Consider the following 57,671-nt stretch of genomic DNA (forward strand, 5'->3'; position numbering starts at 1 on the left):
CTAATTCATGAACCAAGGTATATAGGTCATTCAAGGAATCTTGCCAGTTCAATAAGACATAGGGATTGGTATCATAAGCACCTGAAGAATAGGCACCTGATCGTTTACCAATATTTTCATAAACGTCAATCCATCCCTGGTCAAAAGCTTGTTCTAAATCCTCCAAATATTGTTGGCCTAGCGGTGCTAAGGCCTTAAAGACTATTTCCTTGGCCTCTTCATAAGTAAAGGTAATAGGATCATTCTTAGTTAAAGGTGTATATAAATCATAGAATTCAAGGGAATCCACGCCTAGTAATTCTTTACGTAAGGCCACATAATCATGCAAGAGAGATAGGTTATCATTTACTGTACTTACCAAAGTATCATAGACCGACTCAGGTATGTGATTTTGATCTAAGGCTGCTTGCCGGGCCGAATCATAATGGCGGGTACTAGCAATAAAATTGTGGTGTTTGATATTACCACTCATCAATTGCGCAAAAGTATTCTTTAATTCTTGGTAAGAGGCATAGTACTGTTTAAAGGTCCGCTCTCTAAGGTCACGATCACTAGATTCCAATAAGACACCATAAGTGCCATGGCTTAAGGAGATTTCATTATCATCTTCACCATCTACCTTGCCAAAAGTCATATCAGAATTATTTAACACTGCAAAGGTATTGCTCGCATTAGCAAAAACTTGGCTACCTCCTGCTAAAAGCGCCTCTTGGTCGGGGCTCAAAACATGATCTTTGCTATCAACAAGGGATTGGAAAAAATGACCATAGTCATCATGTTGAGTTAACTCTCCTAGAAGACTATCATCTAGGGCCAAAAGTTCTGGTTCAAACCAAGCCATTTTTTGACCAACTTGGGCGGCAATGGCTTGCATTTGACTCTGCAAACTCAAATAATGGTTGTTGGAGGTGTCTTGGTCGGATTTTAGATGACTATAAACATAGAGTTTCTCTAGTTTGCGACTAATGGCTAAAATGCCTTCAAGGGCCGCAATCACTTGAGCCTTACCTTGGTCTAAACTGCCACGATATTCTTCCACTTGGTCAAGTGATTCCATAAAATCTGCTAAGTCTGCCTCAAAGGCTTCGTCATCTGGATAAATTGTCGTTAAATCCCATTGATACTTAGGGTCATTGGCTTCTCGAGCCTGTGCTTCAATAATATTTCCCATGAGAAATTCCTCCTTTTTTTCTAATCCTATTCTAACATAGGCAGGTCTAAGAGGGTAATGACAGGTGTTTACGAAAATCAGCTATTAAATGACCTAACCACTGCTGAACTATAAATGTTGATAACTGACTAGTAACCACCAATACATCCTTAGCCTTTAAATAATCCAAATAAGTCTTGAGACCAAATCGATCTAAATGTGGGTCCACCAACTTGAGATAAACTAATACTTCCCAGTCATAGCAGCTAGAAAAAATGCACTTTTGTTGGTAAGACAAGCAATCATGGGCCATGGTTACTAAATTCTTACCATGAAGATAAAGTGCCTCTAATAAAGGCAAATGATTGTCTTGCCTTAGGTAGGCTTGTAAAAAGCGTCCGTTTGCTGACTGAGTGTACTTGCTTTTCTTGATTTGCGGGCTGGCTATCTGCTTATTTGCTCTTAAGGCTAATCCGTCGAGAGCTCGCCACAAGCATAAATACTCTTGGATACTTAACTGACATTGTCCCCTACTTTGACCATAATAATCTAAAAATACCAATAAAACTTTCTGACTTCCTTCATTCCAATAAGGCAAAAAGAGTCCGACTTTAGGGTGCCATTGCAAAAAAGTAATCAGTAAATTACTAAAGTGTTTCCCATTTTTATAGCGATAATGTCGGGACTTTCTACCTAAGAGCCAAATGACTCGAATGTCTTGATTAGCATAATCATTTTCCCTAGCCTGCACTGCCATCTCGGAGATTGGCGCATACTGGATTTCAATGGTATAGGCGGTATCTTGAAATTCTAAGTAAACATCGGCACGCCGCTTACCGTCTGCACAGATTTTTTCCATTTGTACTGGCATACACTCTGCCATTAGCTGCTTGGCTATAGCTAACTTACTCTGCATGTGTAAGCTAGATTCTCCTTGGTGCTTAGTCGCTTGATCTGCTCGTTTTTGATGAGCAAAATGTGCCCTAGTCCTAGGCCCCTGACGAAAAACAACTTCTTGCTGACAACGTGGACACAACAAACGCAAAGCAAGGCGTTGTTCAGGGGGTAATTTACTGTAAACATCGGCAGAGATTGTTGTGTTTTTATTTATAGAATTTATACCTTCTCGATCTAGGTATAGTGCATATTTCATTTCGACCGCCTCCTATTAATAAATACGAGAAAAAAGGCGAAAAAAACGGAACTATAAAAAAGCATGAACATTTCGTCCATGCTTCAAATAACGATTGAATCAACTTACTTAATTTTATTAAAACACTTCGCACTAAATTAGCGAATTCCCATGGCTTTTTCCATAGCTGCTAGAGTTTTATTGGCTTCTTCATTGGCTTTAATTTGACCTGCAGCTAAGATATCATCAAGTTCACTAGAAGTTAGTAAACGTTGATGTTCGGTTTGAATTGGTTCTAAAACCGATACAATAGTTTCGCCTAGATCTTGTTTGAATTGGCCATAACCAGAATCAGCATATTCTGTTTCTAAATCAGCAATACTCTTATTGGAGAAGGCAGAATAAATAGCTAAGAGATTTGATACACCCGGTTTGTTTTCTGGGTCATAAGAAATTACCCCAGAAGAATCTGTTACAGCTGATTTTACCTTCTTAATAATAGTTTTAGGGTCGTCTAACATAGCTATATAGCCTTTTTTATTGGTGTCAGACTTAGACATTTTGCTGCTAGGATCTTGCAAACTCATAATCCGACCACCAGATTTAGGTGTAAAATGTTCAGGTAAAGTTAAGATATCTTCTCCCTCTTGGGCAAAACGATGGTTGAAACGTTCCACAAAATTACGGGTCAGTTCCAAATGCTGTTTCTGGTCATCTCCCACCGGTACCAAATCTGTTTGATAAAGAATAATATCAGCAACCATTAACGGAGGATAAGTCAACAATCCAGCCATCACGGATTCCTGCTTTTTGGCCTTATCCTTGAACTGGGTCATCCGTTCCAATTCCCCTAATGGTGTTAAACATTGAACCAACCAAGCAGCTTGGGCATGAGCAGGTACCTGACTTTGTACAAAAATTGTTGCCTTATTAGGATCAATTCCCATGGCTAAATATAAGGCTGCTAATTGCCGAGTTCGCTCGCGCAAAAGCTCAGGGTCTTGGCTGACTGTTATAGCATGTTGGTTAACCACACAATAGTAAGCTTCGAAATCATTTTGTAAGTCAATAAACTGCTTCATCGCACCAACATAGTTACCAATGGTGGGCATACCACTCGGTTGTACACCAGAAAAGATTCGTTTCATGTGATTCGTCCTCCTCAATATGCTTCATTATAGCACAAGTTAAAGACCTATAGGCTGTTTAATAGCTAGGAATCTTATACTAACTTTATTTAAATCTTGTTTTCAGACGAATCAGTCTTATACTCAAAAAGTCGATTATGAACAATCCGTGAACAATATGTGATATGAGTAAATCAATATAGTTTTAATCTGGAAAATGTGTTATAATAGATTTATGAAGGTAACTAATAGTCACTCACAAAGGGAGAGATTAGATGGTAAAATTATACACGTCTCCAAGTTGTACTTCATGTCGTAAAGCACGTGCATGGTTAGAAGAAAATAACATCGAATACACAGAACGCAATATTTTCTCAGAAGCACTATCAATCGACGAAATCAAAGAAATTTTACGAATGACTGAAAATGGAACGGAAGAAATTATTTCAACTCGTTCTAAGGCTTTCCAAGATTTAAACGTTGATATTGAAGAAGTAGGATTAAATGAACTATTCTCATTAATCCAAGCCAACCCAGGTTTACTTCGTCGTCCAATTCTTTTAGACGATAAACGCCTCCAAGTTGGTTATAACGAAGACGAAATTCGTCGTTTCTTACCACGCGATATTCGTGCGGTAGAATTACAAGAAGCCCTCTTGGCGATGGGTTAATTTACTTGGCAATATTAGAGGTTGGGATTTGTCCCAGCCTTTTTTTGTATACTCATTTCCATCGCCTTACTCTGAGAAAAATATTATCCACTATCTTTTTGCATTATTAGTCACTTAATGCTATCATTAGCATTTAATAAGTAAGTGTGCGATTTTACTATTCTTGCCTGTTTCGTTATACTTATACTAAGGCAAAAGATTGAGGTGACCCCTATGGAAATGGAATATATCAACGAAAATTTAATTCGCGTTTTTATCGAAAATAGTGATATGGCTGAGCGCGGCATTTCATTTATTGACCTCATGAGTAACCAAGAAGAAGTCGAAAAATTCTTCATGAACATTCTTCATGAAGTCGATGTTAGCAAACAATTTGAAAATACAGAAGCCATTACCTTCCAAGTTTTACCTAAAAAAGGCGGTATTGATCTCTATATCTCTAAAGCTCAAGAAGACGGTATGCCCTTCCAAAAAGATATTTTAGAACAGATTGCTAACAACCATGATGATGACTTCTCCCTAAGTGATTTAGATCAGCTACTTGATGATGATGACGAAGACGAAGAAGATGAAATCAGTGAAGAAGCGGAAGCCGATGAGTTCGAAGATAGTCCACAAAAAGTCTTCAAAGGAATTGTCGCACTTTACTTCAATATGTTTGAAGACTTCTTAGCCTTCTCCCAAGACTTCACCCATGAGCATTTACCAATTGATCTTTATCTTTTTGACAATCATTACTATATTATTATTGATTTTACGGCAGTTCATTATTTAGCTGATGATGTCAAATCCTTATTAGCTAGCTTCTCTGAATTTGCCGACAAGTCTGACTACGCCCCAGCCTATATCAAGGAACACGGGAAACGTTTAATTGCTAATAATGCCCCTAGTCAAATCAAGAATAGCTTCAACCAATTCATGGATTAAAAATGTGAATAAAAACCAATTTAAGCCGTTAAAAAGCCTGTAAGTCTAAGCTTACAGGCTTTTTGCATTGTACTAGTTGACTGACGCTTTTATAGCATGATTTCTAATAGGTCATCACTCGTTATTTGACCAAAATACTTATTGATATCCACTTGCTTAAGTGCTTGTTTAAGTCCAGCTTCATCATAAGAAGCACCCGTTAATATTTCTTCCACATCAGAGATTTCCCCAAGGCCAAAGAAATCACCATAAATTTTAACGGCTTGAATGTGTCCTCTAGAAATATTAAAATGGCATTCAATTTGACCAGCTGGCGTCCGTCCATCTTTAACGATTTCATAATCGGGATTTTCACCGAAGTTCCAGTCATCATTACCAGTGTATTGCTCTTTAAAGGCAATAATTTGCTCCCAATCCTCATCAGTTAAGACATATTCCTTCACATCAGCAACATCATCAACCGCGAAAATATTTAACAATAAACGCGTACGGAAGTCTTTGATAGTCATGTCAGCATATTGGGCATCTAAATAAGGTTTGATATTAGTAACCCGACTACGCACCGATTTGATTCCCTTAGATTTCAATTTAGCTTGTTTAGGTTTAAGTACGTTCATCGTTTCATCAATATCAACGTCAAACATTAGTGTCCCATGAGCAGTCATCCGCCCATTAGAAGAATACATGGCATTTCCGGAAAACTTCTTACCATTAATCAGTAAGTCATTACGACCCTGCAATTCTGCACCTTCGACACCCATTTTATGGAGCGCATTAATGACAGGTTTTGTGAATTTCTTGAAGTCACGGAAGGAATCTCCCTCATCCTTAGTAATAAAACAAAAACTAATATTTCCATAATCATGATAGACTGCCCCTCCACCAGAAAAACGGCGGACAACTTTGACATCATGTTCCTTAACACAGTCTTCATTAATTTCCGCTCGGGTATTTTGATTTTTACCAATAATGATGGAAGGCTGATTAATATAGAAGAGTAAGATAGGCTCATCTAGTAACTTCTCATTCAACAAATAATATTCAATGGCTAAGTTTAAACTAGGGTCATAAATTTCTTCACCATGGCGTTCATTCTTTACATAATACATTTATCAATCGCTTCCTCTCTTGCAACGCTATTAGGTAGTGATCTAAACTCTACCCATTATACCACAAAATTAAAGGGCTTTAACGATCAAGCAATTTATCATAGGTCAGTCGTCGACCTCCATCACCAACCACCGTTTCACCAGTTAGTGAGAAACCTGCCTTTAAGATAAGGTGTTGCATGATTCGATTATCGGGATGGGTGTCAACTCTTAAGGTATTAACGCCTTGGTCACGGCTAATTTCTTCAATTGCCTTGAAAATCTGCTGGGCTATGCCCTGACCCTTGCTTTCCTTGGCTACCATAAAACGATGGATGGCAAGATAGGGAGCTGTGGACCGCCAATTCCCAGACGAGAGTGTCTGGTAGTACGGATCATGAGCTGCTAGCACCCAAAAAGCTTGCACCTGCCCTTTGGAATCTTCCCAGACATAGCCCTCTTGGTCAGCGATTGCTTGGTCTAAATCATTAATACTAACACTGGCATTTTGCCACTGATCAATCCCTTGGTCAGCCAAAAATTGAATGGCATCTTCTAATATTTGTGTGAGACGAGAGCGGTCCTCTGGTCGTCCTAATCGATAAGACATATATTATTCCTCCAAAAAACCTCCCTTGACCCATCGATAGGGCAAAGGGAGGCTATTATTATTCATTAAGCATTTTCTTGTACTTGAGCAAAGTCAGCCTTGATATCATCATTATCTGTCCAAGCTTTTTGGTCGGCGCCAGATGTGACTTCTTTAATTTTTTCTTCTGTTTCTGGCGTTTGATATTCAGCGACTATTTTTTGTACCCAATCTTGATCAGTGTCTTCAGCTTTAACCGCAATAGCACACTTGTATTGAGAACCAACCTGACTCAAGTCATCAGTATCCACGAAAATACCATCTTTATCTGGAACAAGTCCAGCATCAACAGCATAGTTGGTATTAGCAATAACTGCAGCAGCGTCGCCTAAGCTACGTGGCACTTGGGCAGCGTCAACTTCAGTAATTTTGATATTTTTATCATTACTTTCAATATCAGAGACGGTTGGACTGATGCCTGCATCATCTTTGATATCAATGACACCAGCTAATTCTAATAATAAGAGGGCACGGCCACCATTAGTGGCATCGTTAGGAATGACAACCTCATCCCCATCTTGGAGATCATCAAGGCTGTCATATTCATTAGAATAAGCAGCCATTGGTGACACATAGGTGTATCCTACTGGTGTTAAGTCTTCACCAGAACTTTCTAGATAGTCATTCAAGAAAGCCAAATGCTGGAAGGCATTGAGGTCCAAACTGTCATCAGCAAGGGCTGAATTAGGTTGGACATAGTCATCGAAGACAACGACGTCCAAAGAAATACCTTCTTTTTCTTCTAGACGTTTGGCGACATCTTCCCAAACTTCACGTTCGACATCTCCAACAACCCCAATAGAATAAGTTTGGTCTTCGCTAGACCCACTGTCTGCTTGGTCATTGGTATCATTATTGCTAGCGCCACACGCTGCAAGAATTGCTGTAGAAGCTAATAATACACTTGTTGCTTTTAACCATTTCTTCATAAAAAAATTCCCCCAATTCCTAAACTCTTAATGTTCAACTTTTTTAACCAAACGGTCGGCAATGGCTTGAGACACAAAAACCATTATCAAAATAATTAGCGTCGATACTAGAGTAACGTCCCCTTGGAAACGATTATACCCCCGAGTAATGGCTAAGTTCCCTAGTCCACCACCACCGATAGTACCAGCCATAGCGGTAATCCCAATAACGTTAATAATTGATAAAGCAGATACACGAATAATACCAGGTAAGGCTTCGCGTAAATAGACCCGAGAGACAATATCCCATGTGGATGACCCCATGGCTTGCGCTGCCTCAATAACACCAGGATTTACCTCAACCAAGGCATTTTGAATTTGCCGAGCAAAGAAAGGTACCGTTGCAACCACTAATGGAACGATAGCTGCAGTGGTCCCGATAGAAGTCCCTACAATAAAGCGAGTCACCCCGACTAGTAATGCCATCATAATTACAAAAGGAATAGACCGGAAAATATTGACGATCTTATCTAAGACATAATAAACGGGCCCATTTTCCTTGAGACCACCAGGTTGAGTTAAAACTAAAACAATACCGATAATAATTCCTAAGGTAAAACCAATCAAACATGTTAGAACCGTCATATATAAAGTTTCCAAGGTTGCCGTAACAAATTCTTCCGGTATTTCTTGGACATTTTCAAAAAAGCTAGTTAATATCATGCCTTACCTCCCTCTTGGAAATATTCTTCTAAATCATATTCATAAGCTGAAATGCCTTGCCCATTGATAAAATCAATTGCCTTCTGAACATCTCCTGCTTCCCCTTCCATAGAAATTAATAAGGTGCCTACAGGGGTATTTTGCAGAATTTCCACATTACCAAATAAGATATTGGCACGAACAGCAAAGCGTTCGGCTAACATAGAAATCAATGGGTCACCAGTTGAAGCACCTGCAAAGGAAATCCGTAAAACACGATCATTTGGCCCAATATTCAAGAGTTCAGGATGATTTAATACTTTTTGAATCCCCTTTTCAATTGGTGAGGCTGATTCAATAAAGTTCTTGGTCAACTCTGCCTGTGGATTAGAGAAGATATCAAAAATGGTTCCCTCTTCAATTACATGGCCATCCTCCATAACAGCTACCCGATTACAAATTTCTTTGATAACAGACATTTCGTGGGTAATTATAACCACTGTTAAACCTAGTGATTGGTTAACATCTTTCAACAATTCTAAGATTGATTGCGTCGTCTTGGGGTCAAGGGCTGAAGTCGCTTCATCGCAAAGCAAGATATCAGGATCATTGGCTAAAGCCCTTGCAATAGCTACCCGTTGTTTCTGTCCACCAGACAATTGTGAAGGGTAAGCATTGGCCTTATCTGCTAAACCAACTAATTCGAGTAAGCTATTAATCTTGTCCTCTTTTTCTTGGCGACTCAAGTCTGAGTGTTTTAATGGATAAGCCACATTACCCGCCACTGTCCGAGCATTCATCAAATTAAAGTGTTGGAAAATCATCCCAATTTTCTTACGTACTTGGCGTAGGCCCTGGATAGGCATTTCTGTTAAGTCCTTATCATTAACAATAACCGATCCTTGCGTTGGTTCTTGGAGCATATTGATGGTCCGAACCAAGGTTGACTTCCCTGCACCAGAATAACCGATTACGCCATAAATTTCGCCTGCTCCAATAGAGACAGAAACATCTTTAACTGCGTTGACGGGACCATTAGGTGTATCAAAGGTCACCGTAATATCTTTCAAATCTATCACTGCGTCACTTCCTTTTCTTATACTTTAATATTGTAGCAGTTGTCCTCTGATATGAAAAATAGTTAATTAATATGACGAGTTATAGCCTAAAACTATACCAATGCCACTTACATTAGCTTTTCAAATATAGAAGGAAATAAAAAAGCTGGAACGAGTGGTTCCAGCTTCATTATATATATGAACATTTATCTCTTAGTTGAGTTCTGAAAAACAGCCCCATCAGTATTTTCTGCAAATGAGTCAATATTCTGCCAATACTTCCCATTTGCAGACAAATCCTTTGGGGATAACCGTTTTTCATCTTATTCTTATAGTGCTGCTTTGGCCTGATCGCAAATAGCTGCAAAAGCATCAGCATCATTAACTGCTAAATCAGCCAACATTTTACGGTTAATATCAACGTTTGATTGTTTCAAGCCATTGATTAATTTGCTGTAGCTTAAGCCGTTTTGACGAGCAGCAGCGTTGATACGAGTAATCCATAGACGACGGAAGTCACGTTTCTTTTGACGACGGTCGCGGTATGAATAAGTGTAAGATTTCATAACAGCTTGTTTAGCTGTCTTGTATAACTTAGACTTAGATCCATAATAACCTTTTGCTAATTTTAAATATTTTTTACGACGATTGCGGCTAACAATACCACCTTTAACTCGTGCCATATTATTTCCTCCTTATACAAACGACAGATCCATTATCGGCGCTGTCTCGATGATTTTTACAAGATTTAATCTGCGATTAGATTACTAAATGTCCAATTATGGAAGCATTTGGTCAATGCGTCGTTGGTCTGAAGCAGATACCATTGTTAATGGTTTATGTTGACGACGTTGTTTCTTAGTCTTACCGTGGAAACGGTGAGAACGTTCAGAATGAGAACGTTTTAATTTACCAGATGCAGTACGTTTGAAACGCTTAGCAGAAGCGCGATGTGTTTTTTGTTTAGGCATTACAATTTCCTCCTATAATTCTAAGATTATTTGTCTTGCTTAGGTGCAAGTTGTAAGAACATGGAACGGCCTTCCATTTTAGCTTTTTGTTCCACTTGGGCAATATCTTCCATTTCACTAGCGAAACGCTCTAATACCTCACGTCCAATTTCTTTGTGAGTAATTGCCCGACCACGGAAACGAATTGATACACGAACTTTGTCGCCTTTACCGATAAATTTACGGCCTTGACGAAGTTTCGTTTCGAAGTCATTTTGTTCAATTGTTGGACTCAACCGTAACTCTTTTACTGTCACAGTTTTTTGGTTTTTACGTTGTTCACGTGCTTTACGTTGTTGTTCATAACGGTATTTACCATAGTCCATGATCCGTGCCACAGGTGGTTTGGCATTTGGTGAAATCAAAACGAGATCAAGCTCAGCTTCATCAGCCTTAGCTAGGGCTTCTTGTTTTGATAAAATTCCAATTTGATCCCCATCAGGATTAATTACCCGTAATTCACGAGCACGGATACCATCGTTTACACTCATATCTTTTGCGATACGACTTCACCTCCACATAAAATTTAGAGAAAATTATTGTAAATAAAAACAGCGAATGAATACATAATTCACCCGCTGCAAAAATCATAAGTCATAGCTTACGATAACTGTATTTAGCAACCAAAGGACGTACTTGTCAACTCAGGTGAGAAACGGGTGTTTCTACTTCTTCTCTCAACTATATTAGTTTACTCGATTAAGCTATATAAGTCAAGGCTTTTTTAACTTTCAATTAATTAAAGTTAGCAATTTGTTCTTGTAATTGTGCCAAGAAGTCATCTAAGGCAATAGTTTCCGTTTTCTTAGAACCATATTGACGAACAGTTACTGTTTTATCTGCGATCTCGTTGTCACCGAAAACTAATTGATAAGGAATCTTTTGCGTTTGGGCGGCTCGAATTTTGTAACCCATTTTTTCGTTACGGTCATCCACTGATACACGTAAACCAAGTTTTTCCATTCGTTGTTTGACTTCATAAACATAATCGGCATGGGCACTTTCATTTACTGGAATCAATGTTGCTTGTTCTGGAGCTAACCATACTGGGAAGGCACCCTTGTATTCTTCAATCAAGTAAGCCACAAAACGTTCCATAGTTGATACAATGCCTCGGTGGATAACAACCGGACGATGAGTATCTTGACCATCTTCACCCACATAAGTCAGGTCAAAGCGTTCTGGTAAGAGGAAGTCTAATTGAACCGTTGACATGGTTTCTTCTAAACCAAGAGCAGTCTTGAATTGGACGTCTAGTTTTGGTCCATAGAAGGCGGCTTCGCCTTCTGCTTCAAAGTAGTCTAAGCCTAACTCATCCATGGCAGCTTTTAACATTGATTGGGCTTTTTCCCACATTTCGTCATCATCAAAGTATTTTTCTTTGTCTTCAGGGTCACGATAAGAGAGACGGAAACGATAATCTGAAATCTTGAAGTCGTCATAAACTTCTTGGATCAGCTTAATCACACGAGTAAATTCTTCCTGAGTTTGATCAGGACGTACAAAGATATGGGCATCGTTCAAGGTCATTTCCCGTACACGTTGTAAACCTGATAAAGCACCAGATTTTTCATAACGGTGCATCATACCTAATTCAGCAATTCGAATTGGCAATTCTCGGTAAGAATGAATATCATCCTTATAAATCATCATATGATGTGGACAGTTCATAGGACGGAGAACCAATTTTTCGCCATCACCCATATCCATTGGTGGGAACATATCATCATGGTAGTGATCCAAGTGACCAGAAGTACGATACAATTCTTGGTTGGCCATAATAGGTGTATAAACGTGTTGGTAACCCAAAGAAACTTCCTTGTCGACGATATACCGTTCGATTGTCCGACGAATAGTTGCGCCTTTTGGTAACCAGAAAGGTAAGCCTGAGCCTACTTCTGGCGAAATCATAAATAAGTTGAGTTCCTTACCTAGTTTTCGATGGTCACGTTCCTTGGCCTCTTCACGCATCTTCAAGAATTCTTTAAGGTCAGATTTCTTGAAGAAGGCTGTCCCATAAACCCGTTGCATCATTTGATTATTGGCATCACCACGCCAATAAGCGCCAGCTAAGGATAAGAGTTTGAATTCTTTGATTTTACCTGTAGATGGCACATGAACGCCTCGACAAAGATCGGTGAATTCACCTTGACTATAAACAGTGATTGTTTCATCTTCTGGAAGATCAGTAATAAGTTCTACTTTGTAAGGATCAGTTGAAAATAGCTCCAAGGCTTCTTCTCGACTGACTTCCCGACGAACAATAGGTAAGTCTTCCTTAACGATTTTTTTCATTTCTGCTTCAATGGCTGGTAATTCTTCTTCAGTAATTTGTGGGGTTTTATCAGTATCATAGTAAAAACCTGTTTCAATAGCTGGACCTACCCCAAAATGAATATCTGGATACAAACGTTTTAGCGCTTGAGCCATCAAATGAGCCGTAGAATGGCGTAAGATTTCTAGGGCGTTTTCATGTTTAGGATCAACGATTTCAATTTCACCATCACCTGGTAATTCAGATGGTAAATCGATTAACTCCCCATTATATTTAGCAGCTAAGGCATTCTTAGCCAAACCTGGACTAATAAATTCCGCTACATCGTAAGCAGTGGCGCCAGCGGAAAATTCATGGACTGCGCCGTCTGGAAAAGTAACTTTCATTGTATTTCCTCCTTAATAACAAAAAAACCTGTTAGCACAAGGCTAACAGGGACGATAAACAATTCTATCGTGGTTCCACCCACATTCTATACCTAAAAAGGTATACTCGATAAATCACGCTATCGGTGTGATGACCGGCTTGCTTAGTCACAAGCATCTAAAGAGTGGTATCCAACAAGGTTAAGCGGATGTTTCCACCTATTCATCCGTCGCTAAACAAAACCATGCTTTCAGTCTCTTATCATTGATTAATTTTTAAGCAAAATCATTATAGCATGGACAAATAAAAAAATCTAGTCTGTTTTACATACAAAAAAAGGCTAGGATATAAATCCTAGCCGTGCCTAAACACTAAAGAATTATTGAACACGTGAGCCGTCGCTGTATTCACCATTACGGTTAGCTTGACGACGTTCTTCTGCTTTTTTACGTTGTTCTTCAGTTTTATTCTTTTCGTATTCAGCGCGAGAAACCACATCGTTAACATTCATGTTGATTTCAACAACTTTTAAACCAGTCATTTTTTCAACATTTTTAGAAATTTCTTCTACTGCACGTTCGAAGGCAGTTGGAATATTTTTGCCATATTCAGCAACAATTTCTAAGTCTAAAGCAACTTCTTTTTTACCAACTTCAGCATTAACGCCTTTAGTTTCATCGCCATTTGAGCTAAAGAAGTCCTTAATTCCTGAAGTAAAGTTACCTTGTAATTCTAAAATGCCATCAACAGAATCAACAGTATAGAAAGCAATTTTTTCTAATACCTTGTCTTCAAATGATAATTCGTTAGTATGTTTCACTTTTTCTTGTTCAGCCATGTGATTTCCTCCTTAAGAAATAAACAATATTTATAATTTTATTATAGCAAGTTTGCAAGCGTTTTGGCAAGCATTATGTCTTAACGCATAAAGAAATTGAACCAAGATTCGAGATCAATTTCTCCATCGAAATAAGCACCAACAATATAACCAATAGCAGTTAATAAGGCCACCAAAACAGCTTGTCCAAATCCTAGCCACATCCATAGTAGCGCGAAGAGAAAAGCAATAATTAGTCCGATGACTGAATACCGATGTTCATACCATGATTTTGGGGGTTGTTTCATTATCTTTGCCTCCTAAATTACTGTCCTAGTTTACTCGACGACCTTGATCACGTGATGATGCCTCAACATTTTGGCTAGAGTCATAAGGATTAGCCTTCACATTAACCGTTTTAATGGGTTGACCGAAGAACGCTTCAAGAGCACTCTGTACACGGTTTTGAATATCGTTGGAAATGCCAACTACATCCTTATCTTGATCAATATCAAAGCTAACATCAGCCTTAGAGCTAGCAACATCTGACCCTAATTTTACTTTGACATTTTTATTACGAGCAGCAGTGACATTACGGATAGCATTGTATGCACACATTTCTACTGATTCACTCTCTACAACAATTTTCCCCTTGTCGTTAGCGAGTGATAATTTCTTAGATTTACCACGTGCGAACAGTGCATATAGAACAGCACCAATCAAATAAATGGTAATTAATCCTAAAGCCACAGCCACAACAATTCGTAAATTCTCATCGACTAAGATATAGTCAAATACAAAGTTTGTGACATAAGGGATAGGAAAGAATATGGCAATACTGAAGACAAGCCCAACGATTACAAATAAAGCAATAATCGCTTGAACCCACTTTCTAAAACTAGTCATAAGTTAACCTCCTCATTAAATAAATAAATAGACATTTAATACCTTAAGATTAAAGCTATTAGCCTAAAAAAGCAAATAATAACGGTTATATTAACCTATAAAAATTACTTTCAGGCAATCATTAAAACAATTCTCTAAGAGAAGCGTCGGTTACGGCCAGACATCATCACTTCTTGACTTAGATATTTAATGCGTTGCATCAATCGTGACGCTTTTACCTTCTCATAGTCCCCCTTACTCGTATGGGCCAGACGGTCTTCCAACTCAGCCATAGAGAAATTGGAAGAGAAAAATGTTGGTAATTCTTCTTGCATACGATGTTGAAGAATCACCCCTAATAATTCATCGCGGGTCCAAGCTGTGTTATTTTCCGCCCCAATATCATCAAGAACCAAAATTTCCGCCGTCATCAATTGATCAATGCGGGCTTTAACCGAGTTATCAGCAATGGCGTCCTTCATAGTCAAAACGAATTGCGGATAATGAACCATAGTGGTTGTTAAGCCATGTTTGGCAAAGTAATTAGCCAAAGCCGCCAAGAGATAAGTTTTCCCAACACCAAAGGGGCCATGGAGATAAAGTCCAGGACGATATGTGGTCTCTTCGGACAAGTAATGGTCAGCAAAGGCCAAGACTTCTTCCAAAGCCTTTTCTCGGCTAGGTTCTGAAGTATCGAAATCAGAAAATCTAGCTTCCTTCAAGGACTTAGGTAAGGCCACTAGAGTAACGCGTTGTTTTTCCTGGTAGGCCACTTGCTTAGCAATAAAATCCTGATTAGGTAAGTATTTTACATCAATATAGTTGACATTCATGATGAGTTGAGGATGGTAATTTTCAAATTTTGGATCTTGTCCTTGACTAGAACGCTTGTTTTCTTGCACAAATTCATAGAGTTTGGACAAACTCCGTTCAACAATTGGATCATCCCCAGCCAAATTATGCTCACTTAAAAAGGTCTTCACTGCCTGATCATTAAGCACCTCACGCTTAATACTGGTTAAGCGTTCCTTCAAAGGGGACCGATTCAATTCCGCTTGCATGGCCTTCCCGATATTTTCCATCTTAAGTGTCATCTCCTTCTGTGAAGCGAGCAATCATGGCTTTCATTCGCTCCTGGGCATCCTTGTTCTCATTTGTTGCTTCTTTAGTGTTTTGACTCGTTTTTTTATTTTCAGCGTCTATTTTCGCAGTTGAATTCTTTTCTGTTTTGTCTTGGCCTTCTTTAAACCAAGCTGGCTCTACTTCTTGATAGTTAGTCTTGCGATAATAGCGGTTATTCTGCTTAGCTTGTTGGCGTTTAAGTTCAGCTTCTTTTTGTTTGTTGCGTCGCCCCTTCAAATAAAGCATGGCGGCTTCCGGTGTATCTATCTTTTCTTGCGCCCAATCATCAGCTGTCCGCTCCATCCAAGCTTTGTTGAGAGACTTGTTATCTAGCTGAACTAGGAAATAATGAATCAACATATTCACGACGCCGGCATTTAATACCCCTGATTGCAGCAATTCTTGGATGGTTTTAGCTTCACCTTGGCTGACGTAACCATGCCGTTGCTGTTTAATACTCTTGATATAGGTCATAGATGGATAATCATGCATTTGCTGGGTCAAGGCAAGTTCTTTTTCACCCAATCCTTGGCTTTTCCAAAAGTCTTTTTCGCTCGTATTTTCTTGACTAGCCTGCTCTTTTGCTTGCTGTTTAGAAAAGGATAGGCCGTGATTTTCCGCTTCTTTAAGGGCTTGTGCCTGGTAACGTTCCAAACTAATGGTATTAGACCGAACATTGAAGGCATCCAAGGCAAAACGTTGCAAATCGACCTCATCATAACCATACATCACATGTAAAGTCTTGGTCATAGCTAGAACGTCTTGATTAATGGCTTGGTCACTGACGAAGCTCCCCTGTAGCAACTGTTTGAAATAATCATAGTCAAATGAACTATTCTCTAATTGCCGAGCATTTTGTCGTTGGTTAGTCTTTACTAGACGTTTTTCCTGTTGACTGTCCATGGGAACATATTGGCGCGGAATGCGATAGGCATCTTGAAAACTCGCAGTGATTTCTTGCCAATCACGGTCATCACTAGGCAAATGGACAGAGAAACGTTCCAATAATTCATTGAAACGTGGCGCTCCTAAACGATCCAATAAGAGAGTGGACATAATCGCATCAGAAAAGAGCTTATCTGCAGCTAAGGGGGCGCGCAAGACATAACGCATGGCTTCATCTTCTTCCCCTTTTACTACAAAAGTTCGCACTAATCCAATTGCTTCTAAACGGCGTCGGGCTTTGACATACTGTTCCTTACCCATGACCAACTGTTCCATTAAGTCTCGATGGCGTAATTCTTTGGAGACATATCCTTCCAAATGCACCTGGGCCAACAAAGTCATATATAAGGCATAAGAATCTGAACCAATAATTGGTTGGTAACAATAAGCCAAGACCTGACGATCGCGGTCAGAAATCCACTCCGCCTGCATAACGGTCAAAACTGCTTGCGGATTTAAATTTTCCCATACTTGTGACACAGACATCTGACTCCTAACTACTCATTCATTTGTCTCTTCTTTAAACGTTCAATTTCCTTGAGAAAAACAGCTGGGTCCTCGAAACGGCGATAGACGCTAGCATAACGAATATAAGCCACCTCATCGATTTCTGGCAAACGATCCATGACCAGCTCCCCAATATCAGTTGAGGAAACTTCATTTTGACCACTCTCTCGCAATTCTAACTCAATATCAGAAACAAGACGTTCCAACTGTTCTAAGGCAACTGGCCGTTTCTCACATGACCGTACTAGACCCCGTAATAATTTTTCACGAGAGAATTCTTGGCGGTTGCCATCCCGTTTTATTACTAATAATGGTCGGTATTCAATTCGCTCAAATGTAGTAAAACGATGACCACAATCCAAACACTCCCGCCGACGTCTAATAGAATGATTATCCTCCGCAGACCGGCTATCAATTACTTTTAAATTCATTTTATGACATTTTGGGCATTGCATATTCCTCACCTCATAAGACGCGCATCCTTAATCACTTTTATTATAGCATAGCCCCTGGTTCAAGGAAATTCCGGCTTGGCTCTAGTTCATATAATAAGTAAGCTTAAACAAGAAAAACTTCAACTTTAGCCGTAATAGGAAACTTCTGTATATAAAAGGATTCCCTATTCTAGCTAAGTTGAAGTCATCTCTATAACCGAGTAATCCATTGATCAACTTGTTGGTAAGTCTCTTGGCGACTACCAGAATTATCAATCACATCATCGGCCAGCTTTTTCTTGTCTTCTAGAGGCATTTGTGCAGCAAGTCGGGCTTGAGCTTGTACCTTTGTTAAATTATCTCGTGCCATCAAGCGTTCAATTTGCAAATCTTCAGGGAGCCAAATTAATAAAGTTTGCTGGCAGATTGCTCTGAATTGAGAACTTTCAAATAATAAGGGGACATCCAATATAATATAAGCGACTTGAGCTGCTTGTAACCGTGCAATTTCTGCCTTAATCTCGCCTAAAATCAAAGGGTGAAGCATATCATTTAAGTCTTGGCGAGCCTGGTCATCGTTGAAAATTCTTTCCCCTAAAGCCTGGCGATCTAATTGACCATCAGGAGTCAAAACACTGGGACCAAAATGAGCCAACAAGCGAGTTAAGCCTTCACTACTCGGAACCACTACCTGGCGAGCAATAAGATCAGCATCAATAATATCAAAACCTTTTTCACGCAAGTATTGACTGACGGTAGACTTTCCCGTGGCAATTCCACCAGATAAACCAATAATCTTAGTCATTCACTTCCCTCCTCTGACAATAAGGACAGAAATGGGTGCCACGTTGGGCCAGCTTAATCTTTTCGATAGGCGTATGACAACGCGGACAAGCTTGGCCGGCTTTGCCATAGACTTTTAGGTCTTCTTGATAATGGCCATTCTCACCCAAGGCATTAGTATAAGTACGAACCGTGGTGCCTCCCTTAGCTACTGCTTGACTAATAATCTGTTGGATGGCTTGAACTAAGCGACTTAACTCTACATGACTTAGTGACTGCGCCAAACGCTCAGGATGAATTTTAGCAGCAAACAAGACTTCATCAACATAAATATTACCTAAGCCTGCCACAATACTCTGGTCGAGAAGACAGGCCTTAACCACTCGTTGTGTCTTAGCAAAGGCTGAGGCTAAATCAGACAGCTGTAAATCACCCGGTTCTGGTCCTAGGTTCAGATCAGCAATGGCTTGATCAGCCTGGTCCTTAGGATAGAGCTTAATCCGACCAAATTTACGAACATCACGATAGCGTAAGTCACGGCCATCGCTTAAGTGTAGAATTACATGGCTATACTTATCTACAGGCTCCTCACTATTTGGCAGCAGATACTTCCCTTCCATCCGTAAATGACTAATCCACAAGTCCTCTGTCCAGTAAAAGAGTAAGTACTTCCCACGTCGATCAACATATTCCAAGACTTGACCTGGCATGCGTTGAATAAAGTCATCGACACCAGCAGGAGCTTGGATGATAGCGGGCCACAATACCTGGACATCACGCACCTGGATGCCTTGCGCCAAACGGTTAAGGCCTCGTTTTACAGTTTCAACTTCAGGTAATTCTGGCATAGTTTCCTCTTTCTATTATTCAACCATCAATTTTTAAGCGTCGTACCAATTATCTCCATAAGAAGACTCCACAGTTAATGGAATACTAAGATCAACAGCCGAAGCCATTATTTCAGGCACTAAGTCTTCTAAGACAGGTACTTCCTCTTCTGGACATTCAAAGATCAACTCATCGTGAACTTGCAAGAGCATACGTGCTTGTAAGTTTTTCTCCTTTAAGGCCTTGTCCATAGCTAACATAGCAAACTTAATTATATCAGCTGCTGTCCCTTGGATAGGCGTGTTCATAGCATTACGCTCTGCAAAAGACCGTACATTAAAGTTCTTGGCCTTAATATCAGGAAGGTAACGACGGCGGTTAAACATAGTCTGGGCATAGCCCTTGTCGCGTGCTTCTTGAACCACGCGGTCCATATAGTCTTCAATCTTAGGGAAGGACTCGAAATAAGCATCAATAAAGGATTGAGCTTCCTTGCGACTAATATTTAGGTTTTGACTGAGGCCATAATCAGAAATGCCATAAACAATCCCAAAATTGACTGCCTTAGCATTACGACGCATATTCTTGCTGACTGCATTGCTATCAACCCCATAAACCTTCATGGCAGTTGACTGGTGGATATCCTGACCGGCTTGGAAAACATCACGCATGTGATCGTCTCCAGATAAATGCGCTAGCACACGCAACTCAATTTGTGAGTAGTCGGATGAGAAAATTTTCCAACCACTATGCGAAGGAATAAAGGCTTTACGAATCTTACGGCCCTCATCACTGCGAATGGGAATATTTTGTAGATTAGGATCTGCTGATGATAGACGTCCAGTCGTCGTTAAGGTTTGTTGGAAACGAGTGTGAATCTTATGATCTTCCTGGATAAAGTCTTGTAAGCCAGCAACATAAGTACTTTGTAACTTGGCTAATTGCCGATAATCTAGAATATAGTCAATAATTGGTGACTTACCTTGTAATTTTTCTAAGACAGATTGGGCAGTCGAATAACCCGTTTTTGTTTTCTTAATGACGGGTAATTCCAACTCTTCAAAGAGAACCTTGCCCAATTGTTTAGGAGAATTAATATTGAAGTCATGACCAGCAATTTGATAAATATCATTCTCTAGTTCGCCAAGTTTAACATCAAATTCCGCTTGCATCGTCTCTAGTTGTTTGCGATCAACACGAACCCCTTGAATTTCCATTTGCGCCAACACTTTGGCTAAAGGAAGCTCTAAGTCTTGATAGAGATCCAGCATCTCATTACTAGCAAGTTGGTCTTGAGTCAGGCTTTGTAGTTGCCAAATGGCCGCAATCTTACGTGCTAAATGACTGGCCATCGTCTCCTGGTCTTCGGGTAAGGCGCGCTTAGCCCCTTTGCCATAAATGCTCTCATCGAAGGCTAATTGGTCAATGCCAAATTCATGGGCCAATTCCGCCAAGTCCTTGGATAAGTCTTTGGCAGTTAATAGATAACCCGCAATTAAAACATCATCTTGGATACCTGCAAAATCCAGCCCTAGTTTACTGAGCATGACTTGACTACGTTTAGCGTCATAAACCACTTTTTTCTTGTCTACATCAGCTAACCAAATCTGGAAATCGGCTTGCTTCAAGATAAAGTTCGCATCAGCAACATAAATTTGGTCTTTTGATCCCCAAGCGACCATTTCAATTTGCCCCTCATGGTAATTCTTAGCTAAGTTTTCCATATATAGGGCCATGGTATCTGCTGAGAAGAGTTCAGCACTGACTTGGTCTGCCTGACTAAGATAGTGATAGTCCACGTCTTCCCAATCTTCACTCAGTAAGTCTTGATTGTCTGTTTTATCCAACAATTGACTCATAAATTGATTGAAGTCCATGTCTTTATAAAAAGTCATTAACGCTTGGACGTCGATGTCTTGACGCACAATATCGTCTAAGCTGACTTCAACAGGGGCTTCAGTCGCAATGCGGGCTAATTTTTTAGATAAGAAGGCTTGTTCCTTGTCGTTAATTAGGTTTTCCTTACGTTTAGAGGCTTTCATCTCATCAATATGGTCATAGACCCCTTCCATGGACTCATAGTCATGAAGGAGTTTCAAGGCCGTTTTCTCCCCAATTTTAGTGACTCCAGGATAATTATCTGAACTATCGCCCATTAATCCCTTCATATCAACAATTTGTTGGGGGGTAATGCCATATTTTTCGTCGATTGTTTCTGGCGTATAAGGTTCTAATTGACTAACTCCCTTGCGTGTAATATCCACTCGAATATTGGGACGCGCCAATTGAATCAAGTCGCGGTCACCAGAAACAATAACTACCTCGAAGCCTTGATCAGCCGCTTGCATGGCTAGGGTCCCAATAATGTCATCTGCTTCATAATTGACTAGACCATAATGGCTGACACCAAACGCATCTAACATAACATTGAAGAAAGGCATCTGTTCCCGAAATTCGGCTGGCGTTTTTTGCCGTCCACCCTTATAATCGCCATACATTTCTGTACGGAAAGTGGTTTTGCCTGCATCCCAAGCCACGAGAGCATGGCTAGGGGCTTCCTTGTCCAGAACTGTTTTAAACATTGAATGAAAGGCAAACAAAGCATTGGTATGAAGCCCATTCTTATTAACAAAAGTATCAAAATTGGGAATTGCAAAAAAGGCTCGAAACGCTAAGGACGAGCCATCAAATAAAAGCAGTTTTTTGTTTTTAGTAGTCAAATGTGTCGCCTCCTGTTATACGTTGAAATACACCAGCATCAATCTTGTCAGTTAACTGGTCCAAATTTTCTTCTGGTGGCAAGACTGTTAGAATGGCATCTAAAACTCGCTCATGACGTGGATCATCAGCATAATAACCAATGGCATGAATGGTCACAAACTGTTTCAATTCTTCAACGCGAATAATTTCAAAATCAAAGGTTAAAGTTGAGTTGTGTGGAATCGGGTCGGAGATATTTAGATTCATTTCAATTAAACGTGAACCTGGCCCAGGAAAATGCATCGATACCGTCCGAGTCAAAATTCCCATCAAAGCAATAGGCGGCACTACCGTTTTCATCTCAGCGTCTTGTGTTTGTTTTAAGTAAGCAGGATTAGAATCATCCGTAACGCCCATATACAAGAGCACATCACGCTCCTTAATAGTTTCTGTCAGTGAGAAGGTAGCACCTACTTGGATAGCAGAAATGGGTTTTCCTAGTTGATTATCTTGATTTGTCATGGCAGTAACTCCTTGTTTTTAGGCATAGTAATTCTCCCTAATTCTACCAAAGCCTAGACCATAATACAAAAATCTCACCAGTTTTATCCGTTTAAAACATTTTAACTTTAAAGCGATTGAAAGCGATACCGTTAAGGGATTTTTTATGATATCATTAGGGAAGAGAATACAGAAAGGAGTGTCCGCAATGAATAAAATTAATTACTACTTTGTTCGTCATGGTGAGACTAGTGCTAATATTGACGGCATCGTTCAAGGATGGACTGACTCCTCTTTAGACGACATTGGTATTAATAATAGCCAAAAATTAGGAAATGATTTGGCAAGTGTGCCCTTTCACTTGGCCTACACTTCTGATTTAAAACGGGCCCAAGAAACTGGCCAAATTATCCTCTCCTACCAGGAAGAAGATATTCCTTTAATACCGACACCAGCCTTTAGGGAGTTTAATTATGGTGGATTTGAAAACCAACCCACAGAAGCGGTTTGGAAACAGAGCTTGCCAGCCAAAGTTGAACAATTAAAAGCCGATAAAGTGCCTTCTGCTTCTTTTGTTCCCTTGATTATTGACGAATTAATGCATGATGATCCTGTAGGCGAATCTGAAGACTTCATGTCATTTTGGGAAAGAATTGAAGAAGCCATGCTCTTCATCCATGACGAAGCCTTAGAACAACGGATTGAACAAATGACCCCGGAAATTAATGTCCTAATTGTGGGGCATGAACTCCCTATTCGTTTCTTCCTTCATGAAGTATTGGCAGATTTCGATCTCACTCAATCTTTAGAACCTGCTCACTATGCCCATGTCTCCTACTACAAAGGGGCTTATCATTTAGAAACGTGGAATGAAATTTAGCCACTTGCCAAGAAATGAAAAAGGAGAGGCTGGACAAAAGTCCCAGCCTCTCCTTTTTCATTATAATGTCAAGACCGCCGTAGGTATTGACACAAAGTCATTCCACCCAATACTTGAACAGATTCTAATTGTAAGGGAATAGCCTGATCTTGGGGATAAAATAATTTCCGCCCTGATCCTTGCAAATAAGGAACCGTCCCAATCACATAACGGTCAACAGCATCAGCAGAAATAAAGAGTTGGGCCGTCATCCCTCCACCCAAAATATAGCTAGACTTCCCTTGCTTACGTTTAGCAAGGATTAATTTCAGTAGACGTTGTGGGGCCAGAAAATGTAAGTTGGCTTGATTATTTATTTTCTTACTTGTCACAACATAAATTGCCTTATCTGGGTAAGCCAAGTGAAAGCCCTGCTGATAAGAAGTCATCCCCATCACTATAATGTCTACTTCTCCCACAAAATCTTCGAAATCAAAGCTTTGCTTTTGACTAGACATTTCTTCTAAATGAGGTCCCGGATAGCCTTCAATAAAATCAAACTCCAAATTTTGATCGGCGATGTAACCATCTAGACTCTGCATCATACTCAATACAATTTCAGCCATGCTGATTCCCCCTTCACTCTTAATAGACATAAGAAGAGGCTGAGACAAAGGTCCCAGCCTCACCAGACTCTAATGACATTTAACACTAGTCTACTTACTTATTGCTTGTCAGATTTATTATCTTCATCGGAAAATTGTTTCATTTGAACTTTCTTAAAATCTTCCAACTTCATTATATCTTTGACATTAACATTAACTTCAACCACAGTTAAGCCAGTTGACTTGTTCACATCATGACTTACAGTTTTCACAATTTCTGATTGAATCTTAGGAATTTCCTTACCATATTCCACAATAATGTCTAGGTCAATGGCAACTTCAACTTCACCAACTTCAGCATCGACACCTTCTGCCTCATCCGTTTTAGAAACGGCATCTTGAACTTTATCGAAAGCATCGCCTTGAGTGGCTAAGACACCATCTACAGAGAGAACTGCCTTATTGGCAATGTCTTCAACCACATTAGCGTCGAAGGTTAGGGTATTTACATCATTTTGTGTCATTATTACATGCTCCTTTCCTAAGCTTATAGCCATATTATAACGAAGATGAGTCTATTTGTCTTATGAAAAGGTTCTCTAATCGAGGAGGGCTTGTCTTAGTTCCCCTACATAATAAAAACTTCCAAAGAAACAAACCATGGCATCTTGGTCTTCTTTATTGGCCAAGTTTTTGGCTAAATCAGGGGTCTGCCAGAAATCTGGACAAGCATGTAATTTGTCTTCCGCAATTAACTGACTAGCCTTAATCTGCGTCATCAAGTCATCCGTAGCCAGGGCCCGGTGCGTGTCTGGTTGGGTAACAATCAATTCATCGAAAACCGGCACAATATTTTCAAGCACGTGAGCAATATCCTTATCTGCGACCATACCAATAACCCCTATCCGATAGGCGTTGGGATAGTACCGTAACAGATTATTCCGCAAACTCTTAATCCCATCGACGTTATGAGACCCATCAATAATAAGGTCAAGCCCTTGACGTCGAATAAGTTCAAATCGAGCAGGCCATTTAGCTGTCGATAAGCCCTCCTGCAAGGCTGACTGACTAATCTCCCATCCGTTATTTCTAAGGGCAGTCACAATCTCGATCACTAGGCAAGCGTTAAAAATTTGATGATCTTCCAATAGGGATAATTGGTAATCATAGCCGCGATAGCTAAAAGATTGATGCGAAGAATTATCTAATTGATAATCCACTTGATCTAAATCGACAACCGTTAAAGGTACCTTGCGGGCACTAGCCACTGTCTCCAATACTTGGCCAGCTTCAGGAGCTTGTGGATAGGAAATTACTGGCGTTCCGGCTTTGATAATACCGGCTTTGTCTTGAGCAATAGCCGCCAAAGTATCCCCTAAAATATGGACATGGTCTAAGGCGATTTTGGTAATAACTGATAATAAAGGTTGGCTAATAATATTGGTGGCATCCAAACGACCGCCTAAACCAACTTCCATGACCACTATATCTACCTGAGCACGGTCAAAAGCCAACCAAGCTAAGGCAGTAAACATTTCAAACTGAGTGGCAAAGAAATCTGCTGGTAATTTCTCATTGACTACTTCTAAAATCTCTTCTAAATCCGCATCTGATATGGGTTGGCGGTTAATTTGAATCCGTTCATTGAAATCAACTAAAGAGGGGGAAGTAAAGAGACCCACCTTATAGCCTGCTTTTTCCAAAACGGTTGCTGTCATCATTGCTGTTGACCCTTTGCCGTTGGTGCCTGCAATGTGAATAAGTTTAAGCTTCTCCTGAGGGTCGCCTAAGTGATGCATTAAGGTACGCATGTTGTCTAAACCCAACTTGGCTGTGCCCAAGGGGGCCATATTAACACGTTCTTCTAAGACTTCATATTCCACTACTTCGCCGCCTCTCATTACCCAAATAGTATTTGTCTCACCCATTATACGAGGTCTTTATGGCTTTAACAAGCCTTTTTTAGGTCGCATTAATTACAAAAAGAACACAGGAATTAAACTTATCCTGTGTTCTCGCAGCGCCTTATAAATTAATTTAAAAGTTCTTTACTCTCAGTAATAAAGGCTTTAGCATCTTCAGCAGCCAAGGCTACGCCAGCTTGCCAAAAATCTGGCTGAGTCAGATCAACACCTAAATGTTTGGCTGCCAAATCTTCTACAGTCATTTTACCCGTATCTTGTAATAAGGCAATGTAGCGTTCTTCAAAGTTTTCCGGAGCCTTTAAATATTGGGCATATAATCCTAATGAGAACAGATAGCCAAAAGTATATGGGAAATTATAAAAAGGCACATCATCCATAAAGAAGTGCAGTTTGCTGGCCCAAAAATGTGGGTGCCATTGGTCTAGCACATCCCCATAAGCTTTTGATTGCGCTTCTGTCATTAAATCATTAAGACGTTGGTGCCCAACAAAACCTTGGCGTCGTTCTTCATAAAAAGCCGTCTCAAACAGGAAACGTGACCGAATATTTAAGAACATAGCCGTGGCATTTTCTAATTTAACATTCAATAACTGCAAGCGCTGTTTAGCTGACTTGGCCTTAGCTAGATTCGCATTGGCAACAATCGTCTCCGCAAAGGTTGATGCTGTTTCAGCCACGTTCATGGCATAATTCTTATTCCAATAAGATTCTTCATTCATGACATGAGAATGGAAGGCATGACCCAACTCATGAGCTAAAGTTGACGTATCAGAAGCTGAACCCGTAAAAGTCATAAAGATCCGTGATTCATTCACTAAAGGCAATTCGGTACAGTAACCACCTGGACGTTTCCCTTCTCGGTCTTCTGCTTCTACCCAACGATTATCCAAGGCATTTTGGGCAAATTTCGCTAATTTTGGTCCAAATGTGGCAAACTGTTCCACCACAAACTCACAAGCTTGGTTGTAATCATAAGAAATAGTCGGTTCAGAATCAAAGACTAGGGGCGCATCCACATCTTGCCAATTTAATTGGTCTAAAGCTAAGAGGGCTTGTTTTTGCCGTAAAAATTCAATAAAAATAGTCTTCCCTTGGTCGACCGCCTGCCACATTGCCTCTAGGGTTGCCTTTTGCATCCGATTGTACTCTAAAGCTTCCGCCAAGAAATGGTCATAATTGTGAGCTGATTGCACCGTTAAACGGTAACCAGCCAGATGGTTAATAATATCTGCAAAAACCGGTCCACGATCATCGAAAGCAGCTTCCCAAGCATCAAAGATAGCTGCTCGGTTAGCAGGATTAGGGTCGCCATACATACGATTCATGGCTTGGCCCACAGAAAAGTCATGGTGGCCATCAGTCAAGTCCACTGAAATCGTAAGATTCGCTGAAGTCGTATCATAAATTCCGGCCCAACCTGCCATACCATCGCTATTTAAGTTAGCCAGTAAGGCTTCCGCCTCATCTCCCAAGAGACGTTTAGCCTGATCACGCTCCTCGTTCAAAACAAAAGCAAGCGGCGCTAAAGATGGATGGTCGATTAATTGCTGCCAACTATGGTCATCAATCACATTGAAGGTCTTAACGAACTTACCATAAGCGATTTTAAATGGTTTCACTAAGTCGTCAACCTTGAGGCGCATGGCCTGAGCATAATCATCCGTCATGTCAGCATCAGCAACCATCTGGGCAAAGGTTCCTGCATGTAAAGCTGATTCATTGAAATGAGCCACTGCGTCCAAGCAAGTCACTAAGGACTCTTGGGCATCATTAGCAGTAATATCAAAATCAGTTAAGCACTCAATAATTTGATCTCTTTCTTGGCTAAGTTGTTTTAGATGTTCTTGATAGGCGTGTCCTTTTAGACCGCCAGGATATAGGGAATCAAAGTCCCAGGTTTCATTAATTGTCGTCATCTTCTCACCTCTTATACTTATTATATGCTAAACACTGTTATTATCGCAATTTCATTATTAATATAAGGAGATTAAACTTAATATTCTTCAGTTAAAAGAAGTTACCAGATTAGTTAGTCAATCAAAAAAGCACCCGCAGCTTTTCTGCGGGTGCTTTTACTTGTAAACAAACACTGAAGTGAAGTGCTTAGTTCTCTTCACGGCGTTTAGCAAACAAGAAGCCTGAACCGAGTAATAAGGCAGTAAGACCTGCAAGTAAACCAACACTATCAGCACCAGTGCTTGGTAAAGTACTTGCCTTAACGAGTTTTTCTGACTCTTCTTCAGTCTCTACGTAATCTTCTTCCTTATTAGATGTTTCTTGTTTAGTGGTTTCAGAAATTATCACATTCTCTTGTTCCACTGTAGGTTCTGTTTGAGGTTCTTGCTTATCGCTTATTTGCTCGGAATCATTATCATCGCCTTCATCAATGGTATTATCGTCACGACCAGATTCATCGCCATTAACAGGCATTTCAATGGCTACGAAACCATCTAGCAAGTCTGGATGTGCGATAATCACAGTGATTGGTCCATCGACATCAGTTCCTGGGCTAATAAATATATCGCCATTCTCATTAATCATTACTGGTAGTGCTTTGCCATCTTCATCATGAGCAGAAATTTTTGTCTTTTCATCTATGTTAATGACATTAATACCAGTGTCTTGACTATTGGCATTTGGTTGAACAGCTTGTACTTGGCCTTCAACTCTAATTGGTTGATCTAAATTAGGTGTCTCAACCTTAGTTCCTACTTCAACAATTTGAGCAATAGCCTCCACGTTGTCACCTGTGTAATCCAAGGCCACACGAGAAATCACTTCACCATCCACTCCAGTTGTCACTTCGTAGAAGGTCCGTTTCAAGCCGTCTTGGCCGACTTGGACAATACGACGTTGGCCTTGTGGTAAGTTTGGATTTTCCCGTTCAATGGTTTCGAATGGAATGATTTCATCTTCCCAGACTAATTCCACACTTGGTTGAACAGTGGAGTCACCATTTTCACTTGTTCCTGTGCCAATTTCAATGATTTGTGCCACAGGGGCAACATTATCACCTGTATAGTCCAAGGCCACACGAGAAATCACTTCACCATCCACTCCAGTTGTCACTTCGTAGAAGGTCCGTTTCAAGCCGTCTTGGCCGACTTGGACAATACGACGTTGGCCTTGTGGTAAGTTTGGATTTTCCCGTTCAATGGTTTCGAATGGAATGATTTCATCTTCCCAGACTAATTCCACACTTGGTTGAACAGTAGAATCACCATTTTCATCAACAAAATCTGAATTGTTATCATCATGGTCAGGTTTATGCCCTTCAACTGGAACTATAACAGTAATAGCTTGATCTAGTTCTGGGTCATCAACAATCACTGTAATTGGACCATCAACATCTACACCTGGAGTAATAATAACATTACCCTCTTCATCAATAGTTACAGGAACAAATTTACCATCTTCATCTTTAGCACTTATTGTCGTATCTTCATCGGCATAATCGACATTAATACCTGTATCTTGTGGATTCTCATCTGGTTGAACTTCGTTGACATCTCCACTGACAACTGGTACTTGGTTATTTTCTTGACCAGGTTCTAATGGTGTCATTGGAATGGAGCCAACATCTTTTGGATCTGAACCCTTGCTGATTTCTTCCTCATCAGGAATGCCATCCCCATCATCATCGGTATCGGTGATATCTGGTACACCATCACCATCGGTGTCACGTTGAACAGTGATTGAGAAGGTTTCGCTACTTTCGTTTCCTGCTGCATCGGTTGCTGTCACAGTGACGTCATAGCTGGCTACCTCTTCTTCATCAGTGAAGTTATGACTTGGGTTACCGCTCACTAAGCCGGTGGCTGGGTCATACGTAACACCTTCTGGTAATCCATCAACACTTACTGTTGCTTCAGAGTCATCCGTTTGAACCACGAATGGATCAATTGATTGACCTGCTACCACTGTTTGATTATCAATTGCTGTAATGGTAGGAGCTTGTGTATCTGGCATTGAATTTTCATCTTTTGGATCCGTGCCAGCAGCGATTTCTTCTTCATCAGTGAAGCCATCGCCATCATCATCCGCATCGGTGACATCTGGTTTACCATCACCATCGGTGTCACGTTGAACAGTAATGTTGACTGTTTCTTTTGCACTTGATCCATCTGGATTAGTGATTGTAACTTCTGTCGTCAATTCGCGGCTTTCTTCGTCATCAACCCAATCAGTGATTGCTGGCGTACCAGTGATTGCCTTAGTCTCTGGATTGAATGCAAGGCCATTCGGTAGAGACGCTTCATCGACTAATACTTCTGCTGCTTCATTTTCAGGAGTGATTGTCACATCAGCGATTGCTTGGCCTTCAACGACGCTTTGATTGTCGTTACTTACTTCGCCACCTGTAACTGGTGTGATAACAATTGCTGGAATGGAATCAGCGTCTTTTGGATCTGAACCCTTGCTGATTTCTTCCTCATCAGGAATGCCATCCCCATCATCATCCGTATCGGTGATATCTGGTACACCATCACCATCGGTGTCGCGTTGAACAGTGATTGAGAAGGTTTCGCTACTTTCGTTTCCTGCTGCATCGGTTGCTGTCACAGTGACGTCATAGCTGGCTGCCTCTTCTTCACCAGTGAAGTTATGACTTGGTTTACCGCTCACTAAGCCGGTGGCTGGGTCATATGTGACGCCTTCTGGTAATCCATCAACACTTATAGTTGCTTCAGGGTCATCCGTTTGAACTACGAATGGATTAATTGAATCGCCTGCTACCACTATTTGATTTTCAATTGCTGTAATGGTAGGAGCTTGTGTATCTGGCATTGAATTTTCATCTTTTGGATCCGTGCCAGCAGCGATTTCTTCTTCATCAGTGAAGCCATCGCCATCATCATCCGTATCGGTGACATCTGGTTTACCATCACCATCGGTGTCACGTTGAACAGTAATGTTGACTGTTTCTTTTGCACTTGATCCATCTGGGTTAGTGATTGTGACTTCTGTCGTCAATTCGCGGCTTTCTTCGTCATCAGCCCAATCAGTGATTGCTGGCGTACCAGTGATTGTCTTAGTCTCTGGATTGAATGTAAGGCCATTCGGTAGAGACGCTTCATCGACTGATACTTCTGCTGCTTCATTTTCAGGAGTGATTGTCACTTCATCGATTGGTTGGCCTTCAACAACGCTTTGATTGTCGTTAGTTACTTCGCCACCTGTAACTGGTGAGACAACAGTTGCTGGAATGGAATCAGCGTCTTTTGGATCTGAACCCTTGCTGATTTCTTCCTCATCAGGAATGCCATCCCCATCATCATCCGTATCGGTGATATCTGGTACACCATCACCATCGGTGTCGCGTTGAACAGTGATTGAGAAGGTTTCGCTACTTTCGTTTCCTGCTGCATCGGTTGCTGTCACAGTGACGTCATAGCTGGCTACCTCTTCTTCATCAGTGAAGTTATGACTTGGGCTACCGCTCACTAAACCGGTGGCTGGGTCATATGTAACACCTTCTGGTAATCCATCAACACTTACTGTTGCTTCAGAGTCATCCGTTTGAACCACGAATGGATCAATTGATTGACCTGCTAACACTGTTTGATTATCAATTGCTGTAATCGTAGGAGCTTGTGTATCTGGCATTGAATTTTCATCTTTTGGATCCGTGCCAGCAGCGATTTCTTCTTCATCAGTGAAGCCATCGCCATCATCATCCGTATCGGTGACATCTGGTTTACCATCACCATCGGTGTCACGTTGAACAGTAATGTTGACTGTTTCTTTTGCACTTGATCCATCTGGGTTAGTGATTGTGACTTCTGTCGTCAATTCGCGGCTTTCTTCGTCATCAGCCCAATCAGTGATTGCTGGCGTACCAGTGATTGTCTTAGTCTCTGGATTGAATGTAAGGCCATTCGGTAGAGACGCTTCATCGACTGATACTTCTGCTGCTTCATTTTCAGGAGTGATTGTCACTTCATCGATTGGTTGGCCTTCAACAACGCTTTGATTGTCGTTACTTACTTCGCCACCTGTAACTGGTGTGATAACAGTTGCTGGAATGGAATCAGCGTCTTTTGGATCTGAACCCTTGCTGATTTCTTCCTCATCAGGAATGCCATCCCCATCATCATCGGTATCGGTGATATCTGGTACACCATCACCATCGGTGTCGCGTTGAACAGTGATTGAGATGGTTTCGCTACTTTCGTTTCCTGCTGCATCGGTTGCTGTCACAGTGACGTCATAGCTGGCTACCTCTTCTTCATCAGTGAAGTTATGACTTGGGCTACCGCTCACTAAGCCGGTGGCTGGGTCATACGTAACACCTTCTGGTAATCCATCAACACTTACTATTGCTTCAGAGTCATCCGTTTGAACCACGAATGGATCAATTGATTGACCTGCTACCACTGTTTGATTATCAATTGCTGTAATGGTAGGAGCTTGTGTATCTGGCATTGAATTTTCATCTTTTGGATCCGTGCCAGCAGCGATTTCTTCTTCATCAGTGAAGCCATCACCATCATCATCCGCATCGGTGACATCTGGCTTGCCATCACCATCGGTGTCACGTTGAATCGTCATAATGAATTTTTCTTTAGATTCGTTGCCAGCGGGATCCATTGCTGTAACTGTCACTGTAAACGCAATTTCTTCTTGGCCATCAGTGAATTCTACTGTTGGAGTCCCCTTAACCAATCCTGTTCCGGGATCAAAAGTAACCCCTTTTGGTAAACCATTAACGCTTATCGTCGCTTCTGAATCATCTGTTTGAACCACAAATGGATCAATTGGATTGCCTGATACCACTGTTTGGTTATCAATTGATGAAATTGACGGAGCTAATAAATCAATCACTAGTGGAAGAGAGGGTTCACTCACTAAACGATCCCCGTCTTGAGCCACAGCTGCAATTTGGCGGCCATCTTGACTATCTGATGGAAGCGTAAATGTAAAGTTTCCATCGGCATCTGCTTGAGTGGTAAGTGGTTGACCATTGGCATCAGTAATGGCTTGCCCACTAGCATCAACGAGCGTAATAATAGCATTACTTGGACTTTGACCACTAATTATTCCGCCTAATTGACTGAGTTGAGTCGGTGCTTGGCTGCGTTCAGCGGCTTGGACAATAACAGGATCTGACCAAAGACTTTCTGCCATATTAGGCACACTTTGCTTGGCCACAAAACTTTCCCCTTCAGTAAGTTGCGGGGTAGCTAAGGTAAAGTTTCCTTGGTTATCAGCAGTTATCACCATACGTCCCATGGCTTGACCTTGGTCATTATAGCGCATTATTTCCACACTAGCTCCCGGCAATGCTTGGCCTGTAACTTGATGTTGATGGGCCTTGATTGGATTAATAGTTGGTTGATCTACCCGTTGTGAGTATTGGGCTTTGAGTTCAATACTATTTACACTAGGATCAGTTGGAATAGGGGTAACCAAATCATCTTGCCAACCGGTGAAATCATAATGCTCTTCATCCGGACTCACGATATGTGTCTCCACTTGAGCTAATTGGTCGGCCGTAATTGATATTCCTCGTAAAACCCAGTAAGTCGGTTGAACTTCTCCATTAATTAGGGCCTCAGGATCAAAATGTCCTTCTCCTAAATCAAAGGTCAACTTAACATACTTACCTTGACTTTGTGGGTCAGAAGATGGATCTGATGTCACAATATGCTCAAGCGGTTCGTATTGTCCAATATAAGTCGCAGACTGTGGCAATGAATTAGTGTCGATTTCAGGAGTATAACCGATAAAACGATAATTTCCGATGACTCTCGGCACTGGAATATTTATATCATCCCAGCTTGCATTATCATCTTCACTATCGTCATAACGAAAGTCAATGACGATTTGTTGAGACCCATCTTCAGCAAATTCACCTTGCTTACCAGCTTCAAAGACAATTCGTCCGTAGCCTGGTAAGGGTTGTTGCGACAAATCAGTTACTTTAATCACTTTATTTAAACGCTTGAATTGGGCTTGATAGCTATACGACTTATCCATTTGTGCTAAGGCATCATCACTCGGGAAGGATTCACTCGGATTTGCAATATTCACCCATTTTTCAAAGATATAGCCACGTTTAGCATCAACAGAAGGAATCCCACCAATAGCTTCCTTAAATTCACCGAAACTAGTCCCTTCCTTAATCAAGTATTCTTGACTTTGTTCATAATTTCCATTAATTAACAAGAAACCATTTTCGTCAGTGTTTAGAGAGAGAATTTCATAGCCTTCATTGACCAAAGTTGTTTTTTGTTCATCGTTAGGCTGGCTAATAACATTAGGTAAAGGATTTGCAGAAATTGTAAAAATAGTATCTGTGGTAATAACTGGTGTTTCCACATTCCAATCGCCTTTATCATAACCTGGCTCACGTGTGTAGCTTGGGAAATAAGACATCGGTAATTCCAAACCATCTTTGACCATATAGACCTTGTCTTCATCGAGTTGAGCAATCCCTTCGCCTGCTCTAAAGCTGACCCGATGTGTCCCTGGTAAAACGGAATGATCAGGATTTTGCGAAATATCTGTAATGCCATCAACGGCTGCATAAACCGCTCGATAAGTTCCACTGCTTACTCGGTTGCTAGCATTAGGTAAGGACGGATAGAAAGACCCTTGACTATAAACAAAACCGTCATTGGCTACTATTTCAGGGAAATAGTCAGAAGACGTAAAATCTTCCCAAGTCAAGGTAGTTTTTACATCAAAAATCTTTTCCATGGAGCCATCAGCGAATTGACCGTGATTCCCTGCAGAAAATGTCACTCGGGCATAGCCTGGTCGACTAGGTGCGTTCTCGTCAGCAACTGGTACAATCGGTGCTAGGGTATCGACTACTCGGATAACTTGTCCAAGCGCTGGATTGCTCCCATTAGGACTATACGCCACTAAAACTAGCTCTGTATCAGGGGTTAGACTATCAACCGGAATTGAAAATTTAAATTCCCCAGTGTTTAGTTGGTCAAATGGAATCGTCGTCACTTCATAAACTTTACCAGTAGCTTGACCATTGGCATAACCCTGCAACTTCACTAACACATTACCCGCAGATAGATTGGTTTTGCTTAGAACTTCATCGCTTTTATCCGGATTTGGATTATTATAGACAGGTAAATCAACAACACCAGTAATGGAATTGGCTTGATCTGCAGCAATTTCTAATGTCTCTGTTTGTGGGCCTATTACTAAATAATCAGAAGCATTACGTGGATCAGTTTGATGGTAATATAATTCTAGATTATCTGGTACGCCATCACCATCAGTATCCACTGATTCTGTATTCATATCATTAGCCCATTCTATAAAATCCACAATTCCATCGCGATCAGTATCATTCACACTAAGATAAGGCGTCACATAGGATCCAACAAGTTGGCGAGTTGGTTTCCCATTATCCCCATATGTAAAGACGGGCGCATCATCTAAGTAGTCTGATTCCAACCAAGATCTAAAATATAATTGGTTATTATTTTTTCGAACGATATCGTTTACTTGCTCAGCAAAAGCACCTAGATTCACATCTTTTCTTAGTGGATAGTAAATAGTATAAGAACGGCTCTGTCCAAGAGTTCCATAAAATACATCTCGGTCAAGATTAAACCTTACATCATTTAAAGGGGCGTTAGTCGTCATGTCTGATGTTAGACCATAGCCAGGAGTTTTACTAGAATCAACCAAACCCGTTGCTAAATCAATTTTCAATGGTACGGGTTGTCCTGAATAACCTGTTTGATCAGAGGGCCCTCCAACAGCATCAGAAGCTTGTAGTGTAATATTATTAATATCAATGTAAGGTAATAACTCTTTAGGCACCATCTCTTTAACATAAAGCACCCAAGAATAATCCGTTTGCCAGAAATTTTGATTTGGTTTGAAGGTGTGAACTGATTTCAGTGTTCCATTCTCCACATCAGGAATAATTTTGCCAACCATAGGGCCGGCAGTGAAGCCAGTCGAATGCTCTTCTCGTCGATAAGGATCATTGGCAAGAATATATCCCGTTGAAATACTCTCTTGAGCAATCGTATTAGGAAATCTTGCATCAGTTCCATTAATCCAAGCCGAATAGAATGAAATTGGGGTGCTTGCCTTACCCAAAGTTTCCAGAGTTTGATTATTCTTAAGGGTAATTCGAACAGGAGTATTATTAACTGCCCCAATAGAACCGGAAGACACAGTACTAGCAGTTATAGGTAACTTCCACAGTGCACCGTCATCTTCCTTGATCCAAGAATGATTTCCAGACCGAATACCATTAATTTGCTTATAAAAATCTGGGTCAGAAAACTGTAAGATTGTATAACCTGCGTATGGATAGCGAGGATCTTTGCCCCAACCGGCAGATCCTGAAGACCATTTAGTGATTTGTAACTGAATCGAATGATCGGAGTTAATTCCTTCGTAACGCAAGCCTGCATAACGTAAATTTGACTCAGCCACCCCGTTTACATCAAAATGGTTTTCTAACTCAACATCACGCGTACTATCTCTAGTTAAGTTCTCTTGTGCTGAGCGGCTAGTAACCATCATATTAACATTCGCTGGCGACGCATGTTTGAACGCCTTTGCGACAGGGGCAGTGTCTTCTTCCCCATTATTTTGGCTTTGAGCAATATTGTCGCTATGGTTACTTTCAATCTCTAAAGTCTGATTGACGATTAAATCATCATTTGATTTAGAACCGGTAACTAATCTCTCGTCGCTAGCTTTTTCTGAAGATTTAGAGAATGATTGAGACTCATGATTATTTTTTGGCTGCTCTTTATCTGTCGCTAGCTTATCGCCATTTCGTGTTGGCAATTTTTTTTCTTTTTGTTCTGTTTCATTTGTTTCGACAGTCGTGCTACTAGCTACATTTGTTGAAGCTTTCTCATTATTTTTGTCTTCTGCCAATGAAGCATCCAATTCTTGCGCTTCAAGAACCAATGCCGATATTGTTTCTACAGCACTTGCTTGATCGATACGTGCTTTGAAACTTTCTTTGTCTGCCGCAGAAAGGTTTGTAAGTTTTGCAATCTCTTCCTTAGCTGCAGTTTGTGCTAGAGCTAAAGAATCGTCTTCTTGCGCTTCATAAGTTGGTTGATTTTCACCAACTTCATCAGTAACTTCGGCCTCTTGAGCTTCAGTTACTTCACTATCTGCGTCATCTTCAATTTTGGGTTCATCAGCTACTTGTACTAAATCAGTGGTAGATTCATTTACCCCTTCATTAACTGCCGCCTCGGCAACGACAACTTGTGATGAAAACACTAAGCCGGCAGCAATCGCCACCGATGTTACTCCAACAGATAAACGTCTAATCGCATATTTGTATATTTTATTAGACATTTTCTCCTGGATCATTTTGTGGTTATTTTTGCCAACCATTTTTGTTCCTCCTAAATAAATTATCTATAAAAGTTAAAGACATTTTGTCATAATAATATCATATTAATACACTTATTATTAATTTTACGTCGTTTATATATTAATAAAATGCAGAAAAAAATAAAATATTGTCCGAAACGCTTGTCTCCTAACCCTTTTTGGTAATTTCTACCTTAAAACTTATAAAATATCAAAATACAATTACTGTATTTTAGTCACATATGTATGATGAAATAAAACAACCACTGAGCAGCAAGTTTTGGTATTTATATATTAAAACTTTATATCTATTAAGACTTATTATCATTTTTTGATATTTTCTAATTTGGATAAAAAAACACCCACAGCTTACGCTGTGGGTGTTTTTAAATCTGTTGAAGCTGTATTGCTTTAAACAACAGAATGATTAGTCTTCTTTACGGCGAGCATTGAAGACGAATGCGGAACCTAAGAATAAGGCACCAACTCCTGTAACGAGTCCAAGTGTATCGTTACCAGTGCCTGGCAAGATAGCTGATTGTTCAACTTCTTCTTGTTTAGACTCTTTACTATCTTTTGTTGAATTGTTGTCTGTATCAGTCTGGGTTGATCCATCGTTATTAGGAGTAGTTGGATTTTCCTTAGCCGGTACAGCAGGCTTCGAAGGTTCTTCCTTACCTGGAGTGACTGGGTTGTTGTCTCCTGGGTTTGAAGGTTCTTCCTTACCTGGGGTAACTGGATTGTTGTCTCCTGGTTTAGAAGGTTCTTCTTTACCTGGAGTACCTGGGTTGTTGTCTCCTGGCTTAGAAGGTTCTTCCTTACCTGGGGTGCCTGGGTTGTTGTCTCCTGGCTTAGAAGGTTCTTCTTTGCCTGGAGTACCTGGGTTGTTGTCTCCTGGGTTTGAAGGTTCTTCTTTACCTGGAGTACCTGGGTTATTGTCTCCTGGCTTAGAAGGTTCTTCTTTACCTGGAGTACCTGGGTTGTTGTCTCCTGGCTTAGAAGGTTCTTCTTTGCCTGGAGTACCTGGGTTGTTGTCTCCTGGGTTTGAAGGTTCTTCTTTACCTGGGGTGCCTGGTTGGTTGTCTCCTGGTTTAGAAGGAGTGTCACATCCACACGGAATAGTTATTTCAAATTTCTTATTATCAGAATAGATGAAGATCAATTTTCCGTTTTCTGTGTATATTTTCTTGATAGTTTCTCCGTCTTTACCATTTCGTACAAAGTGACGACTCGTTTCATTTCCTTTGCCATCTTTGACAATGATCCAAAGTCCGTCTTCTCCATTAGCATTTTTACCTGGTTCAGTAGTGATGGATGGTGTTTCGCCATCGCGTCCGTCACGGATAAACTCTCTAGAAGTTTCTTCACCATTTCCATCTTTGACAATTACCCAGTAACCATCTTCACCTAACTCATTCTTACCTGGTTTTACATCAATACTTGGTGTTTTACCGTCTTTACCATCTTTGCCATCTCGTACAAATTCTCGAGATAATTCATGGCCTTCTGGTGTGGAGATGATCACCCAAACACCTGTATTACCTTGGTTATCTTTTCCAGGTTCGGTAGAAATTTTAGGAGCTTCAGCATCTTTACCGTCTCGAACAATTGTACGGGTTTCACTACCATCTGAATTTTTGATAATAATAGTGTGTGTACCATTGCCATTATCTTCTACTCTAGCTTCAGGGGATTTACCATCTCTGATAATTGTTTCGTTAGTGGTTCCATCTGGATTAATGACTTTGACAGTATGACTACCATCTTCATTATCAATTAAGTCTACTTTTGGAGACTTGCCATCGCGACCATTCAAAATATTTTCTTCAGAGATAATTTTACCATCAGCATCTCGAATAATGATAGTTACGCCGATTTGGTTTCCTTCAGAATCAAGAATTGGTGTAGTTTCAATAGATGGTGATTTGCCATCTTTTCCATCAATACCATCGCGACCATCTTTTCCATCACGAACAACAGTCTCGGTAGTGGTTCCATCTGGATTAGTAATTATGACACTATGTGTACCATCGTCATTATCTTTAACTTCAGCTTTTGGTGATTTTCCATCTTTTCCATTCAAAATGTTTTCACGAGAAATTTCTTTTCCGTCACCATCTTTTACAATAATGGTTACACCAATTTGGTTTCCTTTAGAATCTTTTATTGGTGTGGTTTCAACAGTTGGGGTTTTTCCATCTTGACCATCGCGACCGTCTTCACCTTTGTCACCCTTGTCTCCCTTAGCACCATCTTGACCATTGCGGATGACAGTTTCTGTCTTGGTGCCGTCTGGGTTAGTGATGGTGACTGTATGAGTGCCATCGCCGTTGTCTTTGACTTCAGCTTTAGGTGATTTACCATCTTTACCGTCTTTGATTACGGTTGTAGTTTCAGTGTAAGTCACTTCTCCCGTTTCTGGATTACGTTGTGGTGTACGTACAGTTACAGTGTGAGTACCGTCACCATTATCCTTAACAGTAACTTCTGGGGTTAAACCATCGCGGCCATTAACTCCATCTTTTCCGTCCTTACCATCTTTAATTAAAGTGGTGGTTTCGGTGTATGTGACTTCACCCGTTTCTGGGTTACGTTGTGGTGTACGAACGATTACGGTGTGAGTGCCGTCGCCATTGTCTTTGACATTGACTTCTGGAGTTAGACCATCACGGCCGTCGGTTCCGTCTTCACCTTTGTCACCTTTCTCGCCACGATCACCCTTGTCACCTTTGTCTCCCTTAGCACCATCTTGGCCATCTTTACCATCTTGGCCATTACGGATAATGGTTTCAGAAGTTGTGCCGTCTGGGTTAGTGATGGTTACTGTATGAGTGCCATCGCCGTTGTCTTTGACTTCAGCTTTAGGTGATTTGCCATCTTTACCGTCTTTGATTACGGTTGTAGTTTCAGCGTAAGTTACTTCTCCCGTTTCTGGGTTACGTTGAGGGGTGCGAACAATTACGGTGTGAGTGCCGTCGCCATTGTCTTTGACATTGACTTCTGGCGTTAGACCATCACGGCCGTCGGTTCCGTCTTCACCTTTATCACCTTTTTCTCCCTTAGCACCATCTTGACCATTACGGATAATGGTTTCAGTAGTGGTGCCGTCTGGGTTAGTGATGGTTACTGTATGGGTACCATCACCGTTATCTTTAACTTCAGCTTTTGGTGATTTGCCATCGACACCATCACGACCGTTTTGGCCATCAGGAATAAAGGTGACTTTCTCGCTTTCAAATTTATCAGTATTTGGATTATAAATCTTAACAGTGACTTTACTTCCGCTTACTTCTTGACCGGTATCAGGATGAATTCCTACTGTCCGTTCGACTTCAACAATTGGTTCCTTAGGTAACACTGGGTCAGCTGTAGGTGTTTTTCCAGGAATAACAATTTCTCGACCGGTATTGTAAACAATTGTAACGCCACCATCTTCATTATTCCGAGTTTCAACAATTTGTTCGATGTTGTAACCAAAAATTTGAGGACGTTCTTCTTGAATAACTTCACGAGAAACTTCTTGCCAATATTGGCCACGGAAGGAAACAAATTGACTAGGGTCAAAATTAGGAATTGTTTCTGGATTGATATGTTTATAAAGAACTTTAACACGTCTATCTTGACCAGTTTGTAGTTCTTTAATTTCCCCAGGTTTCAAACTTGGATCGAATTTGAATTCTGTTTTATAGCTAGAATCCTCTTCAATCATTTCATAAAGTTCATTATCTTTAGTTTCTACTGGCGGTTCACTTGGTGTGTCTTTTGGTACAACCCGTTGATACACATAGGTAATCTCTTGAGTAACACCGTCTTTGAAAACACCTGCTGTTACAGCACCACTAGGACTGTAGTAGGGATCATTCTTGGCATTCTCAGTACGTGTAAATGTGTAGCCTTCTCTATTCTTGGCGCCTGTCAGATAGACTTCATCAACTGTCCCTTCTTGCAGGTCACCACTCACTTCATCATCTACACTGATAACATTTCCTTGTTCATCAACAGTTTCATAACGGTGATGTTCTTGGAATTTACCATTAGTTTCTTCAACAATATCCCCCGTTCCTGTTGAAGAAACATCTCTAGCATTTAATGAACTGCTATGGCCTGCTACGTTGGTAGTGTTATTTTTTACTAAAGTAGCAGAAAAGCTTGTTTCCTCATTTGCTGATTTTGCAAGCGGTGTAGTTGTTAAAATAACATACTGGTAATTATTAATATTTCCAAGACTAACACGTGCAGAATTTTGACCATTGGGAAAAGTCACTGCATTTTTAACTTCTGTAATCCCTGGTTGAGATAAGTTGGGAACAAAACTATCATTTAATTTAACTGATCTAGGTACTTTATAAACCTTAATGCTGGTGGCAGGATTTTTAAAATCTAAGTTTTTTCCGTCAATAGTGACACTATGGTATCCTGTATTATTTAGTGACTGATTAACATAGGTTGTCGTGGAAATAGTACCTGCTTGGTTATCTATATTTGTAATACTTGAAATTAGATTTTGTTTCTTATTTCCATAATCGAAGGTGATAGGCTTAGAAAATGATTGACCAGCAACTTGCACATTGACGGGTACGGTTTGCTTATTATCTGTTACTTTATCACGTTGTGGCCATAAACTTTCGGCGTAAGTTCCCCGTACATTACGGTAAGCATCCACATATTCTGTAAAGGTGAACACTGCTGAATTAGTAGCTTCATTATAAGAACTAATAGCAATTGGAACGCCCTGAGCACTATTTAAATTGCCTGGTTTACGCGGTGTATTTAAGAGACCAGGAACGACATAATCCCCAAAATTAACTGTAAAGTAATCCCCTGCTTGGACACTATCATCAACACGATAATTAAAATGCAACTCAGGATGACCAGAAGAAGTAATCCAGGCTTCATTTTGACTTGATCCACCACCAACATATTTGATATCAAAGTCAGAAATGTTTACTAGCGAATTCACATTACGACCAGTTTGGACAGCACGAAGGCTTGTTCCATTAGCAAAAAAACTTGCCCGTGTCGCAGTGTTAACAGCTTCTTTTACTAATTCATTTCCCTTATCTTCACTTGCTTTCTCTTCTGAGTTTTCAGATTCAAACTTGTCACTTGTAGCAGATTCTTTTTCTGAATGCGTGGTATTAATTGTTTCTTTATTGTCATCACTTTCAGAATGACTTAGTCCAGAATTTACTTTTGGTAATTCTTGATTATTATTTGTATTTTCAGAATGGTCATTATTTAATTGATCACTAGTCACAACATGGTTCTCTGCATCGGCTTGATCATTCGTTTCTCGCTCTGCTTCATCGTTTGTATTAGCAGGAGCAGTTGATGTATGTTCATCACTTAATGTATTTTCATCAACACTCATATCTTCTGCACTAACATTATCTGCAGCACTCGTATTTTCAGTTGGAGCATCAACTGTTTCATCGGCTGTTACCGTATTCTCAGCACCAATTTCCGTTTCAGCTGCATTTTCATCTGTGACAGTATCACTGACATGATTAACAAATGATTGTGCTTCAGTGAGCGTTGTTGTTTCAGTCACAGAGTCTGTATGACCCTCTGTTTCTGCCGCACTCACTAAAGACGAATCACTAATAAATAATAATCCTGCTGCTACCGCAACAGAGGCTACCCCAAAATTTAGCCGCTTAATTGCGTACTTGTAAACTTTATTCGACGTTTTCTCACGTCATACTTGCAAATTGTTCTTCCCCACCATAAAATATAGTGCCTCCTTAAAATTGCTTGACTACCTAGTAACGTAAACATCAACAATTTTAGCACTCTCAAAATAAATTCGCGTAAAAGTCATCATATCTTCACATATTTTTTTATAATTAATCATAGCAAAAAATCAAAAACGCTGATATATAAGCATTTTTATTATTACCGATCCGAAGTTTTAACGAATAAAAGAACAATAATTGTATTTTATTTTTAATTAATCTAGACCTAAATTGTTTCTTTTATTGTTTTTTATTATAAATGAGTTAAAACATATTCTTAATCTCATCAATATTCTTCAGCCAAACAGACACTGTCCCATCTGGATTATTTTGGATTTCCACGCTATTGGGGTCGTTAAATAATTCAATTGGAATCGATAATTCAATCCCATTATCCAGTTTTAATTTTTGTTTTTGCATGCGATTAGTCATTAATGCCGGATCCGCGACTATCTTTTCATCATTTTGTAGGCCAGCTTGACTGGATGCCTCTAAATAATCTGCCATTTGTGCAGGCTTATCGCGATAGAGGCTTTCTGCTATGACGTCATTATCAATAGTGCCCTGATCGACAATGGATTGGTTGAGTACTTCTTTGGCTTGAGCTAGTTGGGCATAGTCAGCTTCGGCATATTTCTTTGCAGTAGCTGACACGGCTTTTTTAACAATGCCAATATTTTCCTTTAGGGAAGCTTTAATGGCTTGACCTAAAAATCGTTCGCTTAAGTAAAACTCCCGGTCGCCACTTTCATCAATAAGATGTTTCTTCTCAAGAATTTGGATATGGCCATTATCCAATTGATAGAGAAAGCCTTCATCAATTCCTTGTTTTATTCCAGGCAGAATCGCTTGGTTGATAATTAAGTCATTTTTAAGGTTCTGGTCTTCGTAGTCGACATGGTGGGTCATCGCTTCTTGATGATTTAATTTGAACATGGCCAGGTAAGAGGATTGGTCTTCACCACGAATACATGCCCATAACAGGTCGGCATTAGGAATATCCGCATTACTTTTAATCATTTCACTGAGCATTAAGCTAAGTTCTTGGCTAATTGAGATGAAATCGTCCTGGATAGCATCAAATAAAGCCTTCACTGGTGAGTCATCAGTGAGAACCCCTTCTTTCATGCGATCAGTTTGGGTAATTTTTTCACACTTTTTCTTAATATAATCATGAATATAAGGCGAGCGCTTATCAAGTTCCACATGGGATAGGAGGGGTTCATTGCTAGCCCCATCAAAGATATGTAGGATGGCATGAGTAATAGTAAGCATATTTTTCCAACTTTCTCTGTATATAATTTCGACAGACTATTCTATCATGTTAAACTTGAGTTAACAATTTATCCCGCGCTTGGAAAGGAGCATATTATGTCTCAGTCTATTCATTCAACTTCGCCTAAAAATATTATCTTTATGATTGCAGATGGAATGGGGGTAGCCTTGGTTTCTGCCTACCGTGAATATGTCAACCAGCATGCTGACGGCCTTCGCCAACCTTGTATCTATAACCACCACCTTGTTGGCCAACAGTCAACCTACTCCTTCGATGGTTGGTCCACAATTACCGATTCGGCGGCCTCATCTACTGCCATGGCGACTGGTAGTAAAACGGCTAATGGTATCATTGGACAAGATAAAGATGGTCAACGTTTAGAATCTGTAGTTGAAGTTGCCAAAGCTCATGGCAAAAAAACTGGTTTAGTCGCCACAGCCGAAGTATCCCACGCCACACCTGCTGGCTTTGGCGCTCATGTCGCTAGTCGAAATGACTATTTTGCTATTGCTGACCAGTACTTTGATGACAAGGTAGGCGATGACTTTAAATTAGATGTCATGTTGGGCGGGGGACGCCACCATTTCATCCGGCCAGACCGCAATCTGGGTTATGAATTTAAAAAAGCAGGCTATGATGTTATCCATACCCATTCCGAACTCGCTGAGTCTACCAATTCTCAAGTTCTGGGCTTGTTCTCTGAATTTGGACTCCCTATGGCTATTGATCGCAATCCACAAGTGATTCCTTCACTTAAAGAAATGACTCAGTCAGCAATTAAGCGTTTAGACAACGAGCAAGGCTTCTTCTTAATGGTTGAAGGAAGCCAAATCGACTGGGGAGCCCACCACCATGATATTGTCGCTGCCATGAGTGAGATTGCTGACTTCACCGCTGCCTTTGAAGCAGCTCTCGACTTTGCTAAAGCAGATGGTGACACCTTAGTTATCGCCACTGCCGACCATGCCACTGGGGGAATGACAATGGGAGTCAATGAAGTTGCTTCCTGGCTTCCGGAATATATCCGAGCCGTTACACAAACTCCAGGCAAAATCGCTAAAGACATGCTTCTTAGTCACGATTGGATGCAAAGCTTAACTGATAATATTGATTTCACCCTCAGTTCCACCGAGCTCAATCAAATTTATTCTACCTATCAACAGAATGCCTTTACCCCGGAACAAAAACGGGTTAACTTAGAAGACACCCTCTGTGAAATCATTGATCGCCGTTCCAACACCGGTTGGACCACTGGCGACCACACAGGCGAAGATGTCAATGTCTATGCCTTTGGACCTGGCAAAGAAGCTTGGGCAGGCTGGCGTGAAAATTCGCACACCGGTCAGCAACTCAAAGCCTGGGCAGCTGGCCAAGACATGACCAGCATCGACCCTTTCGAAGCAGAATAGTTTATATTAAAGTAAAAGGGTGTGACAAAAGTCGGTAAGGACAGAAGCCTTGGACTAAAACACGAAAGATGGCAAACGGCCATCTGAGGGATTTTGGAAAAGGCAGTCTGTTCTGACTTTTGAAGGCCTACTAAAAGGATGAAACGAAAACATTCATCCCCAAATATTCATATATCACAAAAAGGCTGGGAATTTCATCCCAGCCTTTCATTATTAATCTTTATCTAAAATAGTAGCTTTAAAATGACGACAAGCCTAATCTTTCTTGCAGATGATAAATCACTGTTTTCCACCATTTGTCTTCGGCGTAGTGGTCATATGCAACCGTATAGGTATTTCCTCCTGCATTGGTCCAAATCGTTTGATAGTAGCTAGCCACTGCTTGGGCAAATTCAGAATCGTTAGGCGCTGTGACAGCCAGATCAGTTTCCAAATTGAAGTCACCTAAATTCCTTTTAGTGAAGTTAGCTGATCCACCAATAAAGATAGTCTCTTGCGCATTTTTATAATGGAGAAACTTGGCGTGGTACTGCTCACCATGACTTTGATACCAACGAATTTGGAGATTATCACTAGCATCCAATAGTTCCTGGGCCACTACTTTGTTGGGAATCCCTATTTTCTGTTTCCCGAAGGCATCTTGATTAACATCTAAGATAATTTGAATCAGGGCACCACGTTGGTTGGCCTTTTTAAGCGCAGTAACAATATCCCGGTCGGATAAATAGAATAATCCCATTTGTAACTGGTCACCAGCTTTCGCTTGATTAATGACTTGCAATAGCTTGTCTTTAATTTTCTCTTCTGACAATAATTGCACCTTGTATTGGCCTTCATCAGTGTCTGACTCTGTTTGTATTTTATGGGAAAAATCAGCAAATTGCTGGGGATTATTGCCACCAGCATCCTGGTAAACAGCCTGCTCGCTAGTCAACAAGTCATTTTGAACTTGCCCCTTTACGGCTAGGCCAATATTAGAATGCCAAGCCGAGCCGTCATGAGGGTTAGCTGAAATAACCATAGCTTCTTGGTCAGAGACGATCGTTTTGCGATGATTGGCCTTAAAGTTCAATAATTGTAGATAAGACATGATATTGGCCCTAGGACCCATGGGGCGAAAGACATTAGGTAAATAGCCTTGCCTAGAAGGAGCAAACCACTGAAAATAAGTCCGATAAAAGCCTGAATACACAGGATTGGAATCAGGTAGAACCAATAAATCAGTTTCTACCAGCTCAATTCCAACATCACGCATACGTTCATAATTTTCAGGTTCATAAGTGCGATAGAAGGAGTTTAGTGGATCCGTAATAAAAATAATGGGAATATCCGACCGCCGTTTCTTGGCCACCAAACGATCGACTAATTCCTTGGATAAGGACGGAAAACTTTGCTTCTCATGATCATAATCATCTGAGAACAGAAACATATCGATAACAATAAATTCCTCTGCCTCATCGATGACTTGAAACACATGGTCAAAAATTTCTTGGTCATGATTAAGCTCGCCGGCTTGATCAGCATAGCTTAAGTCACGCAGAAACTCGACATCATCAGTCTGGTGAATGGCTCCTACTTGGCTATAATGGTCCGGAATGGGATGGAAATAGTAGTAAACTCCCACTAATAATGGAATCAAAATTGCTAATGCCAGCAGCCAAGATCCCCATTTTATTTTTTTCATTGCACGCCTCCTGATTAGTTTAAAGCTTTAATCGCAGAAAATCCACTTACACTAGTCAAGACTCTGCTAATTAACCAGGGCTTGAGCTAACTTTTAACGATTTCTTTGGGCGAAAATTTCTTGGACTTGCTCATAACTAGCTAGGGTACCAATATCATAACGCCCACCTGAAAATACAAAGACACTAACCGGCTTTTCTTCCAGTAAGTAGGGCATAAAATGACCAGGAGCATCAGGATTATTACCAGCCGCCAAATAATCAGCAATCAAGCTTAGAGTTGACGCTTGGAAGATATAGAAGGTTGGCACTGATAAATTAGAAATGGGCGCTGGTTTTTTCTCTGCAAAAGCTATCGCCCGTTCTTGGTCATCAATTTTGACTACTCCACCGCGTGTCAACTGCTCTTGGTCGCTTTCTTCATAGGCGGCAATAACATCGGTGCCTCTTTCTTGGAAGAAGGCCACAAAATCACGCAAGTCAAAGTCAAAAAGATTATCACCAGCGAGTACCATCAAATCATCATTTAACGTTAATTCTTGGCTAACAAAGTGAATGTCACCGATAGCACCTAAACGGGTCTCATTGGTTAATGTTCCATCATTAAGGACGGTTAGTTTTTTAGAATAGTCTGCTTGCTTGGCCCAAGCTTGGAAATTATCAGCAAATTTATCATTACTCACAATAATAATTTCATCAATAGCATCGACTAAGTCAATTTTACTCACAATATGGTCCATGATGGTTTGACCGGCCACTTCCAGCAAAGCTTTCGGAGTGTCTTTGGTGAGTGGGTAGAGTCTAGTGGCATACCCAGCAGCTAAAATTAATGCTTTCATACTTGTCCTCCCTGTAAATCAACATAGTGAGCGCCATCAGCCTGTTTAGCAAAGGAAATATGATAGGCATCAGCTAATTCCGGATAAGCTTTAGGATAAACCGCATCGACAGCTGCCTTAATTGCTTCTTTAAATTTAGGATTGATAAAGCCAATCACCGCGCCTCGGTAACCAGCACCTGATGGCCGAGCCCCATATACCCCTTCAGTTTCCTTTAGGGTATCGAAAATTAATTTCATTTCGGGAATGCCAGATTCATATTGGTAGAAGGAAGATTCTCCTGACTGGAACATCAATTGCCCAAAACGATTAATATCTCCAGCTGCCCAAGCTTTGGCACCTTCCTCTACTCGATCTTGTTCGGTATAGAAATGGTCAGCCCGTTTACCAAAACGGTCGGGAATGTGGGCACGTTCGGCATCATAAATCGAACGGTCGATGTGGCGGAAGCGCACATCGTCTAATTTAGGGAGGTCGTAACCGCCATGTTCTAGCATCAACCAACCAGCGACGTGACTCTCATCTACCCGATTATTGAAGTCCGTCCCAATCAATTGTTTGGTAATACCTGAGTGAACAATGATAACTTCAAATTCAGGCCAATCTGTTCCTTGGTCAACTAGATCATAGGTCCAATCCAAACAATCCATTAGCATCAACCGATTATCCTCAGACAAGATATTGGCAGACTGGTCAAGGATACCATTCTTCAAACCGATAAATTCAGTCTCTACCCAGTGTGACCAACGAATCAAGTCCATCTTAGAGAATTGGATACCATTAACATCACAAAGGGCCATTAAATAAGCTGTGGTTACAGCTGCTGAAGACGATAAGCCACCAATTGGCAACTTACCAGAAATTACCCCATTAAGACCGGTTTTTAGGACATAGTCTTCTTGAATAGCCAGCACTGCTCCTCGCAAGTAATTTCCCCAAAAGCCCGGAATATAATCTGACCGCGTTTTGACATGGAAGTGTTCCTTATCTGGAAAATCCATTGAATAAACTTGAATATACCCCGTATCACTAGGGGAATAAACCATATCTACACTAGCATCAATAGTTAAACCTGTTACCTTACCATTTTGAAAATCAGAGTGAGCACCAATAGGACAAATTCTTAATGGTGATTGGACACCCCGGATATCTTCATTGGGAAAACGGCTTTGGGATTCTTGAATTAGTTCTTTCATAGTCGTCCTTTCTAAAACACAGAGTCTTCTTGTTATTATAGCATCTTTATCTGCATTCCGGAGATATTTTCACCAAAAAGAACAATAGGGTATTTTATGTTTATAAAAAGAACCTGTGATATTTATCTCAGGCTCTTTAATCTGCTTTTCATTTTATTTTTGACTATCGTCTGCTTTCAAGCGAGGAATAATTTCCCTTTGGAGATAGTCTTTAAAGCTTTGGCTCGTTTCAGGATGTTTCAAGGCATATTGAATGCTAGCCTTAACTAAACCAAGGGGCTCTCCTACTTCATACCATTTGCCTTGATAATCAAAATCATAAATTGTCTGTTCTTGCGCTAAAATATTTAAGGCATCAGTGAGTTCAATTTCTCCTGATTGATCATTGGCTGGTAAAGACTCCAATACCGCAAAAATTTCTGGGTTCAAGATATAGCGTCCACAGATGGCCTTATTTGAGCTGACTTGATTAGTTTGGGGTTTCTCCACTAAACGAGTCACCCGCTCCAAATCACCTGCTTTTTCCGTGGTAATAATACCATATTGGGATACATCTTGGCTAGGTACAGTTTGACTAGCAATTTGCATTTGACCAGTCGACTCAGCTTGAGCAATTAAGGCCTTGGACAATGCAGTATCCTCATCAGACACCATAATGTCATCACCAAGTAACAATAAGAAAGGTTCATCTTGAACAAAAGACTTGGCTTCTAACACAGCGGCGCCCAAACCATTCGGATAGTGTTGACGACGGAATTGAATATTGTAATGACTCGTTGATTCTACCATCTCTAACATAGCTTTTTTGCCCTTTGCGATTAGATTGTCTTCTAATTCATAATTGGCATCGAAATGATCTTCAATGGAGCGCTTGTTTCGCCCTGTAATAATCAAGATTTCTTCAATTCCCGCCGCAACCGCTTCTTCTACAATAAATTGGATGGTGGGCTTATCCATAATGGGAATAATTTCCTTGGCCATCGCCTTTGAGGCAGGCAGGAAACGTGTTCCTAATCCGGCAGCAGGAATGACAGCTTTCTTAATTGGCTTCATCAAAAATACCTCCCTGTTCTAACACTGGTCATGACGGCATACATTAACTATTAATGGTTTGTGGGTTGACTTTGTCCAAGTAATTGTTCATAAGCATAGGCAAATTTAGAAATATCACCTGCTCCCATGAAGACAGCGACATCATCATGGTAATCCAATAATGGTGACACATTATCGAGCGCTAGAACTTCAACTGGTTTAGTTACCTTAGCTGCTAGGTCTTCGATACTAACTTGATGGGTATCCACTTCCCGAGCTGATGCGAAAATCTCACATAAGTAAACCTTATCAGCTAAGTCCAATGCTTTGGCAAAATCATCCATCAAAGCAATCGTCCGGCTAAAGGTATGAGGTTGGAAGATGGCAATAATTTCCTTGTCAGGATATTTTTGACGAGCGGCATCAATCGTAGCTCGGATTTCAGATGGATGGTGAGCATAGTCATCAATAATAGTCATATCATCGATTTTTTTCTCAGTGAAACGACGCTTCACTCCTGCAAAACTCAAGCATTCATTAGCAGCACGTTCTGCATCAAAACCTTCAAAATAACAGAAACCAATCACTGCCAGTGCATTCATAATATTGTGTTTTCCATAAGTTGGTAGGTCAAAGTGCCCATAGAAATGGCCTTCGACATAGGCATCGAAATGTGAGCCAGACGTATCACGTACAATATTACGCGCTTGGATATCATCTTCATCACGGATACCATAATAAGACACATCTTTCACTTCATCTTTAAAGCGTTGGAGATAAGGATCTTCCCCAAAAGCAATGACCTTATTCTTAACTTGTTTGGCAAAAGCCAAGTTAGCCTCATAAACTTGGTCAATATTTTCATAAAAATCAGGATGATCAAAATCAATATTAGTGAAGATGGCATACTCTGGTGCATAAGCAAGGAAGTGTTTTCGGTATTCATCGGCTTCTAAGGCAAAGTAATTGGCGTTTTCAATCCCTTTACCTGTCCCATCTCCAATGAGATAAGATGTTTTAACCAAACCCGATAAGACATGGGCCATCAATCCAGTTGTTGATGTTTTCCCATGCGAACCTGTGATGGCTACAGAGGTAAACTGCTTGATAAACTCTCCTAAAAAGGTATGGTAGCGGGTCACAGGAATGCCTAATTCTTTGGCACGAACGACTTCTTCATGGTCATCCCCATAGGCATTACCACAAATCACCGTCATGTCTTCACTGATATTATCAGCAGAAAACGGTAAAATCGGAATACCTGCTTCTTCTAAGCCACGTTGGGTGAAAAAATAAGTATCGACATCTGACCCTTGGACTTGGTAGCCTGAGTCGTTTAATACTTGAGCCAAGGCAGACATGCCTGACCCCTTAATTCCAGTGAAATGATAAATTGTTTGCGTCTTATCCATTACGATTGCTCCTGACATCTCTATTCTTCTCGGCGACGATTGAAGTCGCGCATAAAGGCCTGACTTTGTTTGCCAGTCCGTTCTTGGTCCATAATATCGGCAAAGGACCGGTTTAAATGTTTACTCCGTTTACGTTTATTAGCAAAATTACTCTTATCATCCTTAATTTGATTACCCTTAGTCCTTTGAGTCTTGTTCTGACTTGGACTAGCCTGTTGCACGGGTTGATTTTTTTCTAAGGCTGACTTATCCTTATTCCCCCAAATAGAAGGCACTTGGGTTGGCTTAAAAGGTTGACGGAACTGATAATTTCGATAATCCTCCAATTCCTTACGAATAGCCTGGTGCCGTTGCCGACGTTTCTGCATGAATTCATTTTCCTCACGCAAGGCCTCATCTGCCATGGGGTGTTGGTAGGCACTTGGTCTCGTTCGCCGCTGACGGTCAATGGGCTGATACTCCCTATCACCTTGGCTAAAATCGGATTGCTTAGGGCGCCGATTACTCCCTGACTGGAAGGAATAGGCATTTTTCTTTAATGCTTCCTTATGGGCAGCGTCTTTAGGAACATACCAATTCATATAATTAGGAAAGCTGGTCTTCTGACGCTGCTTGGTTTTTCGTTCATTATTCGGTTTTTCAAAAAACGGGACGAAATCCTTACGCGCCATAGACCCTTCTCCTCCTCGCTATAGAGCTAGCTGTTCACTTGTTAATTGGTCAAAAGGAGTACCCAACTCTAAATCAAGCGGCACTTCCATGATACCCTTTTGTTTATGTTCTGGGTCGCGGCCTAATTCATAGGCTGAACACAACATTCCTTGACTAGCGACACCTCGTAATTCCCCAGGACGAATAACCTGACCATTAGGCATCACTGCCCCTGGTAAGGCAACAATGACGCCCATATCAGCATGGACATTACTTGCCCCACAGACAATTTGGTAAACATCCTCACCAACCTGAGTTTCTGTCACATGCAAGTGGTCAGAATCCTCATGGTCGACACAAGTCAAGACCTTACCCACCACAATACGTGGCTCATTCTCATAAGGAATAGGATCATAACCTTGCTCATAAATCAACTGGTTGAGGGTGTCCATTTGCCCCTCACTCAGTTGGACATGACCATTCCCTTCGATTTCCAAACGTTCAGAAATATGATGGAAATTGTAACCAAAAGTTTCTTTGGTTTCCTTATTGTAAATACGAGTGACGTTAGCAATGGTCTCGACAGCAATTTTCGAGCGATCGAGATGCCCCTTAGAAAACATCAATACATCACCAACACCTTGGCGATTATAAAAACTAATCCACATAGTGATAAATAACTCCTTTTTTTATGAACCAGGCTTAAACAGCCTCTAACAAAAAACGTCTAGTATTACCTAGACATTTTTAAGAAAAAATGTTCATATTCCCTCTAAAATTATATAACGACACGCTATAAAAGGCAAACCTTTCCCTAATGGTCTTACTATATTTTTAGTAGAGAAATTGCTATACTAATATAGAATATAGTGGAAAGGAGCTCTATTATGCGTGAAGAAACAAGCAACTGGCGTGACTTTACAGATGACAATAGTGATTACCTATTAGGAGGTATTCTATTAGGTTGCGGTCTAGTTATTGGAGGTGTAGTAGCTAGCCTCATCGCCAACCGCCAACAATCTGTAAGTGGTAAAGATGTCTTAGAAGATGTCAAAGCTTATTTTGAAGCTGATGACACGGATGCCCCAATTGAAGGCTCATGGATCGAACTAAAACCAATCCCTAACCAACGCTATGGTCAAGAACAAAATATTTACTTCGGTGGCCTCTCCCGTACCGAAAACAAAGAACTTGTCCAATACGAATTCAAAGCCAATGCTGAAAATGGCCAAATCCTAGAAATCTATAAAGTAAAATAAAGCTGTGATAAAAAGCGTCAGCACTTGCGTTTGGAATCCGACGACAGAGTGAAACGAAAAAGCGACCCCGCCTTAATAGTGGGGTCGCTTTTTTTCAATATTATTTGAAGTGTGCCAATAAATAATAAATGGCTTGACCACGACTTGAGAATTTTTCCTCATATTCCGTCATAACATTATCGGGAATCTCACTGTTGTGGAGATCTAAAGAAATATCGTCTACAACCATCCCATATTGGGACAAGCTTACTAGCGAATATTCAAATAAGTTTTGGTTGTCTGTCTTAAATTGTAAATGACCATCCTTTTTCAGTACCACTTGATAATTCGTCAAGAAGTTTTCATGGGTCAAGCGTCGCTTAGCGTGCTTACTTTTTGGCCAAGGATCAGAAAAGTTCAAGTACAGTTGACTGATTTCCCCACTTTGGAAAAATTCCGTTATTTTTCGCCCATCTGCACGAATCAAACGCAGATTAGGCAAATCGACTTCTAATGCTCTTTGTAATGCAGTAACCAACACACTGTCAAACATTTCTAAACCAATAAAATTAATATTTGGGTACTTTTGGGCCATATTTACGATAAATTGACCTTTCCCCGACCCAATTTCAAGGTGAATGGGGTGGCTGTTTTTAAATTCATCCTGCCAACTGCCAACCAATTTTTCTGGCTCAGCAACCACATATTCAGGATGGTCAGCCAACATATCCTTAGCCCAAGGTTTATGTCTCACTCGCATTAGCCTACTCCTTTACTAACTATTGATAGACGCGATTTTTATAGATATGTTTTAACTTAATGATGCGAGTATTTAAAGCCAAATACCGGTCCTGACGGTAATCTTCCTTAATCAACAAAAGTAAATTTAATAAGGAATACCATTCCAAGCGGAAATAATTACTCGCTTTTAAATTCAAGCCATATCGATCTAGCCATTGCTGCCAATTTTCCCAAGGGATGTATTGAACCAGGACCTGAGCGATATCAAACATTGGATCAGCAATTTTCACCATTTCCCAGTCCACCAAATACAAGCGATTCTGATCAGACAATAGAAAATTGCGCCGATTTAAGTCACTATGACATACCGCCTGCGGACCATCAGCGACAAAATTAAGGGTCTCCTCAAGGTAAGCAGCAATTTCATTTAAAAAGCTATGGCTAAGTAAATGGGGATGCAGCTCCTTATGATAGTCAGCTAAAAAGTCTGCCGCTTGGTAAGTGGTTCCCCCTATCTTCTCCAACATGTTATAGAGATGCTCTGAGTGGTGATATTTATTTAAGAGATTAATGACGTTACTTCCTTGCATCATTTCTGCAGACAAGACATCAGACGGTAGCCACTCTTGTGCCGTGACCACATCTCCATTTGAGGTGCGCTTGGTCCAGACCAACTTAGGGGTAATCCCCTCCATTGATAAGACAGCTAGGAAGGGAGATGAATTACGTTTCATAAATAAACGCTCTCGATTGTTTGAAGCCATAAATGCTTCGCCAGTATCCCCGCCAATAGGTTCCAATGTCCAATTTTGGTCAAATTGATATTCCAAGCCTGACACCTCCTCCAATAAAATAAAAACAGCATTCATAATTGTAGGCTTTATTTGTCTAATAGTCAATTAGAAAAAGCGCTTGCTGTTGGCTTTTTCAATTTTCTTCTTAAAGATTAGGGGTAAGATCAGCCCCCCTATTAAAACCAAGCCCAATACCAGCATCAAGGCAAAGCGCCAAGGTTGGAAAATAAAGGCAAAAATAATAAAGAGCATGCCCTGTATCAACATCGGCTGAGCGACAAAGCGTAGAAAACCGCGACCACGATCTGTCCCTCCTACAGGTGCAGTGAGGACCATGGGATGACGGTCAAAATGTTGAAACAAAGGCCAAATTTGAAAATGGCTAAAATATTGAACCACTAAAATAATGCCTAATGATAACCAGGCATCTGGTAAAAAAACTAAGAAAACCAGGCCTAGAATCGTGAGCCGAGCCCAAATTGGGAAGAATTCTGGACTCCGCCAAAAACTACGTTGATAGAGATAATAAAAAGGTGTCTTAGCTTTTTTAGCTGACAAGAGTAAACGATCTAAGTAAGAGCGGCGTTTAATCTGTTGTGACACTGTTTTAATATCCACAAAAAGCGCCATTAATTTATCATTATTTTGCTGGCGTTTTTCTTCATCACTCACCAATTTTTCCCAAAACCAAGTTGATTTTTCTTGAGCAAAGGGGCTCCTTTGACTTAGGAATAAAGTTAGGCAAGATACAGTCATCAAAAGCAAGCCCAACCATGGCCAAGACGCCAAAGCCAAGGCGATAGCAAGACCACTTACAATGATTAAACCCCACCGCCATTGAGCCATTTTGACTACTTTAAAATGATAGGCTTCAAAATTCGTCACCATAATAGCGAAGCTAGCGATGGCTAAACTAATAGCTAAGGGGATTAACTCCAGCCAAGTCCAGGCCCGGCTGGCCCAAAGATAAGGATAGGCCACAAGCAAATAAGCAGCCAGCCAAAGTAAAGGACTAAGCAATGATTGAAAAAAGCTACGCTTAAACCAAGCAGTAAAAGAAGCTTCCATCGGTAAGAGAAACATGGTATCAGCTGCTTGTATATATGTTTTGGCTTGACCCAGTAAAATTATTACTAAACCGGTCAGCAAGAAGATGCCATCTGCCCATAATGAAGGCTCGGTGACTGTTTTCAACCAAGCTCGGTATTGAAAAGCCAAGGCTCCCAAGAGAAAAAAGAGAGCCAAAACTAAGTGATCATTAAAAATGTACTGAGCATACTTTAAGAAATAATTTCGCCGCTCTTGTCGACGTTTTTGATAGAGTTTAGCTAAGGGCATGGCCAGACTCCTTTGCTAAGTGCAGGTAAATTTCTTCTAAATTGGCATCCGGCATTTGAAACTGGGCTTGAATGTCAGCCAAACTACCGTCAGCAACCAAATGCCCTGCTGCTAGGAAAAGATAACGATCACAATATTGTTCGGCCCGTTGTAATTCGTGGGTAGATAATAAGACACTGGCACCCGCTTGTTTGCGTGCTTCCAGCATTGCAATAAAATCATTAGCTGCCAAAGGATCCAAGCCTAAAAATGGTTCGTCAATCACGTAAAGACTAGCCTCAACCATAAAAGCACAAGCAATCATTACTTTTTGCTTCATCCCTTTGGAGAAATGAATAGGTAACCAATCAAGCCGTTCCCACAAGCGAAATTGCTCTAATAATGGACGACTGGCTGCTAGAGCCTGGTCAAAATCCAAGCGGTAAGCCATAGCAGTAAACGCTAAATGTTCTCTTAAGGTTAATTCATCGTAGAGCACAGGCATTTCCGGTATATAAGAAAATGCCTGCCGGTAAGTTTGGTTATCTTCTCCTAGGCTTAACCCATTGATGCGAACTTCTCCTGCTAGAGGTTTCAATAAACCGATAATATGTTTGATAGTAGTGGACTTGCCTGCCCCGTTGAGTCCAATCAAACCGACAATTTCACCGTCTGCAATAGTGAAATTTAGGTCGTGAAGGACAGGTTGTTTAGAGTAACCGCCACTGAGATTACTAACTGATAAAGTCATACAGTCTCTTCCTTCTCTCCATTGATTAGCCTTAGTGTATCAAATCTTGGCCCAGTAACCTATTAATAATGCATTACATTTACTTAAATTGTGACTCCTAGGTGGATGTGTTAAACTATAGTCATTGAAACAGCCTACGAAAAGGAGTGTATATTACTATGTCAGAGACTATTTTCTACAAAATTGGTCAAGGCGAGATCCCTGCTAATGTGGTCTATGAAGATGACCAGGTTATGGCATTTCTCGATATGAGTCAAGTTACTAAAGGCCATACTTTATTGATTCCTAAAAAAGCC

46 protein-coding genes and 1 pseudogene (2 of these 47 running past the window's edge) are annotated in these 57,671 nt (G+C 40.6%); 6 read left to right on the forward strand and 41 right to left on the reverse strand.

What is annotated here, in order from left to right:
• From pepF to trpS, 3 genes are all read right to left on the reverse strand, one after another.
• A protein-coding gene (gene pepF / locus OW157_RS05530) for an oligoendopeptidase F (protein WP_268752359.1) crosses the window boundary here: on the reverse strand, nucleotides 1–1,171 show its 5' portion. The gene continues 626 nt to the left of window position 1, outside the view; 1,171 of the gene's 1,797 nt are visible here — the first part of the coding sequence; the start codon lies at nucleotides 1,169–1,171; its stop codon lies beyond the left edge, outside the window.
• Nucleotides 1,172–1,217: 46 nt separating this feature from the next.
• Nucleotides 1,218–2,303: a competence protein CoiA gene (locus tag OW157_RS05535; protein WP_268752360.1), complete on the reverse strand. Its 1,086-nt coding sequence runs from the start codon at nucleotides 2,301–2,303 to the stop codon at nucleotides 1,218–1,220.
• Nucleotides 2,304–2,440: 137 nt separating this feature from the next.
• Nucleotides 2,441–3,430, reverse strand: coding sequence for a tryptophan--tRNA ligase (gene trpS, locus OW157_RS05540; RefSeq protein ID WP_268752361.1), 990 nt, complete (start codon nucleotides 3,428–3,430; stop codon nucleotides 2,441–2,443).
• A 254-nt stretch (nucleotides 3,431–3,684) separates the two neighbouring features.
• Between trpS and spxA the strand changes: the two genes are divergently transcribed.
• Both spxA and OW157_RS05550 read left to right on the forward strand, forming a co-directional pair.
• Nucleotides 3,685–4,080: a transcriptional regulator SpxA gene (gene spxA, locus OW157_RS05545; protein ID WP_268752362.1), complete on the forward strand. Its 396-nt coding sequence runs from the start codon at nucleotides 3,685–3,687 to the stop codon at nucleotides 4,078–4,080.
• Nucleotides 4,081–4,293: 213 nt separating this feature from the next.
• The gene (locus tag OW157_RS05550; protein WP_268752363.1) at nucleotides 4,294–5,007 is read left to right on the forward strand and encodes an adaptor protein MecA; all 714 of its coding nucleotides are present in this window, start codon (nucleotides 4,294–4,296) and stop codon (nucleotides 5,005–5,007) included.
• A gap of 89 nt (nucleotides 5,008–5,096) precedes the next feature.
• On the opposite strand, the gene OW157_RS05555 is transcribed toward OW157_RS05550, so the two are convergent.
• From OW157_RS05555 to OW157_RS05645, 19 genes are all read right to left on the reverse strand, one after another.
• On the reverse strand, nucleotides 5,097–6,116 hold the full coding sequence (locus OW157_RS05555; protein ID WP_268752364.1) for a lipoate--protein ligase: 1,020 nt from the start codon (nucleotides 6,114–6,116) through the stop codon (nucleotides 5,097–5,099).
• Nucleotides 6,117–6,195: 79 nt separating this feature from the next.
• Nucleotides 6,196–6,705: a GNAT family N-acetyltransferase gene (locus tag OW157_RS05560; RefSeq protein WP_268752365.1), complete on the reverse strand. Its 510-nt coding sequence runs from the start codon at nucleotides 6,703–6,705 to the stop codon at nucleotides 6,196–6,198.
• Between the two features lie 65 nt (nucleotides 6,706–6,770).
• The gene (locus OW157_RS05565) at nucleotides 6,771–7,673 is read right to left on the reverse strand and encodes a MetQ/NlpA family ABC transporter substrate-binding protein (RefSeq protein ID WP_268752366.1); all 903 of its coding nucleotides are present in this window, start codon (nucleotides 7,671–7,673) and stop codon (nucleotides 6,771–6,773) included.
• A 27-nt stretch (nucleotides 7,674–7,700) separates the two neighbouring features.
• The gene (locus OW157_RS05570) at nucleotides 7,701–8,375 is read right to left on the reverse strand and encodes a methionine ABC transporter permease (RefSeq protein WP_268752367.1); all 675 of its coding nucleotides are present in this window, start codon (nucleotides 8,373–8,375) and stop codon (nucleotides 7,701–7,703) included.
• A complete protein-coding gene (locus OW157_RS05575; RefSeq protein ID WP_268752779.1) occupies nucleotides 8,372–9,433 on the reverse strand; it encodes a methionine ABC transporter ATP-binding protein in 1,062 nt (353 codons plus the stop codon). Before OW157_RS05575 ends, OW157_RS05570 begins: the two co-directional genes overlap by 4 nt.
• 308 nt (nucleotides 9,434–9,741) lie before the next feature.
• Nucleotides 9,742–10,095: a 50S ribosomal protein L20 gene (gene rplT, locus OW157_RS05580; protein ID WP_268752369.1), complete on the reverse strand. Its 354-nt coding sequence runs from the start codon at nucleotides 10,093–10,095 to the stop codon at nucleotides 9,742–9,744.
• Between the two features lie 96 nt (nucleotides 10,096–10,191).
• On the reverse strand, nucleotides 10,192–10,383 hold the full coding sequence (gene rpmI, locus OW157_RS05585) for a 50S ribosomal protein L35 (protein WP_268752370.1): 192 nt from the start codon (nucleotides 10,381–10,383) through the stop codon (nucleotides 10,192–10,194).
• Nucleotides 10,384–10,409: 26 nt separating this feature from the next.
• Nucleotides 10,410–10,913: a translation initiation factor IF-3 gene (gene infC, locus OW157_RS05590; RefSeq protein ID WP_268752371.1), complete on the reverse strand. Its 504-nt coding sequence runs from the start codon at nucleotides 10,911–10,913 to the stop codon at nucleotides 10,410–10,412.
• A gap of 244 nt (nucleotides 10,914–11,157) precedes the next feature.
• On the reverse strand, nucleotides 11,158–13,083 hold the full coding sequence (gene thrS / locus OW157_RS05595) for a threonine--tRNA ligase (RefSeq protein ID WP_268752780.1): 1,926 nt from the start codon (nucleotides 13,081–13,083) through the stop codon (nucleotides 11,158–11,160).
• A 359-nt stretch (nucleotides 13,084–13,442) separates the two neighbouring features.
• A complete protein-coding gene (locus OW157_RS05600) occupies nucleotides 13,443–13,901 on the reverse strand; it encodes an Asp23/Gls24 family envelope stress response protein (RefSeq protein ID WP_268752373.1) in 459 nt (152 codons plus the stop codon).
• Nucleotides 13,902–13,981: 80 nt separating this feature from the next.
• Nucleotides 13,982–14,188, reverse strand: a complete 207-nt coding sequence (locus OW157_RS05605) for a DUF2273 domain-containing protein (protein WP_268752374.1) — start codon at nucleotides 14,186–14,188, stop codon at nucleotides 13,982–13,984.
• Between the two features lie 25 nt (nucleotides 14,189–14,213).
• The gene (amaP, locus tag OW157_RS05610; RefSeq protein ID WP_268752375.1) at nucleotides 14,214–14,786 is read right to left on the reverse strand and encodes an alkaline shock response membrane anchor protein AmaP; all 573 of its coding nucleotides are present in this window, start codon (nucleotides 14,784–14,786) and stop codon (nucleotides 14,214–14,216) included.
• Nucleotides 14,787–14,920: 134 nt separating this feature from the next.
• A complete protein-coding gene (gene dnaI / locus OW157_RS05615; RefSeq protein ID WP_268752376.1) occupies nucleotides 14,921–15,847 on the reverse strand; it encodes a primosomal protein DnaI in 927 nt (308 codons plus the stop codon).
• Between the two features lies 1 nt (nucleotide 15,848).
• On the reverse strand, nucleotides 15,849–17,312 hold the full coding sequence (locus tag OW157_RS05620) for a replication initiation and membrane attachment family protein (protein WP_268752377.1): 1,464 nt from the start codon (nucleotides 17,310–17,312) through the stop codon (nucleotides 15,849–15,851).
• Between the two features lie 17 nt (nucleotides 17,313–17,329).
• On the reverse strand, nucleotides 17,330–17,794 hold the full coding sequence (gene nrdR, locus OW157_RS05625) for a transcriptional regulator NrdR (RefSeq protein WP_268752378.1): 465 nt from the start codon (nucleotides 17,792–17,794) through the stop codon (nucleotides 17,330–17,332).
• 190 nt (nucleotides 17,795–17,984) lie between these two features.
• Entirely contained in the window at nucleotides 17,985–18,578 is a 594-nt protein-coding gene (gene coaE, locus OW157_RS05630; RefSeq protein WP_268752379.1) for a dephospho-CoA kinase, read from the reverse strand.
• Nucleotides 18,571–19,404, reverse strand: coding sequence for a DNA-formamidopyrimidine glycosylase (gene mutM / locus OW157_RS05635; protein ID WP_268752380.1), 834 nt, complete (start codon nucleotides 19,402–19,404; stop codon nucleotides 18,571–18,573). The genes coaE and mutM overlap by 8 nt, the downstream gene beginning before the upstream one ends.
• Nucleotides 19,405–19,437: 33 nt before the next feature.
• Entirely contained in the window at nucleotides 19,438–22,104 is a 2,667-nt protein-coding gene (gene polA / locus OW157_RS05640; protein ID WP_268752381.1) for a DNA polymerase I, read from the reverse strand.
• The gene (locus tag OW157_RS05645; protein WP_268752382.1) at nucleotides 22,094–22,606 is read right to left on the reverse strand and encodes a hotdog family protein; all 513 of its coding nucleotides are present in this window, start codon (nucleotides 22,604–22,606) and stop codon (nucleotides 22,094–22,096) included. The genes polA and OW157_RS05645 overlap by 11 nt, the downstream gene beginning before the upstream one ends.
• Nucleotides 22,607–22,793: 187 nt before the next feature.
• Here OW157_RS05645 and OW157_RS05650 point away from each other — a divergent pair, with 187 nt between their 5' ends.
• Nucleotides 22,794–23,465 carry a histidine phosphatase family protein gene (locus OW157_RS05650; protein ID WP_268752383.1) on the forward strand — a complete coding sequence of 224 codons (672 nt, stop codon included), beginning with the start codon at nucleotides 22,794–22,796 and terminating at the stop codon, nucleotides 23,463–23,465.
• Between the two features lie 68 nt (nucleotides 23,466–23,533).
• On the opposite strand, the gene OW157_RS05655 is transcribed toward OW157_RS05650, so the two are convergent.
• The 8 genes and pseudogenes from OW157_RS05655 to OW157_RS05685 all read right to left on the reverse strand — a co-directional run bounded on the left by OW157_RS05655 (nucleotide 23,534) and on the right by OW157_RS05685 (nucleotide 44,312).
• On the reverse strand, nucleotides 23,534–24,070 hold the full coding sequence (locus OW157_RS05655) for a dihydrofolate reductase family protein (protein ID WP_268752384.1): 537 nt from the start codon (nucleotides 24,068–24,070) through the stop codon (nucleotides 23,534–23,536).
• A 98-nt stretch (nucleotides 24,071–24,168) separates the two neighbouring features.
• A complete protein-coding gene (locus OW157_RS05660) occupies nucleotides 24,169–24,573 on the reverse strand; it encodes an Asp23/Gls24 family envelope stress response protein (RefSeq protein WP_268752385.1) in 405 nt (134 codons plus the stop codon).
• A 75-nt stretch (nucleotides 24,574–24,648) separates the two neighbouring features.
• Nucleotides 24,649–25,977 carry a bifunctional folylpolyglutamate synthase/dihydrofolate synthase gene (locus OW157_RS05665; RefSeq protein WP_268752386.1) on the reverse strand — a complete coding sequence of 443 codons (1,329 nt, stop codon included), beginning with the start codon at nucleotides 25,975–25,977 and terminating at the stop codon, nucleotides 24,649–24,651.
• Between the two features lie 104 nt (nucleotides 25,978–26,081).
• Nucleotides 26,082–27,890, reverse strand: coding sequence for a M3 family oligoendopeptidase (locus tag OW157_RS05670; RefSeq protein WP_268752387.1), 1,809 nt, complete (start codon nucleotides 27,888–27,890; stop codon nucleotides 26,082–26,084).
• Between the two features lie 187 nt (nucleotides 27,891–28,077).
• Nucleotides 28,078–37,323: a putative Ig domain-containing protein gene (locus OW157_RS05675; protein WP_268752781.1), complete on the reverse strand. Its 9,246-nt coding sequence runs from the start codon at nucleotides 37,321–37,323 to the stop codon at nucleotides 28,078–28,080.
• A 406-nt stretch (nucleotides 37,324–37,729) separates the two neighbouring features.
• Nucleotides 37,730–42,853, reverse strand: coding sequence for a collagen-flanked surface repeat-containing protein (locus tag OW157_RS05680; protein WP_268752782.1), 5,124 nt, complete (start codon nucleotides 42,851–42,853; stop codon nucleotides 37,730–37,732).
• 33 nt (nucleotides 42,854–42,886) lie between these two features.
• Nucleotides 42,887–42,979: pseudogene (locus OW157_RS07620) on the reverse strand (YSIRK-type signal peptide-containing protein); the annotation flags it as partial.
• A 322-nt stretch (nucleotides 42,980–43,301) separates the two neighbouring features.
• Nucleotides 43,302–44,312: a nucleoid-associated protein gene (locus tag OW157_RS05685; RefSeq protein WP_268752391.1), complete on the reverse strand. Its 1,011-nt coding sequence runs from the start codon at nucleotides 44,310–44,312 to the stop codon at nucleotides 43,302–43,304.
• A 96-nt stretch (nucleotides 44,313–44,408) separates the two neighbouring features.
• Between OW157_RS05685 and OW157_RS05690 the strand changes: the two genes are divergently transcribed.
• Nucleotides 44,409–45,722 carry an alkaline phosphatase gene (locus OW157_RS05690; protein ID WP_268752392.1) on the forward strand — a complete coding sequence of 438 codons (1,314 nt, stop codon included), beginning with the start codon at nucleotides 44,409–44,411 and terminating at the stop codon, nucleotides 45,720–45,722.
• 238 nt (nucleotides 45,723–45,960) lie between these two features.
• Here the strand turns inward: OW157_RS05690 and OW157_RS05695 are convergent, their stop codons facing one another.
• From OW157_RS05695 to ytpR, 7 genes are all read right to left on the reverse strand, one after another.
• Nucleotides 45,961–47,406 (reverse strand): phospholipase D family protein, encoded by a 1,446-nt coding sequence (locus tag OW157_RS05695; RefSeq protein WP_268752393.1) that lies wholly within the window; start codon nucleotides 47,404–47,406, stop codon nucleotides 45,961–45,963.
• A 93-nt stretch (nucleotides 47,407–47,499) separates the two neighbouring features.
• On the reverse strand, nucleotides 47,500–48,243 hold the full coding sequence (locus OW157_RS05700) for a nucleotidyltransferase family protein (RefSeq protein WP_268752394.1): 744 nt from the start codon (nucleotides 48,241–48,243) through the stop codon (nucleotides 47,500–47,502).
• On the reverse strand, nucleotides 48,240–49,439 hold the full coding sequence (locus OW157_RS05705; RefSeq protein ID WP_268752395.1) for a GHMP family kinase ATP-binding protein: 1,200 nt from the start codon (nucleotides 49,437–49,439) through the stop codon (nucleotides 48,240–48,242). The genes OW157_RS05700 and OW157_RS05705 overlap by 4 nt, the downstream gene beginning before the upstream one ends.
• 153 nt (nucleotides 49,440–49,592) lie before the next feature.
• Nucleotides 49,593–50,492: a UTP--glucose-1-phosphate uridylyltransferase gene (locus tag OW157_RS05710; RefSeq protein WP_268752396.1), complete on the reverse strand. Its 900-nt coding sequence runs from the start codon at nucleotides 50,490–50,492 to the stop codon at nucleotides 49,593–49,595.
• A gap of 50 nt (nucleotides 50,493–50,542) precedes the next feature.
• On the reverse strand, nucleotides 50,543–51,883 hold the full coding sequence (murC, locus tag OW157_RS05715) for a UDP-N-acetylmuramate--L-alanine ligase (protein ID WP_268752397.1): 1,341 nt from the start codon (nucleotides 51,881–51,883) through the stop codon (nucleotides 50,543–50,545).
• Nucleotides 51,884–51,903: 20 nt separating this feature from the next.
• The gene (locus tag OW157_RS05720; protein ID WP_268752398.1) at nucleotides 51,904–52,554 is read right to left on the reverse strand and encodes a hypothetical protein; all 651 of its coding nucleotides are present in this window, start codon (nucleotides 52,552–52,554) and stop codon (nucleotides 51,904–51,906) included.
• Nucleotides 52,555–52,572: 18 nt separating this feature from the next.
• Nucleotides 52,573–53,202 (reverse strand): YtpR family tRNA-binding protein, encoded by a 630-nt coding sequence (gene ytpR, locus OW157_RS05725; RefSeq protein WP_268752399.1) that lies wholly within the window; start codon nucleotides 53,200–53,202, stop codon nucleotides 52,573–52,575.
• A gap of 219 nt (nucleotides 53,203–53,421) precedes the next feature.
• Here ytpR and OW157_RS05730 point away from each other — a divergent pair, with 219 nt between their 5' ends.
• Nucleotides 53,422–53,793: a PepSY domain-containing protein gene (locus OW157_RS05730; protein ID WP_268752400.1), complete on the forward strand. Its 372-nt coding sequence runs from the start codon at nucleotides 53,422–53,424 to the stop codon at nucleotides 53,791–53,793.
• A gap of 100 nt (nucleotides 53,794–53,893) precedes the next feature.
• Here the strand turns inward: OW157_RS05730 and trmB are convergent, their stop codons facing one another.
• The 4 genes from trmB to OW157_RS05750 are packed head-to-tail and all read right to left on the reverse strand — an operon-like array spanning nucleotide 53,894 to nucleotide 57,375.
• Nucleotides 53,894–54,532: a tRNA (guanosine(46)-N7)-methyltransferase TrmB gene (trmB, locus tag OW157_RS05735; protein WP_268752401.1), complete on the reverse strand. Its 639-nt coding sequence runs from the start codon at nucleotides 54,530–54,532 to the stop codon at nucleotides 53,894–53,896.
• Between the two features lie 19 nt (nucleotides 54,533–54,551).
• Nucleotides 54,552–55,352, reverse strand: coding sequence for a phosphotransferase family protein (locus OW157_RS05740; protein WP_268752402.1), 801 nt, complete (start codon nucleotides 55,350–55,352; stop codon nucleotides 54,552–54,554).
• 60 nt (nucleotides 55,353–55,412) lie between these two features.
• Nucleotides 55,413–56,645: an ABC transporter permease gene (locus tag OW157_RS05745; protein ID WP_268752403.1), complete on the reverse strand. Its 1,233-nt coding sequence runs from the start codon at nucleotides 56,643–56,645 to the stop codon at nucleotides 55,413–55,415.
• Complete coding sequence (locus OW157_RS05750) at nucleotides 56,632–57,375, reverse strand: ABC transporter ATP-binding protein (RefSeq protein WP_268752404.1); 744 nt, start codon at nucleotides 57,373–57,375, stop codon at nucleotides 56,632–56,634. Before OW157_RS05750 ends, OW157_RS05745 begins: the two co-directional genes overlap by 14 nt.
• 158 nt (nucleotides 57,376–57,533) lie before the next feature.
• Here OW157_RS05750 and OW157_RS05755 point away from each other — a divergent pair, with 158 nt between their 5' ends.
• On the forward strand, nucleotides 57,534–57,671 hold the start of the coding sequence (locus OW157_RS05755) for an HIT family protein (RefSeq protein WP_268752405.1). Its footprint extends 300 nt past the window's final position; 138 of the gene's 438 nt are visible here — the first part of the coding sequence; it begins with the start codon at nucleotides 57,534–57,536; its stop codon lies off the right edge, out of view.

The sequence above is a fragment of the Aerococcus kribbianus genome (assembly GCF_026805545.1).
Lineage (GTDB): Bacteria > Bacillota > Bacilli > Lactobacillales > Aerococcaceae > Aerococcus > Aerococcus kribbianus.

Coding starts and splice junctions, on each gene's coding strand:
- OW157_RS05535 (WP_268752360.1), bottom strand. CDS start 2,303: ATGAAATATGCACTATACCTAGATCGAGAAGGTATAAATTCTATAAAT.
- trpS (WP_268752361.1), bottom strand. CDS start 3,430: ATGAAACGAATCTTTTCTGGTGTACAACCGAGTGGTATGCCCACCATT.
- spxA (WP_268752362.1), top strand. CDS start 3,685: ATGGTAAAATTATACACGTCTCCAAGTTGTACTTCATGTCGTAAAGCA.
- OW157_RS05550 (WP_268752363.1), top strand. CDS start 4,294: ATGGAAATGGAATATATCAACGAAAATTTAATTCGCGTTTTTATCGAA.
- OW157_RS05555 (WP_268752364.1), bottom strand. CDS start 6,116: ATGTATTATGTAAAGAATGAACGCCATGGTGAAGAAATTTATGACCCT.
- OW157_RS05560 (WP_268752365.1), bottom strand. CDS start 6,705: ATGTCTTATCGATTAGGACGACCAGAGGACCGCTCTCGTCTCACACAA.
- OW157_RS05565 (WP_268752366.1), bottom strand. CDS start 7,673: ATGAAGAAATGGTTAAAAGCAACAAGTGTATTATTAGCTTCTACAGCA.
- OW157_RS05570 (WP_268752367.1), bottom strand. CDS start 8,375: ATGATATTAACTAGCTTTTTTGAAAATGTCCAAGAAATACCGGAAGAA.
- rplT (WP_268752369.1), bottom strand. CDS start 10,095: ATGGCACGAGTTAAAGGTGGTATTGTTAGCCGCAATCGTCGTAAAAAA.
- rpmI (WP_268752370.1), bottom strand. CDS start 10,383: ATGCCTAAACAAAAAACACATCGCGCTTCTGCTAAGCGTTTCAAACGT.
- infC (WP_268752371.1), bottom strand. CDS start 10,913: ATGAGTGTAAACGATGGTATCCGTGCTCGTGAATTACGGGTAATTAAT.
- thrS (WP_268752780.1), bottom strand. CDS start 13,083: ATGAAAGTTACTTTTCCAGACGGCGCAGTCCATGAATTTTCCGCTGGC.
- OW157_RS05600 (WP_268752373.1), bottom strand. CDS start 13,901: ATGGCTGAACAAGAAAAAGTGAAACATACTAACGAATTATCATTTGAA.
- OW157_RS05605 (WP_268752374.1), bottom strand. CDS start 14,188: ATGAAACAACCCCCAAAATCATGGTATGAACATCGGTATTCAGTCATC.
- amaP (WP_268752375.1), bottom strand. CDS start 14,786: ATGACTAGTTTTAGAAAGTGGGTTCAAGCGATTATTGCTTTATTTGTA.
- dnaI (WP_268752376.1), bottom strand. CDS start 15,847: ATGGAAAATATCGGGAAGGCCATGCAAGCGGAATTGAATCGGTCCCCT.
- nrdR (WP_268752378.1), bottom strand. CDS start 17,794: ATGCAATGCCCAAAATGTCATAAAATGAATTTAAAAGTAATTGATAGC.
- coaE (WP_268752379.1), bottom strand. CDS start 18,578: ATGACTAAGATTATTGGTTTATCTGGTGGAATTGCCACGGGAAAGTCT.
- mutM (WP_268752380.1), bottom strand. CDS start 19,404: ATGCCAGAATTACCTGAAGTTGAAACTGTAAAACGAGGCCTTAACCGT.
- OW157_RS05645 (WP_268752382.1), bottom strand. CDS start 22,606: ATGACAAATCAAGATAATCAACTAGGAAAACCCATTTCTGCTATCCAA.
- OW157_RS05650 (WP_268752383.1), top strand. CDS start 22,794: ATGAATAAAATTAATTACTACTTTGTTCGTCATGGTGAGACTAGTGCT.
- OW157_RS05655 (WP_268752384.1), bottom strand. CDS start 24,070: ATGGCTGAAATTGTATTGAGTATGATGCAGAGTCTAGATGGTTACATC.
- OW157_RS05660 (WP_268752385.1), bottom strand. CDS start 24,573: ATGACACAAAATGATGTAAATACCCTAACCTTCGACGCTAATGTGGTT.
- OW157_RS05665 (WP_268752386.1), bottom strand. CDS start 25,977: ATGGGTGAGACAAATACTATTTGGGTAATGAGAGGCGGCGAAGTAGTG.
- OW157_RS05670 (WP_268752387.1), bottom strand. CDS start 27,890: ATGACGACAATTAATGAAACCTGGGACTTTGATTCCCTATATCCTGGC.
- OW157_RS05675 (WP_268752781.1), bottom strand. CDS start 37,323: ATGGTTGGCAAAAATAACCACAAAATGATCCAGGAGAAAATGTCTAAT.
- OW157_RS05685 (WP_268752391.1), bottom strand. CDS start 44,312: ATGCTTACTATTACTCATGCCATCCTACATATCTTTGATGGGGCTAGC.
- OW157_RS05690 (WP_268752392.1), top strand. CDS start 44,409: ATGTCTCAGTCTATTCATTCAACTTCGCCTAAAAATATTATCTTTATG.
- OW157_RS05695 (WP_268752393.1), bottom strand. CDS start 47,406: ATGAAAAAAATAAAATGGGGATCTTGGCTGCTGGCATTAGCAATTTTG.
- OW157_RS05700 (WP_268752394.1), bottom strand. CDS start 48,243: ATGAAAGCATTAATTTTAGCTGCTGGGTATGCCACTAGACTCTACCCA.
- OW157_RS05705 (WP_268752395.1), bottom strand. CDS start 49,439: ATGAAAGAACTAATTCAAGAATCCCAAAGCCGTTTTCCCAATGAAGAT.
- OW157_RS05710 (WP_268752396.1), bottom strand. CDS start 50,492: ATGAAGCCAATTAAGAAAGCTGTCATTCCTGCTGCCGGATTAGGAACA.
- murC (WP_268752397.1), bottom strand. CDS start 51,883: ATGGATAAGACGCAAACAATTTATCATTTCACTGGAATTAAGGGGTCA.
- OW157_RS05720 (WP_268752398.1), bottom strand. CDS start 52,554: ATGGCGCGTAAGGATTTCGTCCCGTTTTTTGAAAAACCGAATAATGAA.
- ytpR (WP_268752399.1), bottom strand. CDS start 53,202: ATGTGGATTAGTTTTTATAATCGCCAAGGTGTTGGTGATGTATTGATG.
- OW157_RS05730 (WP_268752400.1), top strand. CDS start 53,422: ATGCGTGAAGAAACAAGCAACTGGCGTGACTTTACAGATGACAATAGT.
- trmB (WP_268752401.1), bottom strand. CDS start 54,532: ATGCGAGTGAGACATAAACCTTGGGCTAAGGATATGTTGGCTGACCAT.
- OW157_RS05745 (WP_268752403.1), bottom strand. CDS start 56,645: ATGCCCTTAGCTAAACTCTATCAAAAACGTCGACAAGAGCGGCGAAAT.
- OW157_RS05750 (WP_268752404.1), bottom strand. CDS start 57,375: ATGACTTTATCAGTTAGTAATCTCAGTGGCGGTTACTCTAAACAACCT.